The organism is Streptomyces sp. NC-S4 (assembly GCF_054353315.1).
The window spans coordinates 3,105,697-3,163,367 of record NZ_CM135937.1; the positions used below are offsets into that span (position 1 = coordinate 3,105,697).

The 57,671-nt window shown below is 70.9% G+C and carries 48 protein-coding genes and 2 tRNA genes (2 of these 50 only partly in view); 10 read left to right on the forward strand and 40 right to left on the reverse strand.

Annotated features, from left to right (window positions below):
- The 6 genes from ACXNSR_RS13610 to ACXNSR_RS13635 all read right to left on the reverse strand — a co-directional run.
- Positions 1 to 305 carry the 5' portion of an SCO2584 family spore wall biosynthesis protein gene (locus tag ACXNSR_RS13610; protein ID WP_458642306.1) on the reverse strand. It extends 247 nt beyond the left edge of the window, so the window shows 305 of its 552 coding nt (coding positions 1–305); the start codon lies at positions 303 to 305; its stop codon lies beyond the left edge, outside the window.
- Between the two features lie 77 nt (positions 306 to 382).
- Positions 383 to 1,666, reverse strand: a complete 1,284-nt coding sequence (locus ACXNSR_RS13615; protein ID WP_458642307.1) for a glutamate-5-semialdehyde dehydrogenase — start codon at positions 1,664 to 1,666, stop codon at positions 383 to 385.
- Positions 1,667 to 2,146: 480 nt separating this feature from the next.
- Positions 2,147 to 2,614: a hypothetical protein gene (locus tag ACXNSR_RS13620; protein ID WP_458643298.1), complete on the reverse strand. Its 468-nt coding sequence runs from the start codon at positions 2,612 to 2,614 to the stop codon at positions 2,147 to 2,149.
- Positions 2,615 to 2,648: 34 nt separating this feature from the next.
- The gene (proB, locus tag ACXNSR_RS13625) at positions 2,649 to 3,776 is read right to left on the reverse strand and encodes a glutamate 5-kinase (RefSeq protein WP_458642308.1); all 1,128 of its coding nucleotides are present in this window, start codon (positions 3,774 to 3,776) and stop codon (positions 2,649 to 2,651) included.
- 106 nt (positions 3,777 to 3,882) lie between these two features.
- Complete coding sequence (locus ACXNSR_RS13630; RefSeq protein WP_458642309.1) at positions 3,883 to 4,314, reverse strand: GtrA family protein; 432 nt, start codon at positions 4,312 to 4,314, stop codon at positions 3,883 to 3,885.
- Positions 4,311 to 5,312, reverse strand: a complete 1,002-nt coding sequence (locus ACXNSR_RS13635) for a glycosyltransferase family 2 protein (protein ID WP_266596540.1) — start codon at positions 5,310 to 5,312, stop codon at positions 4,311 to 4,313. Before ACXNSR_RS13635 ends, ACXNSR_RS13630 begins: the two co-directional genes overlap by 4 nt.
- Positions 5,313 to 5,495: 183 nt before the next feature.
- On the opposite strand from ACXNSR_RS13635, the gene ACXNSR_RS13640 reads away from it, so the two are divergent.
- The gene (locus ACXNSR_RS13640; protein ID WP_458642310.1) at positions 5,496 to 8,375 is read left to right on the forward strand and encodes a bifunctional glycosyltransferase/CDP-glycerol:glycerophosphate glycerophosphotransferase; all 2,880 of its coding nucleotides are present in this window, start codon (positions 5,496 to 5,498) and stop codon (positions 8,373 to 8,375) included.
- Entirely contained in the window at positions 8,372 to 9,544 is a 1,173-nt protein-coding gene (locus tag ACXNSR_RS13645; protein WP_458642311.1) for a glycosyltransferase, read from the forward strand. The genes ACXNSR_RS13640 and ACXNSR_RS13645 overlap by 4 nt, the downstream gene beginning before the upstream one ends.
- Positions 9,545 to 9,639: 95 nt before the next feature.
- Here ACXNSR_RS13645 and galE read toward each other — a convergent pair whose 3' ends face one another.
- From galE to folC, 18 genes are all read right to left on the reverse strand, one after another.
- Positions 9,640 to 10,653 carry a UDP-glucose 4-epimerase GalE gene (gene galE / locus ACXNSR_RS13650; protein WP_458642312.1) on the reverse strand — a complete coding sequence of 338 codons (1,014 nt, stop codon included), beginning with the start codon at positions 10,651 to 10,653 and terminating at the stop codon, positions 9,640 to 9,642.
- Positions 10,654 to 10,776: 123 nt separating this feature from the next.
- The gene (locus ACXNSR_RS13655; RefSeq protein WP_458642313.1) at positions 10,777 to 12,393 is read right to left on the reverse strand and encodes a glycosyltransferase family 2 protein; all 1,617 of its coding nucleotides are present in this window, start codon (positions 12,391 to 12,393) and stop codon (positions 10,777 to 10,779) included.
- A gap of 70 nt (positions 12,394 to 12,463) precedes the next feature.
- Positions 12,464 to 13,909, reverse strand: coding sequence for a GTPase ObgE (gene obgE, locus ACXNSR_RS13660; RefSeq protein ID WP_458642314.1), 1,446 nt, complete (start codon positions 13,907 to 13,909; stop codon positions 12,464 to 12,466).
- Positions 13,910 to 14,089: 180 nt separating this feature from the next.
- Entirely contained in the window at positions 14,090 to 14,344 is a 255-nt protein-coding gene (gene rpmA, locus ACXNSR_RS13665; protein WP_030840805.1) for a 50S ribosomal protein L27, read from the reverse strand.
- A 13-nt stretch (positions 14,345 to 14,357) separates the two neighbouring features.
- Positions 14,358 to 14,678: a 50S ribosomal protein L21 gene (gene rplU, locus ACXNSR_RS13670; protein ID WP_030013082.1), complete on the reverse strand. Its 321-nt coding sequence runs from the start codon at positions 14,676 to 14,678 to the stop codon at positions 14,358 to 14,360.
- A gap of 283 nt (positions 14,679 to 14,961) precedes the next feature.
- Positions 14,962 to 19,023 (reverse strand): Rne/Rng family ribonuclease, encoded by a 4,062-nt coding sequence (locus ACXNSR_RS13675; protein ID WP_458642315.1) that lies wholly within the window; start codon positions 19,021 to 19,023, stop codon positions 14,962 to 14,964.
- 237 nt (positions 19,024 to 19,260) lie between these two features.
- Complete coding sequence (locus tag ACXNSR_RS13680; RefSeq protein ID WP_458642316.1) at positions 19,261 to 20,040, reverse strand: TIGR03936 family radical SAM-associated protein; 780 nt, start codon at positions 20,038 to 20,040, stop codon at positions 19,261 to 19,263.
- A gap of 110 nt (positions 20,041 to 20,150) precedes the next feature.
- The gene (locus ACXNSR_RS13685; RefSeq protein ID WP_458642317.1) at positions 20,151 to 21,236 is read right to left on the reverse strand and encodes a hypothetical protein; all 1,086 of its coding nucleotides are present in this window, start codon (positions 21,234 to 21,236) and stop codon (positions 20,151 to 20,153) included.
- 63 nt (positions 21,237 to 21,299) lie between these two features.
- Positions 21,300 to 23,225 carry a TIGR03960 family B12-binding radical SAM protein gene (locus ACXNSR_RS13690; protein WP_458642318.1) on the reverse strand — a complete coding sequence of 642 codons (1,926 nt, stop codon included), beginning with the start codon at positions 23,223 to 23,225 and terminating at the stop codon, positions 21,300 to 21,302.
- 72 nt (positions 23,226 to 23,297) lie between these two features.
- Complete coding sequence (locus tag ACXNSR_RS13695; protein WP_458642319.1) at positions 23,298 to 24,818, reverse strand: CYTH and CHAD domain-containing protein; 1,521 nt, start codon at positions 24,816 to 24,818, stop codon at positions 23,298 to 23,300.
- A 49-nt stretch (positions 24,819 to 24,867) separates the two neighbouring features.
- Positions 24,868 to 26,067, reverse strand: coding sequence for a rod shape-determining protein RodA (gene rodA, locus ACXNSR_RS13700; protein ID WP_458642320.1), 1,200 nt, complete (start codon positions 26,065 to 26,067; stop codon positions 24,868 to 24,870).
- Between the two features lie 170 nt (positions 26,068 to 26,237).
- Positions 26,238 to 28,418 (reverse strand): penicillin-binding protein 2, encoded by a 2,181-nt coding sequence (gene mrdA, locus ACXNSR_RS13705; protein ID WP_458642321.1) that lies wholly within the window; start codon positions 28,416 to 28,418, stop codon positions 26,238 to 26,240.
- 13 nt (positions 28,419 to 28,431) lie between these two features.
- Positions 28,432 to 29,139 (reverse strand): rod shape-determining protein MreD, encoded by a 708-nt coding sequence (gene mreD / locus ACXNSR_RS13710; protein ID WP_458642322.1) that lies wholly within the window; start codon positions 29,137 to 29,139, stop codon positions 28,432 to 28,434.
- Between the two features lie 13 nt (positions 29,140 to 29,152).
- Positions 29,153 to 30,100, reverse strand: a complete 948-nt coding sequence (mreC, locus tag ACXNSR_RS13715; protein WP_458642323.1) for a rod shape-determining protein MreC — start codon at positions 30,098 to 30,100, stop codon at positions 29,153 to 29,155.
- A gap of 135 nt (positions 30,101 to 30,235) precedes the next feature.
- Positions 30,236 to 31,255: a rod shape-determining protein gene (locus tag ACXNSR_RS13720; protein ID WP_030008578.1), complete on the reverse strand. Its 1,020-nt coding sequence runs from the start codon at positions 31,253 to 31,255 to the stop codon at positions 30,236 to 30,238.
- A 296-nt stretch (positions 31,256 to 31,551) separates the two neighbouring features.
- Entirely contained in the window at positions 31,552 to 31,962 is a 411-nt protein-coding gene (gene ndk, locus ACXNSR_RS13725; RefSeq protein ID WP_030008577.1) for a nucleoside-diphosphate kinase, read from the reverse strand.
- 64 nt (positions 31,963 to 32,026) lie between these two features.
- Positions 32,027 to 32,395: a DUF4233 domain-containing protein gene (locus ACXNSR_RS13730; RefSeq protein ID WP_458642324.1), complete on the reverse strand. Its 369-nt coding sequence runs from the start codon at positions 32,393 to 32,395 to the stop codon at positions 32,027 to 32,029.
- A 3-nt stretch (positions 32,396 to 32,398) separates the two neighbouring features.
- Positions 32,399 to 33,937 (reverse strand): bifunctional tetrahydrofolate synthase/dihydrofolate synthase, encoded by a 1,539-nt coding sequence (gene folC, locus ACXNSR_RS13735; protein WP_458642325.1) that lies wholly within the window; start codon positions 33,935 to 33,937, stop codon positions 32,399 to 32,401.
- Positions 33,938 to 34,053: 116 nt separating this feature from the next.
- Between folC and ACXNSR_RS13740 the strand changes: the two genes are divergently transcribed.
- Positions 34,054 to 35,103 (forward strand): rod shape-determining protein, encoded by a 1,050-nt coding sequence (locus ACXNSR_RS13740; RefSeq protein WP_458642326.1) that lies wholly within the window; start codon positions 34,054 to 34,056, stop codon positions 35,101 to 35,103.
- Between the two features lie 5 nt (positions 35,104 to 35,108).
- Here ACXNSR_RS13740 and ACXNSR_RS13745 read toward each other — a convergent pair whose 3' ends face one another.
- Positions 35,109 to 36,257, reverse strand: coding sequence for a sensor histidine kinase (locus ACXNSR_RS13745; RefSeq protein ID WP_458642327.1), 1,149 nt, complete (start codon positions 36,255 to 36,257; stop codon positions 35,109 to 35,111).
- Positions 36,258 to 36,442: 185 nt separating this feature from the next.
- Complete coding sequence (locus ACXNSR_RS13750) at positions 36,443 to 39,064, reverse strand: valine--tRNA ligase (protein WP_458642328.1); 2,622 nt, start codon at positions 39,062 to 39,064, stop codon at positions 36,443 to 36,445.
- Between the two features lie 127 nt (positions 39,065 to 39,191).
- Between ACXNSR_RS13750 and ACXNSR_RS13755 the strand changes: the two genes are divergently transcribed.
- A complete protein-coding gene (locus ACXNSR_RS13755) occupies positions 39,192 to 40,127 on the forward strand; it encodes a hypothetical protein (protein WP_458642329.1) in 936 nt (311 codons plus the stop codon).
- A gap of 55 nt (positions 40,128 to 40,182) precedes the next feature.
- Here ACXNSR_RS13755 and ACXNSR_RS13760 read toward each other — a convergent pair whose 3' ends face one another.
- The 6 genes from ACXNSR_RS13760 to ACXNSR_RS13785 all read right to left on the reverse strand — a co-directional run bounded on the left by ACXNSR_RS13760 (position 40,183) and on the right by ACXNSR_RS13785 (position 45,304).
- Positions 40,183 to 40,458, reverse strand: a complete 276-nt coding sequence (locus ACXNSR_RS13760; protein WP_266596495.1) for a hypothetical protein — start codon at positions 40,456 to 40,458, stop codon at positions 40,183 to 40,185.
- Positions 40,459 to 40,621: 163 nt separating this feature from the next.
- Positions 40,622 to 41,908: an ATP-dependent Clp protease ATP-binding subunit ClpX gene (gene clpX, locus ACXNSR_RS13765; protein WP_399911816.1), complete on the reverse strand. Its 1,287-nt coding sequence runs from the start codon at positions 41,906 to 41,908 to the stop codon at positions 40,622 to 40,624.
- Positions 41,909 to 42,061: 153 nt separating this feature from the next.
- Positions 42,062 to 42,727, reverse strand: coding sequence for an ATP-dependent Clp protease proteolytic subunit (locus ACXNSR_RS13770; RefSeq protein WP_150257432.1), 666 nt, complete (start codon positions 42,725 to 42,727; stop codon positions 42,062 to 42,064).
- A 54-nt stretch (positions 42,728 to 42,781) separates the two neighbouring features.
- Positions 42,782 to 43,399 (reverse strand): ATP-dependent Clp protease proteolytic subunit, encoded by a 618-nt coding sequence (locus tag ACXNSR_RS13775; RefSeq protein ID WP_150257433.1) that lies wholly within the window; start codon positions 43,397 to 43,399, stop codon positions 42,782 to 42,784.
- 275 nt (positions 43,400 to 43,674) lie between these two features.
- Entirely contained in the window at positions 43,675 to 45,063 is a 1,389-nt protein-coding gene (gene tig / locus ACXNSR_RS13780) for a trigger factor (RefSeq protein ID WP_382507905.1), read from the reverse strand.
- A gap of 164 nt (positions 45,064 to 45,227) precedes the next feature.
- A tRNA-Pro gene (locus tag ACXNSR_RS13785) sits at positions 45,228 to 45,304 on the reverse strand.
- A 168-nt stretch (positions 45,305 to 45,472) separates the two neighbouring features.
- Here ACXNSR_RS13785 and ACXNSR_RS13790 point away from each other — a divergent pair.
- From ACXNSR_RS13790 to ACXNSR_RS13800, 3 genes are all read left to right on the forward strand, one after another.
- Positions 45,473 to 45,543 (forward strand) — tRNA-Gly (locus ACXNSR_RS13790).
- A 784-nt stretch (positions 45,544 to 46,327) separates the two neighbouring features.
- Positions 46,328 to 46,963 carry a hypothetical protein gene (locus ACXNSR_RS13795; RefSeq protein WP_458642330.1) on the forward strand — a complete coding sequence of 212 codons (636 nt, stop codon included), beginning with the start codon at positions 46,328 to 46,330 and terminating at the stop codon, positions 46,961 to 46,963.
- A gap of 202 nt (positions 46,964 to 47,165) precedes the next feature.
- Positions 47,166 to 47,573 carry a hypothetical protein gene (locus tag ACXNSR_RS13800; protein ID WP_458642331.1) on the forward strand — a complete coding sequence of 136 codons (408 nt, stop codon included), beginning with the start codon at positions 47,166 to 47,168 and terminating at the stop codon, positions 47,571 to 47,573.
- Between the two features lie 114 nt (positions 47,574 to 47,687).
- Here the strand turns inward: ACXNSR_RS13800 and ACXNSR_RS13805 are convergent, their stop codons facing one another.
- The 3 genes from ACXNSR_RS13805 to ACXNSR_RS13815 form a co-directional block, all read right to left on the reverse strand.
- Complete coding sequence (locus ACXNSR_RS13805) at positions 47,688 to 47,882, reverse strand: membrane protein (protein WP_030008564.1); 195 nt, start codon at positions 47,880 to 47,882, stop codon at positions 47,688 to 47,690.
- A 176-nt stretch (positions 47,883 to 48,058) separates the two neighbouring features.
- Positions 48,059 to 48,514 (reverse strand): HD domain-containing protein, encoded by a 456-nt coding sequence (locus tag ACXNSR_RS13810; protein ID WP_458642332.1) that lies wholly within the window; start codon positions 48,512 to 48,514, stop codon positions 48,059 to 48,061.
- The gene (locus ACXNSR_RS13815; RefSeq protein ID WP_458642333.1) at positions 48,511 to 49,899 is read right to left on the reverse strand and encodes a pyridoxal phosphate-dependent decarboxylase family protein; all 1,389 of its coding nucleotides are present in this window, start codon (positions 49,897 to 49,899) and stop codon (positions 48,511 to 48,513) included. The genes ACXNSR_RS13810 and ACXNSR_RS13815 overlap by 4 nt, the downstream gene beginning before the upstream one ends.
- An 82-nt stretch (positions 49,900 to 49,981) precedes the next feature.
- On the opposite strand from ACXNSR_RS13815, the gene ACXNSR_RS13820 reads away from it, so the two are divergent.
- On the forward strand, positions 49,982 to 50,641 hold the full coding sequence (locus tag ACXNSR_RS13820) for a DUF4232 domain-containing protein (protein WP_458642334.1): 660 nt from the start codon (positions 49,982 to 49,984) through the stop codon (positions 50,639 to 50,641).
- Between the two features lie 42 nt (positions 50,642 to 50,683).
- Here ACXNSR_RS13820 and ACXNSR_RS13825 read toward each other — a convergent pair whose 3' ends face one another.
- Both ACXNSR_RS13825 and ACXNSR_RS13830 read right to left on the reverse strand, forming a co-directional pair.
- A complete protein-coding gene (locus tag ACXNSR_RS13825) occupies positions 50,684 to 51,523 on the reverse strand; it encodes an ABC transporter ATP-binding protein (RefSeq protein ID WP_458642335.1) in 840 nt (279 codons plus the stop codon).
- A gap of 115 nt (positions 51,524 to 51,638) precedes the next feature.
- On the reverse strand, positions 51,639 to 52,781 hold the full coding sequence (locus ACXNSR_RS13830; protein WP_458642336.1) for a SpoIIE family protein phosphatase: 1,143 nt from the start codon (positions 52,779 to 52,781) through the stop codon (positions 51,639 to 51,641).
- A gap of 117 nt (positions 52,782 to 52,898) precedes the next feature.
- Here ACXNSR_RS13830 and ACXNSR_RS13835 point away from each other — a divergent pair, with 117 nt between their 5' ends.
- Positions 52,899 to 54,134 carry a GNAT family N-acetyltransferase gene (locus ACXNSR_RS13835; protein ID WP_458642337.1) on the forward strand — a complete coding sequence of 412 codons (1,236 nt, stop codon included), beginning with the start codon at positions 52,899 to 52,901 and terminating at the stop codon, positions 54,132 to 54,134.
- 10 nt (positions 54,135 to 54,144) lie between these two features.
- On the opposite strand, the gene ACXNSR_RS13840 is transcribed toward ACXNSR_RS13835, so the two are convergent.
- Positions 54,145 to 54,954: an Fpg/Nei family DNA glycosylase gene (locus tag ACXNSR_RS13840; protein WP_458642338.1), complete on the reverse strand. Its 810-nt coding sequence runs from the start codon at positions 54,952 to 54,954 to the stop codon at positions 54,145 to 54,147.
- Positions 54,955 to 55,033: 79 nt separating this feature from the next.
- Positions 55,034 to 55,519 carry a ribose-5-phosphate isomerase gene (locus ACXNSR_RS13845; RefSeq protein ID WP_458642339.1) on the reverse strand — a complete coding sequence of 162 codons (486 nt, stop codon included), beginning with the start codon at positions 55,517 to 55,519 and terminating at the stop codon, positions 55,034 to 55,036.
- A gap of 218 nt (positions 55,520 to 55,737) precedes the next feature.
- Here ACXNSR_RS13845 and ACXNSR_RS13850 point away from each other — a divergent pair, with 218 nt between their 5' ends.
- Positions 55,738 to 57,171, forward strand: a complete 1,434-nt coding sequence (locus tag ACXNSR_RS13850) for an amino acid permease (protein ID WP_458642340.1) — start codon at positions 55,738 to 55,740, stop codon at positions 57,169 to 57,171.
- A gap of 73 nt (positions 57,172 to 57,244) precedes the next feature.
- On the opposite strand, the gene ACXNSR_RS13855 is transcribed toward ACXNSR_RS13850, so the two are convergent.
- Positions 57,245 to 57,671, reverse strand: the 3' portion of a protein-coding gene (locus ACXNSR_RS13855) for a biotin transporter BioY (RefSeq protein ID WP_327262479.1). The gene runs 158 nt beyond the window's last position; only the last 427 of its 585 coding nucleotides appear in the window; the start codon falls outside the window, past its right edge — the gene reads right to left on this strand; the stop codon is at positions 57,245 to 57,247.

Below are 57,671 nucleotides of genomic sequence, written 5' to 3' on the forward strand. Positions count from 1 at the left end.
TATCCGTAGCCGCGGTCGTGGTCCCAGCCGTGGTCGTCGTCGTACCCGTCGGGATGGCCGTACCCGTAGCTGTCGTGGTCGTCGTCGCCCGTCCAGCCACCGGCCACGGCGCGGGCGGCTTCCGCCTCCGCACGCGCTCGGTCGGCCGCCCGCTGGCGCTCGGCGGCGCTCGGTTCATGGATCTCGGCGTTCCGGACGAAGGCCTCGTCGAACACCACGGAGGCGAAGTCGTAATCCGCGCCTCCGCGGTCGTCGTCGGGCTCCCCGTCGTCCGGGAACGGCTTGCCCCCCACGTCGTCCGGCACGGGACCAGCCTAGACCTGGGGAGCCTCCTTCGGCAGGGTGTGCGCCGAATTCCGGCCACACCGCGCTCGAAGCCCCACTACCGAACGTGACCGTCGCCGGTGACGATGTACTTGGTGGAGGTCAGCTCGGGAAGGCCCATCGGACCCCTGGCGTGCAGCTTCTGGGTGGAGATACCGATCTCCGCACCGAAGCCGAACTGGCCACCGTCCGTGAACCGAGTGGATGCATTCACGGCGACCGTGGTCGAGTCGACCAGCTGGGTGAAGCGGCGCGCGGCGGCCTGCGAGGTGGTGACGATCGCCTCGGTGTGACCGGAGGTCCAGCGGCGGATGTGGGTGACGGCGTCGTCGAGGGAGTCCACGACTCCGGCGGCGATGTCGTAGGACAGGTACTCGGCGGCCCAGTCCTCGTCCGTGGCGGGCAGGGCGGTGACCTTGCTGCCCTCGGCGGCGGCGAGGACCCGGGCGTCGCCGTGCACGGTGACGCCGGCGTCGGCGAGCGCGTCGAGGGCGCGCGGCAGGAAGGCGTCGGCGATGTCGCGGTGGACCAGGAGGGTCTCGGCGGAGTTGCAGACGGAGGGCCGCTGGGCCTTGGAGTTGATGAGGATGTCCACCGCCATGTCCAGGTCGGCCTGGGCGTCGACGTAGACGTGGCAGTTGCCGGTACCGGTCTCGATGACCGGGACGGTGGATTCCTCGACCACGGTCTTGATGAGGGAGGCGCCGCCGCGCGGGATGAGCACGTCGACGAGGCCGCGGGCGCGCATCAGCTCGCGGACGGAGTCGCGGGATTCGCCGGGGACGAGCTGGATCGCGTCGGCGGGCAGGCCGGCGCTCTCGACGGCGTCCCGCAGGATGGCGACGAGCGCGGTGTTGGAGGAGTAGGCGGAGGAACTGCCGCGCAGCAGGACCGCGTTGCCGGACTTGAGGCAGAGGGCGGCGGCGTCGACGGTGACGTTGGGGCGGGCCTCGTAGATGATGCCGACGACGCCGAGCGGGACGCGGATCTGCCGGAGGTCGATGCCGTTGGGCAGGGTGTTGCCGCGGACGACCTCGCCGACGGGGTCGGGGAGGGCCGCGACGTCGCGGACGTCGGAGGCGATGGCGGCGATCCGCTCCGGGGTCAGGGTGAGGCGGTCGATGACGGTCTCGCTGGTGCCGGCGGCGCGGGCCTTGTCCGTGTCCACGGCGTTGGCGGCGACGATCTCGGCCGTACGGGCCTCCAGCGCGTCCGCGATCGCCAGCAGGGCGGTGTCCTTGGCGGACCGCGGGAGTGGGGCGATCACCGCGGCGGCGGTACGGGACCGCTGCGCGGTGGCGAGGACGGGCGAGGTGGCGGTGGCGGCATCGAGCGAGGTCATGCCGCCCAGGGTAATCCCCTGCCGGTGTGCCGCTGCTGGGGTTCCACCCCGCGAGACGGCCGCCGGCCGGGTCGGCGGGGTGAGGCCGGGGGCGGGTACGGGGCCGCTGCGCGGGGCACTCTCCCCGCCCCGCCCTTTCGCCCTTTCCCCGGGCTCTGCCCGGACCCGGTCCTCAAACGCCGGACAGGCTGAAAAGCCGAGGCTCTGCCCGGCCCCGGTCCTCAAGCGCCGGACGGGCTGAAAGGGCCGGGCTCCGCCCCAAGCACCCGACCGGGGGAAGAGCCGAGGTGCGGCCCGGACCCGGTCCTCAAACGCCGGACGGGCCGAAGGGCCGGGGCTCGGCCCCGAGCACCGGACGGGCTGAAAGCCGGGGCTGCGCTCCGAGCACCGCCCCGGCTGAAGCCGCAGCTCGGCCCGGATCCCGGCCTCGAACGCCGGACGGGGCGTCGGCCCGAGGCCGGGGCGGCCGGCTGGGTGCGTTCAGTAGGGGTGCACTCCTACCGGGTGGGCCGGGGGCGGGCCGTAGCCCTCCGCGACCCGCTGGTGGTAGGTGGCGCGGTCGATGACCTCCAGGCCGACGATCTCCCAGGGCGGGAGCTGCGCCGAGGAGCGGTGTTCGCCCCACAGGCGCAGGGCGACGGCCGCCGCGTCGTGGAGGTCCCGGGCCTCTTCCCAGTAGCGGATCTCCGCGTGGTCGTCGGCGTACCGGCTGGTCAGCAGGAAGGGATGGTCGTGGGCCAGTTGCTCCAGCCCGCGCCGGACCTCGGACAGCGGGGCCGGCTTGCCGGAGACGCTCAGGGTCACGTGCCACAGACGCGATGCGTGTTCTTGCTCCTCCCCGCCACCGCCGCCGTCACCGTCCCCTGTGCCGACGCTGGTCAGCGCTCGTCTCACCAGCCGCCTCCTGTCTCCGCCACGCGGGTCCGCCCGCCCCTCACAGTTGACCAGTCCACGGGCCGCCGCGCTCCGCTTTTGCCGAACCTCAGCCCTCCAGCAGGACCAGATCGTCCCGGTGGACGACCTCCCGCTCGTACGCGGGTCCGAGTTCCCGCGCGAGCTCGCGAGTGGAGCGGCCGAGGAGCTGCGGGAGCTCCTTGGCGTCGAAGTTGACCAGGCCCCGGGCCACGGCGCGGCCGTCCGCGGAGCGCAGTTCCACCGGGTCCCCGGCGACGAAGTCGCCTTCGACCGCCGCGATCCCGGCGGGCAGCAGCGAGCTGCCGCGCTCGGTGACCGCGCGGACGGCACCGTCGTCCAGGACCAGGTGCCCCTGCGGGGTCGACGCGTGCTGGAGCCAGAGCAGCCGGTCCGCGGAGCGGCGCCCGGTGGCGTGGAACAGCGTGCCGGTCCCCCGTCCGGCGAGGGCGTCGGCGGCCTGGCTCGCGGAGGTCAGCACCACCGGGATCCCGGCGGCGGCCGCGATCCGGGCCGCCTCGACCTTGGTGACCATGCCGCCGGTGCCCACGCCCGCCTTGCCGGCGCTGCCGATGGAGACGTGCGCGATGTCCTCGGGCCCGCGGACCTCTGCGATGCGCGTGGTGCCGGGCTGGGACGGGTCGCCGTCGTAGAGGCCGTCCACGTCCGAGAGGAGTACGAGGAGGTCGGCGCGGACGAGGTGGGCGACGAGGGCCGCCAGCCGGTCGTTGTCGCCGAAGCGGATCTCGTCGGTGGCGACGGTGTCGTTCTCGTTGACGACGGGGAGCGCGCCCATGGCGAGCAGCTGGTCGAGGGTGCGGTAGGCGTTGCGGTAGTGGGCGCGGCGGCTGGTGTCGTCGGTGGTGAGGAGCACCTGGCCGACGCGGACGCCGTACCGGGCGAAGGAGGCCGTGTAGCGGGCGACGAGCAGGCCCTGGCCCACGCTCGCGGCGGCCTGCTGCCGGGCCAGGTCCTTGGGCCGCCGGCGCAGGCCGAGCGGGGAGAGACCGGCGGCGATGGCTCCGCTGGAGACGAGGACGATCTCCTTCTCGCCTCCGCTGCGCGCCTTGGAGAGGACGTCGACGAGCGCGTCCACCCGGTCGGCGTCGAGGCCGCCGGCCGCGGTGGTCAGGGAGGAGGAGCCGACCTTGACCACGATCCTGCGGGCGTCCACGACACCTTGCCTAGCCGCTGACACGTCTGTCCCCTTGCCCCTTGCCGAAATGCCTGTCGGCGAAATGCATGTCGCCGAGATGCCTGCCGTCTCAATCTACGGGGTGGGCGCACGGGACTGCTCGGGGGTTTCAGACCCTGGACGAGGACCCCGCCTCCACGGGCGTGGCCTCCTCGGCCCGGGCGGCACCCGGGACGAGGATCTTGCGGGAGAGCAGGAAGGTGAACGGGATGGCCAGGACGGCCGCGACCAGCGGGGCGATCCGGGTGTCCATTCCGACCCAGGTCACCAGCGCGTAGAGGCCGACGGACTGGATGACGAAGTTGCTGATGTTCGTCAGCGGGAAGAGGAAGAACTTCTTCCAGGTCGGCCGGGTCCGGTAGGTGAAGTAGGTGTTCATGAAGAACGAGCCGACCATCGCCAGGACGAAGGCCAGGGAGTAGGCGGCGAAGTACGGCATCCACGGGTGAAGGAGCAGGTAGATGACGAAGAAGGTGCCGGTGTTGACTCCGCCGACGAGGGCGAACCTGAACACCTGGCCGAGCTGTTCCTTGCGGCTCATCGGGCGCTGCGCTCCACGATCGTAGGCTCTGCGACCGGGGCCGCCGGCCGGTCATCGGTCCGCGGGAGCGGCTGTGCTCCGTGCGATTCCTTCACCAGGAAGTGCGGCCTGCGCTTGGCTTCGTAGTAGATGCGGCCGATGTACTCGCCGATCAGGCCCAGCATGATCAACTGTACGCCGCCCAGGCCGGTGATGATGGCCACGAGGGTGACGTACCCCGGGGACTCGACGCCGTTGGTGATCGCCATGATCGTGATCCACAGGGCGTACAGACCGGTCAGGGCGACCAGCGACACGCCGAACCAGATCCCGATCCGCAGCGGCTTGTTGTTGAAGGAGATCAGGCCGTCCATGCCGTAGTTCAGCAGGGCGCCGAACTTCCACTTCGTCTCGCCCGCCTCGCGCTGCGCGTTGCGGTAGTCGAAGTGGACGGTGTCGAAGCCGATCCAGGAGAACAGCCCCTTGGAGAAGCGGTTGTACTCCGGCAGCGACAGCAGGGCGTCCACGGCCGGGCGCGAGAGCATGCGGAAGTCGCCGACGCCGTCGGTGAGCTCCACGTCGACCCACCGGTTGACGCCCCGGTAGTAGAGGCTGCTGAGGGCGGAGCGGAGCTTCTTGTCGCCCTCGCGCGTGCGGCGGGCGATGATCTGGTCGTGTCCCTGCCGGTAGTGCTCCAGCATGGTCGCGATCAGCTCCGGCGGGTGCTGGAGGTCCGCATCCATGATCACTACGGCGTCGCCCGTGGCCTCGCGCAGGCCCGCGAGCATGCCGGCCTCCTTGCCGAAGTTCCGGCTGAAGGAGACGTAGCGGGTCTCCTCGCCGTGTTCGGCGGCGATCTTCCGGAGCTTGTCGAGGGTGCCGTCGCGGCTCCCGTCGTCGACGTAGCAGACCTCGTACTCGACGGGGAGGGCGTCCAGGACCCTCCGGATCTCCACATCGAAGCTGTCGATGACGGCTTCTTCGTTGAAGCAGGGGACAACTACGGACAGCTTCGTCATGAACACTTCCTGCTGGATCCGAACGGGTGATTGTCGGCGGCCTGACCCGCCTCTCACCTCTTCCTTAGAAGTATGCACGGTGAGGGTCGGGCGGGAGTCGGGCTGCGGGAGTCGGGGGCGGCACACGGTAGCGTGGACGAGATAAGCGGAATCAGCTGAACGTAACGAAACGAAGGGATCGAGGTGCACGTGCCCGACGTCTCCGTGGTCGTCATCGTCTACAACGACGCAGAGCGTCTGCCGACAGCAGTCCGGTCGGTTCTGGACCAGACCCTGCACAGCGTCGAAGTCGTGATCGTCGACGACTGCAGCAAGGACCGCTCGTACGCGGTCGCCCAGGAACTGGAATCTGCACATCCGGGGAGAGTGCGCGCCTTCCAGCTGCCGGAGAACAGCGGCGGCTGCGGTGCGCCGCGCAACCACGGCATCCAGCAGGCCACCGGAACGTACGTGATGTTCCTCGACAGCGACGACGTGCTGGAGCGCAACGCCTGCCGGAACATGCTGGACGCCGCCGAGCGGACCGGATCCGACCTGGTCGCGGGCATGTGCGTACGCGTGCACCTCGACAACCGGTGGGGCAAGACCACCGAGTGGTACCCCTGGATCTACTCGCGCACCCGCACCCTGGAATCGATCACCGAGTATCCCGACCTGCTGGTCTACGACACCCTCTCCACGAACAAGTGCTACCGGCGCGCGTTCCTGCTGGAGCAGGGCCTGGAGTTCCCGGTCGGCATCCACTACGAGGACCTGCTGTTCTCCGCGCAGGCCTACGTGGCCGCCCGCCGCATCACCCTGATCCCGAACCACGTCTACTTCTGGAACGTGGTCGAGAAGGCCGCGGCCCTGTCGATCAGCAACCGGCGCCACGAGATCGCGAACTTCGTCCACCGGATGGAGATCCACCGCCGCGTCGACGCCCTGCTGGCCGAGAAGGGCCACACGGACATCAAGTCCGCGAAGGACGCCAAGTTCCTCAAGCACGACCTCGTGCTGCACCTGCGCGACCTGCCGCTGCTGAGCGACGAGTACCGCCAGGAGTTCGCCCGCCTCGCCAACGGCTACCTCGCGGGGATCGACCCGGCCGCCTACGAGAACGTCACCCACCTCCAGGCGATCTGCGCCTACCTGCTGGGCAAGGAGGACTGGGACAACCTGCTCCCGGCCGCCGACGCCATGACCAACAAGGGCCGGCTCACCTCCCCGCTCGCCGAACGCGACGGCCGCGTCTACTGGTGCGCGCAGCACATCGACGGCCCCGACGCCGCCGAGGCCCGCCGGATACTGGACGTCACCGAGCAGGCCTTCCACACCACGCCGCTCACCTCCCTCACCCTGGGCAACCGGCTCACCTCCTACGAGGACGACGGCCGCGGCACGGTCACCATGTCCGGCTCCGTCGTGAACCCGCTGGGCCGGATCCCCGCCGACGCGGAACTGAAGGCCACGCTCGAGTTCCGGGCCCGTCGGCAGATCGGCGTGCGCTCCTTCGGCTTCCCGGTGGAAACCGTCCGCCACGCCGGTGACACGATCGAGTGGACCGGCACCGCCGACGTCGCGAGCACGGTCCGCCCGCTCGGCATCATCGACGCCGTCTGGGACGTCCGCCTCAAGCTGACCGCGGGCGGCGAACGGATCACCACCCGGGTCGCGATCGGCGGGGTCGACCTGGAGTCGGCGGCCCGGCTGCGCGTCCGCCCGCGGCTGACCCGCCTGGTCTCGGACCGCTTCGGGCCCCAGATGACCAAGAAGGGCAACCTCAGCTACGTGCTGAGCGCCGAGGGCGCCGCCGCCGTCCGCACCCAGTCCCTGATCAACAACGCCATACAGGGCAAGGCGGCCGGCGTGGTCAAGCGGGGCCTGCGCAAGGCCCTGCGGACCCGCCGCAACATCGGCTCCGGCGAGCAGAAGGTGAAGATCTACCACGAGGTCTTCTCGAAGCTGCCGATCAAGAAGGGCACGGTCGTCTTCGAGAGCCACATGGGCAAGCAGTACAGCGACAGCCCCAAGGCGATCTACGAGGAGCTGGTCCGCCAGGGCGCGCCGTTCGAGGCGATCTGGTCGTACGCGGGCGCCAAGCCCACCGGCTTCCCCAAGGAGGCCACCCTGGTCAGGCGCTGGGGCTGGCAGTACCTGCGCGCCCTCGCCCAGGCCGAGTACTGGGTCGACAACCAGGGCTTCCCGCTGGCGCTGGCCAAGCGCCCCGGGACCACGTACATCCAGACCTGGCACGGCTCGGCGCTCAAGCGGATGGGCTTCCACGAACCGCGGACCAAGGCCCAGGGCCGGGCCGGCCAGGCCCGTTTCCAGGCGGCCGTCGACCGCTTCGACCACTTCCTGATCCGCTCCGAGCACGACACCCGCACCCTCGCCAAGGGCTTCCGCCTGCGCGACGAGGTGCTGCTGCGCACGGGCTACCCGCGCAACGACGCCCTCGTCGAGGCGCACCGGACCGAGACGGACAGCGGCGAGCGCGTCCGCGGCCCCCTCGCCGCCGAACTCGGCATCGACCCGGACAAGAAGGTGCTGCTGTACGCGCCGACCTTCCGGGCGGGCGCGGACGGCGCGGTGGAGGGGTTCACCTTCCCCTTCGACGTGGAGGAGTTCGCGGACCGCCTCGGCGACCGCTTCACGCTGCTGGTGCGGACCCACTACCTCAACAGCGTCTCGCTGCCGCCGTCCGTCGCGGGCCGCGTCATCGACGTGTCGCGGCACCACGACATCACCCCGCTGCTGGCCCTCGCCGACGGTCTGATCACCGACTACTCGTCCGTGATGTTCGACTACGCGGTCCTGGACCGGCCGATGCTGTTCTTCGCGTACGACTACGAGAAGTACGCCACCGACATCCGCGGCACGTACTTCGACCTGAAGGAGAAGGCCCCGGGCCCGGTGGTGGCCACGGCGGACGAACTCCTGCAGGCGCTCGCAGCCTTCGAGGAGGCCGACGTCAAGTACGCCCAGGCACGGCAGCGTTTCCTCGCCGAGTTCGGTGAGTACGACCGCGGGGACGCAGCCCGCCAGATCGTAGAGAAGTTCTTCACCAGGAGCGGCAAGTGAGCCAGCAGACCGCCACCCCGGGCGGCCGTGACATCTTCATCGTCTCCAACAACGTCGACGAGATCGGCGGTGTGACGACCTGGTCGCACCAGATGGCCCGGCAGTTCACCGACCGCGGCCACCGGGTGCACATCGTGGGCATCGCCCCGGTCGCCGACGACATCCGGCAGAAGCTCCCGGCGGGCCTGCCGTACGAGATGACCACGCTCTACGACACCCACCCGCCGTCGGCCCGCCGGCTGCGCGGGATCAAGGGCCGGCTGAACGCACCCGAGCGGCGCCGCCAGGCGGCCCGGCGGGCGCAGATGCGGGTCAAGGCCGAGCGGCTGAGCGAGCTGCTGCGGGCGGCCCGCCCGGGCGGTGTCGTCATCGTCACCCAGGTCTGGGCGATGGAGTGGGTGGCGCTCGCCGACACCAAGGGGCTCACCGTCGTCGGGATGAGTCACGAGTCGTTCGAGGCCAGCCAGAAGTCCACCCGCGGGGAGCGGGTCCGCCGCTTCTACCCGCAGGTCGACCGGCTGCTGGTGCTGACCGCCGAGGACGCGGACCTGTGGATCCGGGCGGGCATGGAGAACGTGGGGAGCATGCCGAACCCGCTGCCCTTCATGCCCGACTCCCCCGCGCCCCGCACGGAGAAGGTCGTGGCGTGCGTCGGCCGCCTCGCCTTCGAGAAGGGCGTCGACCTGCTGCTCGACACCTGGGCGGACGTCGCGCCGCACCACCCCGACTGGACCCTGCGGATCTACGGGGCGGGCGCGGAGGAGGCGACGCTGAAGGCGTACTGCACCTCGCTGGGCCTGGACGACTCCGTGGAGTGGATGGGAAGCACCGACGACGTGCTCGGCGCCCTGCGCGGCGCCTCGGTCTTCGCCCAGGCCTCACGGGCCGAGGGCTTCCCGATCACGCTGCTGGAAGCGATGGCGGCGGGCGTACCGGCGGCCGCCTTCGACTGCGCGCCGGGCGTACGGGAGATCGTCGACCACGGCGAGGACGGACTGCTGGCCCGGCTGGGCAACACGATGGAGCTGGCCGGGCACCTGCGCGAACTGATGGCCGACCGTGAGCTGCGCGACCGGCTCGGCGACAACGCCTTCCGTTCGGTGCAGCGCTACTCCAGCACCGAGATCACCGACCGGTGGGAAGAGCTGTTCTCCTTCCTGGAGCGCTGACCGCACCCGCCACGGCACACGCGGAGCGGCCCGCCCCGGACACCTCCGGGGCGGGCCGCTCCACATCCGGCACACGCCGGTTCGGCTTCCGCCGGTCAGGGCTTGTGGACGTCCCGGTGGGCGTCCTTGCGGGCCACCTTGTTGGCCTCCCAGCCCGCCCATGCGGAGGTGACCATCTCACGGACGTCGTGCCGGGCCTTCCAGCCCAGCTCGGTGGTGATCCTGTCGGCCGACGCCACGACCTTCGCCGGGTCGCCGGGGCGGCGCGGGCTGATCACGGGGGCGATGTCGTGCCCGGTGTTCTTGTTCAGGAGCTCGACCATCTCGGCGACGGAGACGCCCTCGCCGCGCCCGATGTTGACGGTGAGGTCCTTGTAGTCGCCGGCCGCGGCCCACTCGGCGAGCTTGCGGGCGGCCGCCACGTGGGCCTCCGCGAGGTCCTCGACGTGGATGTAGTCGCGGATGCAGGTGCCGTCCGGGGTCGGGTAGTCGTCACCGAAGATCTTGGCACCCTGGCCGGCGTCGTACCGCTCGAAGACCATCGGGACCAGGTTGAAGACGCCGGTGTCGGCGAGCTCGGGGGCCGCGGCGCCCGCCACGTTGAAGTAGCGCAGGCAGGCGGTGGAGATGCCGTGCGCCCGGCCCGCGGCGCGCACCAGCCACTCGCCGGCCAGCTTGGTCTCGCCGTAGGGGCTCAGCGGCCTGCACGGGGTGTCCTCGGTGACCAGGTCCACGTCGGGCATGCCGTAGACGGAGGCGGAGGAGGAGAAGAGGAAGTTGCGGATGCCCGCGTCGGCCACGGCCTGGAGCAGGACGGAAAGGCCCTGCACGTTCTCGTGGTAGTAGTACATCGGCTTCTCGACGGACTCGCCGACCTGCTTCTTGCCCGCCAGGTGCACCACGCCGGTGATCTTGTGCTTGCGGATGACCTCCTCCACGGCCAGCCGGTCGAGGACGGAGCCGACCACCAGAGGAACACCTTCCGGCACCCGGTTCTCGTCGCCCGTGGAGAGGTCGTCGAAGACGACGACCTCCTCCCCCGCGAGCCGCATCGCGCGGACGACGTGCGCGCCGATGTACCCGGCGCCACCGGTGATCAGAAACGTCATGTGTGTCTCCTTGGTCCTGTCCGACTTCGGAATGCTTCGGAAATACTTCGGAATGCTTCGAGATGCTTCGGGATGAAGCGCGAGGCGGTGCGCAGGTCCGCGGCAGGTGCCGCCTACGGGGCCTCAGCCCGCCCCACGGCCCGCCCGGGCCCGGTGGAGGCGGTTGCGTACGAGGTACAGCGCGCCCTCGGCACCGGGCGCGAGGCGCAGCGCGAGGGCGCCGGCCCCCGTCCGGTAGGGCTGCGCCAGCAGCACACCGTACCGGCTGCTGGGCAGCGCCCGACGGCGAAGCAGCCGGCCCCGGGGGCGCAGGGAGGTGAACACCGAGCTCCCGTCGGCACACCGCACGCCCACCCCGACGTTCCACGCCTGCATCCTGCGCAGCCCCTGCCGACGGCCCGTGACGGCCAGGTCGGCGAGGCGGAACGGCAGTACGGCGACCCAGCCGCCGCTGCGGTCGGGGTAGAGCTCGACCGGCTGCGCGAAGACCGCCTCACCGCCCGCCCGGGGCGTGAAGCGCAGCTGCGCGGTGACGGGCCCGGCCTCGGCGACGCGCCCGTACAGGTCGTGCAGGCGGATCCGCACGGCGGCCCGCCCGGCCGGTTCGGCGTCGACGGTGACGGGCAGCTCGCCGACCGGCAGCACGGACAGGTCCGCGAGCTCGACCGGGAGCTCCTCGCTCCAGACCGGAACTCCGGCGGGACCGGTCGCGTACGGGGGCAGCAGCCGCGGCGGTTCGGCCGCCAGCCGAGTGAGCCGCTCCACATCGGCGGGCGGGGTCGCGGTGGCGCGCAGCACCGAAACGATCCAGCGGGCGTGGGCCGCGGCGGACTCGATGTCGGCCTCGGGGAAGGTGTCGACGTACTCGCGGGTCAGGGTCCACCAGGCGGCCTGGTACTCGGGGTCCTGGCCGAGCTCGCGCAGGTACATGCGCAGGTCGTACTCCAGGAACTTCACCCGGCAGGCGCTGCCCAGCACCGGGGAGGCCTCGGCGAGGATCCCGGCGGCCGTGCGGTGGGCCTCGATGCGGGAGCGCCAGTTCCCGACGTCCTTGCGGTCCAGGGAGATCGACACCTGGGCGGCGCTCCGGCGCACGTGCCAGACGTAGACGAGATCGCCGGTCACGGCGATGCGGGGGGCCGCGGCGAGCACGCGGGCGGTGAAGACGAAGTCCTCGTAGATGAACCGGCCGTCGGGGAAGCGCAGGCCGTGCTCCTGGAGGAAGGCGCGCTCGTACAGCTTGTTGACGCACAGGGTGTCGCGGACGAGCTCGGGCCGGTCCACCGGCCGCTCGATCACCTCGCCCGGTACGTGCAGTCCGGGCATCCACGGGACGTCGTGGTGCTGGGGCAGCTCGCGCCGTACCGCCGCGCCGACGGTGACCGGGGCCCGGTGCTCCTCGGCGGTGCGCACCAGGGCGTCGGCGGCTCCCGGCGGCAGGACGTCGTCGCTGTCGAGGAAGAGCACGTACCGGCCGGAAGCAGCCGCGATCCCGTCGTTGCGCGGGGTGCCGCACCCCCCGCTGTTCTCCGTCCGGTGCACGACCTTGAGGCGGGGATGGGCGGCGGCCAGCTCGTCCAGCACCCGCGCGGTGCCGTCGGACGAGGCGTCGTTCACCGCGATCACCTCGGCGACCACCGGGCCCTGGGCGAGGGCCGAGGAAACGGCCTCGCCCACGAGCCCGGCGTCGTTGTACGCGATGACCACCACGGACACGGTGGGTAGGTTGCTGCTGTTCACCCGGAAGATCCTAGGCGACCCACGTAAAGGCGCCTTCAAACCTTCCGGGCACAAGTCCCTCGGGAGGGGCTCAGAACGGCCGGAATTCGTCGTACTCCTGCTGTGCCGAGTCCCCGCGCTTGGCTTCCTTCTCCTTGCGGCGCTGCGTCGCCGGACGCGGAGCGTCCATCCGGTGGTCCTCGCCGCGGCGGCCCAGCATCTCGGCGCCGGCCATCATGGTCGGCTCCCAGTCGAAGACGACCGCGTTCTCGTCGGAGCCGATGGCCACGCCGTCACCGGCACGGGCGCCGGCCTTCTTGAGCGCGTCCTCGACGCCGAGGCGGTTGAGGCGGTCGGCCAGGTAGCCGACGGCCTCGTCGTTGTTGAAGTCGGTCTGGCGGACCCAGCGCTCCGGCTTCTCGCCGCGCACGTTGTAGACGTCCTCGGCCTCGTCGTAGGTGACGGTGAAGCCGGCGTCGTCCACGGCCTTCGGGCGGATGACGATACGGGTCGCCTCCTCCTTCGGCTTGCGGGCGCGGGCCTTGGCGATGACCTCGGCGAGGAAGTAGGAGAGCTCCTTCAGACCCGTACGGGCGACCGCGGAGACCTCGAAGACCTTGTAGCCGCGGGCCTCCAGGTCCGGGCGGACCATGTCGGCGAGCTCCTGGCCGTCCGGGATGTCGACCTTGTTGAGGACGACGAGACGCGGACGCTTCTCCAGGCCGCCGCCGTAGAGCTTGAGCTCCTCCTCGATGACGTCGAGGTCGGCGATCGGGTCGCGGTCGGACTCCAGCGTGGCGGTGTCCAGGACGTGCACCAGTACCGAGCAGCGCTCGACGTGGCGCAGGAACTCGAGGCCCAGGCCACGGCCCTGGCTGGCACCGGGGATCAGACCCGGGACGTCGGCGATCGTGTAGACCGTGGAGCCGGCCGTGACGACGCCCAGGTTCGGGACGAGGGTGGTGAAGGGGTAGTCCGCGATCTTCGGCTTGGCGGAGGACAGCACCGAGATCAGCGAGGACTTGCCGGCGCTCGGGAAGCCGACCAGCGCCACGTCGGCGACGGTCTTGAGCTCCAGGACGATGTCGCCGGTGGTGCCGGGCACGCCGAGGAGCGCGAAGCCGGGGGCCTTGCGGCGTGCGGAGGAGAGCGCGGCGTTGCCGAGACCGCCGCGACCGCCCTCGGCGGCCACGTAGGTGGTGCCCTGGCCGACGAGGTCGGCGAGGACGTTGCCCTCCTTGTCGAGGACCACGGTGCCGTCCGGCACGGGCAGGACCAGGTCCTGGCCGTCCTTGCCGGAGCGGTTGCCGCCCTCGCCGGGCTTGCCGTTGGTGGCCTTGCGGTGGGGGCTGTGGTGGTAGTCCAGCAGGGTGGTGATCGCCTGCTCCACCACCAGGATGACGTCGCCGCCACGGCCGCCGTTGCCGCCGTCGGGGCCGCCCAGCGGCTTGAACTTCTCCCGGTGAACGGAGGCGCAGCCGTGGCCCCCGTTACCCGCGGCGACGTGCAGCTCGACGCGGTCCACGAAGGTGGTCATGGGTGTTCCTCCAGATACATACGGGAATGTCCCAGGCAGGTCGTATGACTACCCCTGCCCATTAAAACGTGGTCTGTATGACAACGCGCCGAGGGCGGACCTCTCTTCCCGGCTTGCGCCGGGAAGAGCTGAGATCCGCCCTCGGGAAGTTACGAACGCGCTAGATCAGCAGGAGCTGGATCAGGCGGCCGGAACGATGTTGACGACCTTGCGGCCACGGTGCGTGCCGAACTGGACCGAACCGGCCTGCAGCGCGAACAGCGTGTCGTCGCCACCACGACCGACACCCGAACCCGGGTGGAAGTGGGTGCCGCGCTGGCGGACGAGGATCTCACCAGCGGAAACGACCTGACCGCCGAAGCGCTTCACGCCGAGCCGCTGGGCATTGGAGTCGCGCCCGTTCCGGGTGGACGATGCGCCCTTCTTGTGTGCCATGTCTCAGTCCCTCTTACTTCGCAGCCGCGGGGATACCGGTGACCTTGATCGCCGTGTACTGCTGGCGGTGACCCTGGCGACGGCGGTAGCCGGTCTTGTTCTTGTAGCGCAGGATGTCGATCTTGGCGCCCTTGTGGTGGTCCACAACCTCGGCCGTGACCTTGATGCCGGCCAGGACCCACGGGTCGCTGGTCACGGCTTCGCCGTCGACAACGAGCAGGGTCGAGAGCTCGACCGTGTCGCCAACCTTGGCAGTGGAAATCTTGTCAACCTCAACGATGTCGCCGACAGCAACCTTGTGCTGGCGACCACCGCTGCGCACGATGGCGTACACGCGGATCTCTCTCTCACTCGGGACGGATGCTCCTGAAGCCAGCCGCTCAGGCAAGCCCCGCCGAGAAGACGGAACCGCACCGATCCGGATTGGACGAGCGGCCTCTCCCGCCCGACGCTTGCGCGTACGGAACGTGAGGAAGGTGCTCAGGAGCGCGGCGCTCTGCAAGACACGCCGACGGTCTAGGTTACGGGGCCGGTTCCGGAGGGTCAAACCGGGCCCGTACGGCCGTGGGCCCCGCCATTCGGCGGCGCCCACGGCCGCTGTGTCACTCAGCGGTGGATCAGGCTTCGGTCGGAGCCGACACGGACGGCGGGGTCTGCTGCTCCGCCGCCGCGGTCTTCTTCGTCGCCCGCTTCGCCGCGGTCTTCTTGGTCGTGGCCGCCTTCTTGGCCACGGTCTTCTTGGCGGCCGCCGCCTTCTTGGCCGGGGCCTTCTTCGCCGCGGTCGCCTTCTTGGCCGGAGCCTTCTTGGCGGCCTTCTTCGCCGGTGCGGCCTCCTCGGCCACCGGTACAGCGGCCTCCTCGGCGGGCTCCTCGGCGGGCGACGCGGCCTCGACGACCACCACGGCGGCCTCTGCCGCGCCTGCCGGGGAACCGGCGGGTGCGGTGGCCTTGCGGGTGGCACGGCGACGCGGACGGGCCGGAGCGGCCTCCGCGACGGGGGCCTCCTCGACCTCGGCGACGGCGACGACCTCGGGCTCGGGCTCGACGACGGGCTCGGGCTCCGGCACGACGACCGGCTCCGGCTCCGGGGCCACCTCGGCCACGGGGGCCGGGGCGCCCGCCGGGGCGGTGGCCTTACGGGTCGCGCGGCGACGCGTACGGCCCTTCGGCGCGGCCTCCTCGACGACCTCGGCGACCGGGGCGGCCTCGGCCACCTCGGCGACCGGGGCAGGCTCGGCGACGAACTCGGGAGCCGGCTCCAGCACCGTCTCGGCCGGCTCGGTCACCGGCTCGTCCACGACCGCGGGGGCCGGGGCCTGGACCGGAGCGGCCCCACCGCGCGGGGCGCCCGCCGGAGCGGTCGCCTTACGGGTGGCACGGCGCCGGTTGCGGCGACCGCTGATGCCCGCGGCGGCCTCGGCCTCGGCCGGGCTGCTGTAGAGCTCCTCGCCCGCGACGAACTCCGGCTCGGGCAGGGCGCGCGGCGCGGCGACCTCGGCGGCCACCTCCGCCTCGGACTCGAAGGCCTCGGTGTCGACGGACTCGACCGTCTCGACCGTCTCGACCTCGTGGTCGTGCTGGTCGAACTCGGCGCGGCCACCACGGCGCTTGGAGCGCTTGCCGTTGCCACCGCCGCCGATCGCGGTCGGCTGCTCCATGTGCACGATGACACCGCGGCCGTTGCAGTGGACGCAGGTCTCGGAGAAGGACTCCAGCAGACCCTGGCCCACCCGCTTGCGGGTCATCTGGACCAGGCCCAGCGAGGTCACCTCGGCCACCTGGTGCTTCGTACGGTCGCGGCCCAGGCACTCCAGCATGCGCCGCAGGACCAGGTCGCGGTTGGACTCCAGGACCATGTCGATGAAGTCGATGACGACGATGCCGCCCAGGTCGCGCAGCCGCAGCTGGCGCACGATCTCCTCGGCCGCCTCCAGGTTGTTCCTGGTGACGGTCTCCTCGAGGTTGCCGCCCTGACCGGTGAACTTGCCGGTGTTGACGTCGATGACGATCATCGCCTCGGTCTTGTCGATCACAAGCGAGCCGCCCGAGGGCAGCCACACCTTGCGGTCGAGCGCCTTGGCGAGCTGCTCGTCGATCCGGTACGTCGCGAAGACGTCGACCTCGGAGGTCCAGCGGGACAGCCGGTCGGCCAGGTCCGGAGCCACGTGGTTCACGTAGCCGTGGATGGTCTCCCACGCGCCGTCACCGCTGACGATGACCTTCGAGAAGTCCTCGTTGAAGATGTCGCGCACGACGCGGACGGTCATGTCCGGCTCGCCGTACAGCAGGCTCGGCGAAGACGTCGAGATCTGCTTCGACTTCTTCTGGATGTCCTCCCACTGGGCCTGCAGACGCTCGACGTCGCGGCGCAGCTCGTCCTCGCTCGCGCCCTCGGCGGCGGTGCGCACGATGACGCCCGCGTCCTCGGGGACGATCTTCTTGAGGATGGTCTTCAGACGCGCGCGCTCGGTGTCGGGCAGCTTGCGGCTGATACCGGTCATTGAGCCCTCGGGCACGTAGACCAGGTAGCGGCCGGGCAGCGAGACCTGGCTGGTCAGGCGGGCACCCTTGTGGCCGATCGGGTCCTTGGTGACCTGCACCAGGACCGACTGGCCGGACTTGAGCGCGGACTCGATGCGGCGCGGCCCGTTGGCCATGCCGAGCGCCTCGAAGTTGACCTCGCCGGCGTACAGGACCGCGTTGCGGCCCTTGCCGATGTCGATGAAGGCGGCCTCCATCGACGGCAGCACGTTCTGGACCTTGCCCAGGTAGACGTTGCCGACGTACGAGGTGGCCTCTTCCTTGTTGACGTAGTGCTCGACGAGCACGTTGTCCTCGAGGACGCCGATCTGGGTGCGCTCGCCGGCCTGGCGGACGACCATGACGCGCTCGACGGCCTCACGGCGGGCCAGGAACTCGGCCTCGGTGATGATCGGCACGCGGCGGCGGCCCTGCTCGCGACCCTCGCGGCGGCGCTGCTTCTTCGCCTCCAGGCGCGTCGAGCCCTTGATGGACTGGACCTCGTCGGAGGACTCGGCCTTCTCCCGCGCGGGGCGCGGCTCGCGGACCTTGACGACGGTACGGACGCCGTCCTCGTCGCCCGCTTCGGCGGTCTCGGCCGGGCCCTCGCCACTGCGACGACGGCGACGACGGCGACGACGGCTGGAGCTGGAACCGAGGGCCTCGTCGGCCTCCTCGTCCTCTTCCTCCTCGGCGTCCCGCTCGGCGGTGTCCTGCTCGGCGGCCTCGGCCTCGGCCTCGTCCTCGGCGGACTCGTCGAGGTCGGCGGCCTCACCGCGACGGCGGCGACGGCCACCGCGACGACGGCGGCGCGACGGGCGCTCGCCCGACTCGTCGCCCTCTTCGAAGTCGGCGGACTCCTCGTCCAGCTCGGCGGCCTCGGCCTCCGGCTCCGCCTCCGCGAGCACCTCCGGAAGGGAGACCGGGGCGGTCTCGGCGGCCGGAGCGGACTCGGCGGCGCCGCGGCCACGGCGACGGCGGCGGCCGGCGGGCTGCGCGGCGGGAGCCGCGGTGACCTCGGCCTCGAACTCGTTCTCCTCTTCCTCCTCGACCTCTTCGGCCGGGGCGGCGGCGCGAGCGGCCGCGGCGGCCATGGCAGCGGTCTCGGGGGTCTGGAACATCGGCTCGGCGAAGACCGGGGCCTGGAAGACGGCCACGGCGGGACGCGCGGCGCGGCGGGCGCGGGCCGGGGCGGCGGGCTCGGCGCTCTCGGCGACGGGCTGCGCGGCGGCGGCCGGAGCGGCGGAGCGGGTGGCGCGGCGGCGGCCGCCGCGCTTGGGCGAGTCCACGGCGTCGGCGACGGTCACGGCGCGGGCGGCCTTGGGGGCCTCCTCCACGACGGGCGCCGGCTCGACGGCGGGGGCCTCGGCGACGGGGGCGGCCTCGGTGGCCGGAGCGGCGACGGCGCGGGTGGCACGACGACGGGCACGCGGCGCGGGGGCGGCCGGAGCCTCCTCCTCCACCACGGGTGCGGGAGCCTCGGCCACGGGCGCCGGCTCGGCGGCCGGGGCCTCGACCACGGCCGGAGCCTCGGCGGCCGGAGCGGCCACGGCACGGGTGGCACGACGACGGGCACGCGGCGCCGGAGCGGCCGGAGCCTCCTCGACCACGGGCGCCGGCTCGGCGACGGGAGCCTCGGCGGCCGGGGCCTCGACCACGGCCGGGGCCTCGGTCGCCGGAGCGGCGACGGCGCGGGTGGCACGACGACGGGCACGCGGCGCGGGGGCGGCCGGAGCCTCCTCCTCCACCACGGGCGCGGGAGCCTCGGCCACGGCGGCCGGAGCCTCCGGGGCGGCGACTGCGCGGGTCGCGCGGCGGCGGGTCCGCGGCGCGGGAGCGGCGGGCTCCTCGGCGACGGGAGCGGCGGCCACGGGCTCGGCGGCCGGGGTCTCGACGACGGCCTCGGCGGCCGGGGTCGCCGGAGCGGCCACGGCGCGGGTGGCGCGGCGGCGGGGACGAGCGGGGGCGGCCGGAGCGGCCTCTTCGGCGGGGGCGGCCGGGGCGGCCTCGGTCACCGGGGCCGTCTCGGCGACGGCGCCACCGGGCGGGCCCGCGGGCCGGGAAGCGGCACGGCGGCGACGGCGCGGCGGCAGGTTGTCGCTGGGGCTGCCGCTGTCGGCGTTACCAGCAGGGGTGGTGTCGTTTTCGTTGTTGAGCATTGCGGGCGGTTCTCCCGTCACGCTCCCGGGCGCCGCGGCTGACTTCCGGTCCGGCACGGCTCCGCGCAATGAGCGCGGAACCGGCCTCCGGGGCGCGTTCGCCACACGGGAGCTGCTTAGTCCATGGCCGCCGGTTCCGTACGTCTTGTCCGTACGGCCTGGCGGAAGTCTTCAGGTGTGTGCGCGGCCCGACCCAGGTGGCTCCCGAGTACCAGGGCTGCGCGACGACGGCGTTCCTTACGCGGCGGGACCTTCCGGCGCCTTCGCGTCGGCTGCTACGGCGGCCGTGGGTGGAGCGGCCGTGTCAGCCTCGCGGTCGGGCGCGAGCGGGTCGGTCACCGTGCCGGACTCCTCGTCGAAGAGCCCCTGCGCCAGCCTGGTCACCGCTGAGGGGACCGGCGGCGCCAGGTCGGCCACAGCTCGGAGACCGGACAGGACGTCGTCGGGTCGCACGGCAGGTGTCAGATGCCGAACAACCAGCCGCAGTATCGCACAGGCATTGTCCAGCGGCCTATCAGCCGGGGCGGGAAGCGCTTCGAGGCTGACGACCGCGCCACGCGTGTCGAAGGTCCGCATTCCGTTCTTGGTCCGGCGCTGCACCTCCACGTTCTCGGCGGCGAGGAAGACCGACACGGCCCGCTCGGCCTCGGCGAGCTCCACGCCGTCCAGGCGCAGCTCCCACACGGAGGCGGTCAGCCGGTCCGCGAGGCCGGAGGTGCGGGCCTCGACGGCGTCGATGATGTCGAGTCCGGTGGGCATCGACTCGTCGAGCAGCTCACGGAGCTTCTCGGGGTCGCGGGGCGCGGCGAGGGCGATCTCCAGGTACTCGGCCTCGCTCCCGGTGCCGGTCGGTGCGGCGTTCGCGTACGAGACGCGCGGGTGCGGGGTGAAGCCGGCCGAGTACGCCATCGGCACCTCGGCGCGGCGCAGGGCCCGCTCGAAGGCGCGCTGGAAGTCACGGTGGCTGGTGAACCGGAGGCGGCCGCGCTTGGTGTAGCGCAGTCGGATGCGCTGCACCACCGGTGCGGGAGGCGGGCCTTCGGGCTGTCGCTTGCCCAGTGGTTCTTCTCCTTGTGCGGGGCTCCGCGGCTCGCGCGTCGCCCTGAGGTCTGTCGACCCGCTCCGGCTCACCCCTGCCGTCGGGGCAGGGAGATCTCGTCAGCGGGTGCCGCGTCGGCGGCTGTCGTACTACCCAGAGTACGCGCCCGTGACCTCGCCGGTTCCACGGGAGGAGTACCGAAGAGGGCGCGGCGCACGGAGGCGCGGGCCTCGCGGACCGCGGCGCGGCCGGTCCGCCAGACCTCGCGGACGGCGTGCCCGGCGGGCGTCAGGACGTGCCGGTACAGCCAGGCCGCGGGCCACCCGATCAGCACCCGGCCGACCCACTTGAGCCCGCGCCACAGCGCGGCGGTGATCAGCCCGGCCACGTGCCAGGCCCATACGAGGACCCGTCCGGCCGGAGCGAGCACGTAGCGGTACACGACCGCGGCCAGCCACCCGAGCCCGAGCCCGACGGGCCGCAGCAGGTACCGGTACCCGGCGACCACCAGCCACACGAAGCCCAGCCCGACGGGCCGCAGCACATACCGGTACACCGCGACCACCAGCCACACGAGCCCCAGCCCGACGGGCCGCAGCACGTACCGGTGGACCAGCGCGGCCAGCCGTACGAGCCCGTGGCCGAGGGGCGCTAGCACGTAGCGCCACAGCCCGACCCAGGGCCACACGAACAGCGTCATGCCCAGCGCCCACCCGATCCGGCCGATGCCCTTGGCGAGGGGCGCGAGCAGGTAGCGCATGCCGCCCCGGCCCAGCCAGGCGAGCGCCGCGCCGAGCGGACGCAGCACGTAGGCGCCCAGGATCCGCCCGGCCGGCGCGAGCAGGTGGTCGTACGCACCGTGGCACAGCCACGCCAGCCCCCGGCCGACCGGGGTGAGCACGTACCGCCACAGCCCGACCCACGGCCACACGAAGACCAGCTTGAACAGCGTGGTCAGCAGCCACCCCAGCGCACGCAGCAGCGGTGCGAGGACGTGGACGTACAGCGGCCCGAGGACGTGCCGGTGCACGACCCGGCCCGCGGCGACCAGCAGTTCCCAGACCACCCGTACGGGCAGTACGACAAGTACGGCGACGATCTTGACGGGGATCCTGATGAGGCCCACCAGGCACCCGTCGCCGCCGTCGGCCGGGAGTCGCTTGTCCGTTTCCATGCAGTGGGGGACACGACGAAGGCCCCCACCCGTTGCGGGCGGGGGCCTCTCGTGACCCAAGGGTTACTTCACGACCGACAGCGGCAGCAGCTTCTTGCCGGTGGGGCCGATCTGGATCTCGGTCTGCATCTGAGGACACACGCCGCAGTCGAAGCACGGGGTCCAGCGGCAGTCGTCGACCTCGGTCTCGTCGAGGGCGTCCTGCCAGTCCTCCCAGAGCCAGTCCTTGTCGAGACCGGAGTCCAGGTGGTCCCAGGGCAGGACCTCCTCGTAGGTCCGCTCGCGGGTCGTGTACCAGGCCACGTCCACGCCGTAGGCGGGCAGCGTCTTCTCGGCCGCCTCCATCCAGCGGTCGTAGCTGAAGTGCTCGCGCCAGCCGTCGAAGCGGCCGCCCGACTCGTACACGGCGCGGATGACGTCGCCGATGCGGCGGTCGCCGCGGGAGAGGAGGCCCTCGACGATGCCCGGCTTGCCGTCGTGGTAGCGGAAGCCGATGGAGCGGCCGTACTTCTTGTCGCCGCGGATCTTGTCGCGGAGCTTGCCCAGGCGGGCGTCCGTCTCCTCGGCGGACAGCTGCGGCGCCCACTGGAACGGGGTGTGCGGCTTGGGCACGAACCCGCCGATGGACACCGTGCAGCGGATGTCGTTCTGGCCGGAGACCTCGCGCCCCTTGGCGATGACGTTGACCGCCATGTCGCCGATCTGGAGCACGTCCTCGTCGGTCTCGGTGGGCAGGCCGCACATGAAGTACAGCTTCACCTGGCGCCAGCCGTTGCCGTAGGCGGTGGCGACCGTCCGGATCAGGTCCTCTTCCGAGACCATCTTGTTGATGACCTTGCGCATGCGCTCGGAGCCGCCCTCGGGGGCGAAGGTCAGGCCGGAGCGGCGACCGTTGCGGGTCAGCTCGTTGGCCAGGTCCACGTTGAACGCGTCCACGCGGGTCGACGGCAGGGACAGGCCCACCTTGTCGTCCGAGTAGCGGTCGGCGAGGCCCTTGGCGATGTCGGCGATCTCCGTGTGGTCCGCGGAGGACAGGGAGAGGAGACCGACCTCCTCGAAGCCGGTGGCCTTCAGTCCCTTCTCCACCATTTCGCCGATGCCGGTGATGCTTCGCTCCCGCACGGGGCGCGTGATCATGCCGGCCTGGCAGAAACGGCAGCCGCGGGTGCAGCCGCGGAAGATCTCCACGGACATGCGCTCGTGGACGGTCTCGGCGAGCGGGACCAGGGGCTGCTTGGGGTAGGGCCACTCGTCGAGGTCCATGACCGTGTGCTTGGACACGCGCCACGGCACGCCGGAGCGGTTGGGCACGACACGGCCGATGCGGCCGTCCGGCAGGTACTCGACGTCGTAGAAGCCGGGGACGTAGACGTTGCCGGTCTTGGCGAGACGCAGGAGGACCTCTTCGCGCCCGCCCGGCCGCCCCTCGGCCTTCCAGGTGCGGATGATCTCGGTCATGTCGAGGACGGCCTGCTCGCCGTCGCCGATGACCGCGCAGTCGATGAACTCCGCGATCGGCTCGGGGTTGAAGGCCGCGTGGCCGCCCGCGAGGACGATCGGGTGGTCGACGGTGCGGTTGCGGGCCTCCAGCGGGATGCCGGCCAGGTCCAGGGCCGTGAGCATGTTGGTGTAGCCCAGCTCCGTGGAGAAGGACAGGCCGAACACGTCGAAGGCGGAGACCGGGCGGTGGCTGTCCACGGTGAACTGCGGCACCTTGTGCTCGCGCATCAGTTCTTCGAGGTCGGGCCACACGCTGTAGGTGCGCTCGGCGAGGACGCCCTCGCGCTCGTTGAGCACCTCGTACAGGATCATGACGCCCTGGTTGGGCAGCCCGACTTCGTACGCGTCCGGGTACATGAGAGCCCAGCGGACGTCGCAGCTCTCCCACTCCTTGACCGTGGAGTTGAGTTCACCGCCGACGTACTGGATGGGCTTCTGCACATGCGGAAGCAGGGCCTCAAGCTGAGGGAAGACCGACTCGGTCATCACGCGACTTTCGTGAAGCGGGCAGGGGGCAGCTCTCAAGCGTACCTCGCGGCTCGGCCGCCCCCATCCACATGATCATTCCAATGGGATCCGCAGCGCGGGGTCCGAGGCCTCGGCCCAGATGTCCGGAAGCTCCCGCTCGCGCCGCTCGGCCAGGGCCTCCTCGCGCGCGTAGAGCACGCCCCAGGTGAAGGCGGACTCGCCGGCGGCCGTCGCCTGGACCGCGAGGCCGCGCAGGGCGTCGCGGGCCACGACGCTGTCCTGGTGGTCGCCGAGCAGGCTCTGCACCGACTTGCCGGCCTTGGCCAGGCGCTTCGCCTGCTTGCCGAGGACGGGTTCGGCCGATTCGGCCGCGTAGCGCAGGCGCTTGGCGGCCTTGCGGGCGTCGTGCAGGGCCAGGTCCCGCTCGTGGCCCTGGTCGAGCGAGAGCGCGCCGACGACCCGGTCCGCGAGGCGCGCGTAGTCGCGGAGCACCGCCTTCGGCAGGACCGCCTCCGGGGGCCGGGCGGCGGCCTTCTTCAGCGGAGGCTCGTCCAGGAGGGCGTCGAGGGAGTCCAGCAGGGCCACGTAGCGGGCATTGTCGAGTACGGCGAGCGCCCTGCGGCGCGATGCGGAGCGCCGCGCCGTGTTCCACGTGCGCAGCCTGCTGCGGACCGGCCCGATCAGCAGGGTGCGGGGCAGCTCGCCGAGGTGGGTCTGGATCCGCTCCAGCAGGACCTCCTGGTCGCGGTCGACGCCGAGCTCGGCGGCGAGCCAGCGCAGCTCCTCGCCGATGGGGTCGGTGGCGGTCCGGTCGATCACCTTGCGGTAGGTCTTGAAGGCGCTGCGGATCCGGCGGCTCGCGACCCGCATCTGGTGGACGGAGTCCGGCAGCCCGCGCCGCACGGCCGGGTCCTGGGCGACGAGCGCGTCGCGCTGTTCGCGCAGGTACGCGAGCACGTGCGCGCCCGCGGTGCCCTCGGGCCCGCCGCTCCCGGGCCGGGCCGGGGGCTCGGCGGCGGTCTCGGCGAGGGCGCGGGCGAGCTTCGAGGGGGCGTCGGAGACCCGGAGTCCGGCCTTGCGGAAGGTCTTCTCGACGGCGTCGAGCAGTTCGGGGTCGACGCCGTCGGCGAGTTCCACCTCGACCTCGGTCCAGGTGGCGGTGGTCTCGCCGCGTTCGGCGACGACCGCGTCGGTGCTCAGTTCCGCGAGCAGGGCGCCGCCCGCGTCGAGCAGGTGGCTGATCTTGCGCGAGGAGAGGAGTCTGACCTGCGGCTGGAGCCCGGCGCCGCGGACACGGGAGCGGACGAGGGCGGCGAGTGCGGGCGGGACCGTGTCACTGAGTGCGGCCCCGATCTCGTCGCGCACTCCCGGCGAGACGGGCAGTTTGAGGTGCCAGCCCTCGTCCGCGCCGCCCGTTCTGCGCCTCAGGGTGAGACCGTCGGCGGCGAGCCGCTGGTCGGGGGTGTCGTAGTAGACGGCGTCGAGGTCGACGGTGCCCTGGTCGGAGACGGCCGCGATGGCGGCCGTGCCCGTCAGGTCCGGGACCCCGCGCCGGGCAGTTTTGGCCTTGGAGAACTCGAATTTCCGCTCGATTTCACGCTTGGTGTCCGCCATAGACCGAACTTAGTCCTGAACGGATCACGTCGGCACGGTGAACGGAACATCAGGCTGACAATGGCCGTTGCACCTTGATCGACTGCAGGAGGCCGATCGCCACCCACACCGCGAACATCGATGATCCTCCGTACGAGACGAAGGGCAGTGGGAGCCCGGCCACCGGCATGATCCCGAGGGTCATCCCGATGTTCTCGAAGGACTGGAAGGCGAACCAGGCGATGATCCCGGCGCACACGATCGTCCCGTACAGCTCGGTGGTCTCCCGGGCGATCATGCAGGCCCGCCAGAGGATGATCGCGAGCAGCAGCAGGATCAGTCCGGCCCCGACGAAGCCGAGCTCCTCCCCCGCCACGGTGAAGACGAAGTCGGTCTGCTGCTCGGGCACGAACTGGCCGGTGGTCTGCGAGCCCTTGAACAGCCCGGAGCCGGTCAGGCCGCCGGAGCCGATCGCGATGCGGGCCTGGTTGGTGTTGTAGCCGACGCCGGCCGGGTCGAGCTCGGGGTTGGCGAAGGCGGCGAAGCGGTTGATCTGGTACTCGTCGAGTACGCCGAGCTGCCATATCAGGACGGCACCGCCCGCGCCGGCGCCGAGCAGGCCGATCACCCAGCGGTTGGAGGCGCCGGAGGCCAGCAGCACGCCGAGCACGATCACGATCATGACCATCACGGAGCCGAGGTCGGGCATCAGCATGACGATGCCCATCGGGGCCGCGGCCAGGCAGAGCGCCTTGACCACGGTGCGGTGGTCGGGGTGGGCGAGGTCGCCCGCGTCCACCCGGGTGGCCAGCAGCATCGCCATCACCAGGATGATCGTGATCTTCACGAACTCGGACGGCTGGAGGGAGAATCCGCCGCCGATGACGATCCACGCGTGGGCGCCGTTGATGGTGGCGCCGAGCGGGGTCAGCACGGCGAGGATCAGCACGAGGGAGAGCCCGTAGAGGACCGGTACGGCGCCGCGCAGGGTGCGGTGGCCGAGCCAGACCGTGCCGATCATAAGGACGAGGCCGATGCCGGTGTTCAGGGCGTGCCGGGCCAGGAAGTAGTACGGGTCGCCCTGGTTCAGCGTGGTCCTGTTGCGGGTCGCCGACCACACCAGCAGGGCGCCGATGCAGGAGAGGGCGGTCGCGGAGAGGAGTATCGGCCAGTCGAGCCGGCGCACCACCGAGTCGCGGGCGGTGAGCTTGGCCATCGTCCCGCGCTCGGGCGCGTACCGGGAGACGGAGAACTTGTTGGCGGTCGGCATGTCTTCCCTTAGGGGGTGTCTCGTCGATCGGGGCGGATCAGGGAGCGGTGGGCGGTGCCGTGGATCGCAAGGCGGACGAGGGGGGCGACGCGGAGCGTCGCCGACCGAGGACAACGCGGCGAGGCGCGGTGCCGACCGCCGCGAGCCCGCCCTGATCGGCGAGACACCCCCTAATCCTGGCGAGCCGCGGGCGGAGCGGGCGGCCCTGCGAGCACGGCCGGTTCCAGATCCTCCGGGGAGGCCGGCACGTACGGCCGGATCTCCGGGGAGATGATGGAGCCGTCGGGCTCGATCCGGGGCAGTTTCGCCTCGGGGCCCAGCAGCAGGGCCTTCTTGAGGTCCTGCTTCCCGTCCATGGTCAGACCGTAGATGGCGTTGTAGAGGTTGCGGACGGCGGGGCCGGAGGCGCCCGAGCCGGTGCCGCCCTGGGAGATCGTCATGACGATCGTGAAGTCCTTGGTGTAGGTCGCCAGCCATGACGTGGTCTGCTTGCCGTAGACCTGTGCGGTGCCGGTCTTGGCGTGCATCGGGATCTTGTCCATCGGCCAGCCGCCGAACCGCCAGGCGGCGGTTCCGCCGGGCTCGACGACCGAGCGCAGGCCCTTGTCGAGGTCGCTGATGGTCTTGGCGTCGATCGGCAGCCTGCCGTGCGACTGGGGCTTGATCATCTCGATGTGCTTGCCGTCGGGGCTGATCACTGCCTTGCCGACGGTGGGGTTGTAGAGGGTGCCCCCGTTGCTGATGGCGGAGTACGCGGTGGCCATCTGGATGGGGGTGACGAGGACGTCGCCCTGGCCGATGGCGAAGTTGATGCTGTCGTAGGCCTTCAGCTGGTTGCCTTCGAGGCAGCTCTCGTAGGCGATCTGCTCGACGTAGGTGCCGCCCCGCTTGCCCTGCTTGCACCAGGCGTTCTTGTTGGCCTTCCAGAAGTTCTGCTTCCACTTCCGGTCGGGGATCCGGCCGGTGACCTCGTTCGGCAGGTCGATGCCGGTCTCGGAGCCGAGTCCGAACTCCCGGGCGGTCCGGTAGAACCAGTCGTGGGCGTCCTTCTTGGGGCTGAGGCCTCCGTCGCGCTGCCACTCCTTGTGGCCCAGGGCGTAGAAGACGGTGTTGCAGGAGAACTTGAGGGCGTCCCCGAGGGTGATCGGGCCGTGCCCCTTGGACTCGAAGTTCGCGAAGCTCCGGCCGCCGAGGCTGTAGGAGCTGCTGCAGTTGTACTTGTCGTCGAACTTGTAGCCGGCCCGGACGGCCGCGCTCGCGGAGACCACCTTGAAGATGGAGCCCGCGGGGGCCATGCCCTGGATGCCCCGGTTGAGCAGCGGGTAGTTGGAGCTCTTGCTGGTGAGCTTCGCGTAGTCCTTGCCGGAGATGCCGCCGACCCAGGTGTTGGGGTCGTAGTCGGGCTGGGAGGCCATCGCGACGATGCGGCCGGTCTTGGCCTCCATGACGACGACGGCTCCCGAGTCGGCCTCGTACTTGCGGCCGGTGATGTTGTCGGTCTCGTTGCGGACGACCTTCATGGCGTCCTGGAGCTCGTACTCGGCGACGGCCTGGACCCGGGCGTCGATGCTGGTGACGAGGGTGGATCCGGCCACGCCCGGGTCGGACTTGGTCTGGCCCATGACCCGGCCGAGGTTGTCCACCTCGTACGAGGTGACCTCCGCCTTGCCTCGCAGCTGCCTGTCGTAGGTGCGTTCGATGCCGGAGCGTCCGACCTGGTCGGACCGCAGGTGCGGCGAGTCGGAGTCCTTGGCCTTCTGGATCTCGTCGTCGGTGACCGGGGAGAGGTAGCCGAGCACCTGCGCGGTACGGGCCCCGCCGGGGGCCGGGTAGCGGCGGACCGCGGTGGGCTCGGCGGTGATGCCGGGGAAGTCCTCGGGGCGTTCGCGCAGTTGCAGCGCCTGCTGGGTGGTGGCTTCGAGGGTGACCGGGATGGGCTGGTACGGGGAGCCGTTCCAGCAGGGTGCGGGGGTCTGGGAGTCGCAGAGCCGGACCTTTTCCATGACCTCCTTGGGGGTCATGTCCAGGACGTCGGCGAGGCGGGTCATGACGCCCTTGCCCTTGTCCTTCATCTTCATCAGCGCGGTGCGGCTGGCGGAGACGACGAGGCGGGTCTCGTTGTCGGCGAGCGGGACCCCGCGGGCGTCGAGGATCGAGCCGCGCACGGCGGGCTGGACGACCCGCTGGACGTGGTTGCTCTTCGCCTCGTGGTAGTACTCGTCGCCGTTGCGGATCTGGAGGTACCAGAGCCGGCCGCCGAGGGTGAGGAACATCGAGAGGACGAGCACCTGGATCATGACGAGCCTGATCTGCACCCGGGAGGTACGGCCGGTCTCCGGAACGTTGGTCACGACTGCTCCTCCCTCACAGCTTTTTGACGCTCTTCACACCCTTGACCGCCTTGACCCCCTTTATACGGACAGCCTTGTTGGCCCGCGAGCGGGCGGTCTTCAGGCGCAGGCCGCCGCGCTGGCTGCCGATGCGCAGGCCCGTACCGCCGGCCAGCCAGCCGGCGGAGACGTCGGCGGCCTTGTTGGCGGGGCCGCCGCCGGCCTCGACGGCCATCGGGTCGTTCTCGGCCTTCCGCGCCAGCGCCATGATCCACGGCACGGTGAACGGCGCGAGCAGCAGGTCGTAGAGGGTGGCGGTGAACACCAGCCCGGTCAGACCCACGTGGCGGGCGGCGGTGTCGCCGACGAGGGCGCCCACTCCCGCGTAGAGCAGGGTGGAGCCGATCGCGGCGGCGACGACGGTGAGCATCGGGCCCCAGGCGGAACGGAACCGGCCGCCGTCGGGGCGGGTCAGTCCGGCGACGTAGCCGATGACGCACAGCACGAGCGCGTACCGCCCGGCGGCGTGGTCGGCGGGCGGGGCCAGGTCGGCGAGGAGGCCGGCGGCGAACCCGATGAGCGCGCCGCTGACGTGCCCGTACACGAGTGCGAGCGAGACGACGGTGAGGAGCAGGAGGTCGGGCACGGCGCCGGGCAGTTGGAGCCGGCCCAGGACGGTGACCTGGATGACGAGGGCGACCACGATGAGGGTGGCCGAGAGCAGGATCCGGTTGAAGCGCATGCGTGGTCTGCTCCTAGTCGTCGGCCGGCTTGGCGGGCGCGCCGGCGGATCCGGACGGGGTGACCGTGACGGTGACCGTCGGGGTGGGCTTGGGTGCCTCGGGCTTGGGCGGCAGGACCGCGTCGCGGGGGTCCTCGCGCGGCGGCATCACGACGACGCCGACGATGTCCAGGCGCGAGAAGCCGACGAACGGACGCACCCAGACGGTGCGGGTCAGGTCGCCGCGCGAGGGGTCGACCTTGACCACCTCGCCGATCGGCACGCCGGGCACGAAGGGCTTGTTGCCGCGCGAACCGAAGGTGACGAGCCGGTCGCCGGGGTTGACCTTGGCCTTGCCGTTGAGCATCTGGACGGACAGGGCGCGGTCGCCCTGGCCGGTGGCGAAGCCCAGTTCGCCGGTCTTCTCCAGCCGGGTGCCGACGGTGAAGTCGGGGTCGTTGGCGAGGACGACGGTGGCGGTGTCGGGGCCGACGGTGCTGACCCGGCCGACGAGGCCGTCGCCGTTGAGGACGGTCATGTCGCGTTCGATGCCGTCCTTGCTGCCGGCGTCGATGGTGACGGTCCACGAGAAGCCCTGGGCCGCTCCTATGGCGATGACCTCGGCGCCCTTGATGCCGTACTGGCCGGCGCCGGCCCGCTTGAGCATCTCGTCGAGCTCGTGGATGCGGCTGCGGGTCTGGTCCTCGCTGCCCAGCTTGGCCTTCAGCGCGGCGTTCTCGCGCTCCAGCGTGGCGACGCGGTTGTGGCGCTCGCCGGAGTCCCGTACCGCCCCTATGGCGTTGGCGACCGGATCGACCGCGGTCGCCACACCTTCCTCGACCGGGCCGAAGACCGCTGCGGCGGCCTGCCGGGCACCGTCGACCGGCGACTCCTCGCCTGCCCTGATGTCCACCGTGATCAGTGCGAACGCGATGGCGATCAGAAGCACCAGGAGCAGCCGGCTTTCTCGTGTGTCCCTCACGTGCGGCGGCCGTGCCTTCCTCGTCGGATTTCTCTTTTGCCTGTATATCAACGATCCGCCGCACGGGCCCGGTAGCACCCGTACGGCGGATCCTTGTGTGTTCCGCATGGCCCCTCCGGCAAGGAGGGGCATCTGTCAGCGACGGGGCTGGGCGTCCAGGACCTGCTGGAGGGCCTCGAACTCCTCGACGCACTTGCCGGAGCCGAGCGCGACGGAGTCGAGGGGGTCCTCGGCGATGTGGATCGGCATGCCGGTCTCCCGGCGCAGCCGCTCGTCGAGACCGCGCAGCAGGGCGCCGCCGCCGGTCAGGACGATCCCGCGGTCCATGATGTCGCCGGAGAGCTCCGGCGGGCACTTGTCGAGCGTGGTCTTGACCGCGTCGACGATGGAGTTGACGGGCTCCTCGATGGCCTTGCGGACCTCGGCGGCCGAGATGACGACCGTCTTGGGCAGGCCGGAGACGAGGTCGCGACCACGGATCTCGGTGTGCTCGTCCTTGTCGAGGTCGTAGGCCGACCCGATGGTGATCTTGATCTGCTCGGCCGTGCGCTCACCGAGGAGGAGCGAGTACTCCTTCTTGATGTGCTGGATGATCGCGTTGTCGAGCTCGTCGCCGGCCACCCGGATGGACTGTGCCGTGACGATTCCGCCGAGGGAGATGACGGCGACCTCGGTGGTGCCGCCGCCGATGTCCACGACCATGTTGCCGGTGGCCTCGTGGACGGGCAGGCCCGAGCCGATGGCGGCGGCCATGGGCTCTTCGATGATGTGCACCTGGCGGGCGCCGGCCTGCGTGGACGCCTCGATGACCGCGCGTCGCTCCACTCCCGTGATGCCGGAGGGAACGCAGACCACCACGCGCGGGCGGGCCAGGTAGCGGCGCTTGTGGATCTTGAGGATGAAGTACCGGAGCATGCGCTCGGTGATTTCGAAGTCGGCGATGACGCCGTCCTTGAGGGGCCTTACGGCGACGATGTTGCCGGGCGTGCGCCCGATCATCTTCTTCGCCTCCGAGCCGACCGCCAGGATGCCACCGGTGTTCGTGTTGATGGCGACCACGGACGGCTCGTTCAGGACGATCCCCCGGCCCCTCACGTACACCAGCGTGTTGGCGGTCCCGAGGTCGATCGCCATGTCACGGCCGATGAACGACATTTTGTTCCCCTTGTTCCCCATGAGGAGCGTCTGGCCTTCCAGTTGATAGCGGCTGCTGTCAGGTCGGCGAGGTGGGTGTGTGGGTGGAGGCCCCATCGTAGTGCCGCAAGTACGAAGACCGCGCGACGGGACTCCGGCAATCCCGCCGGAATGGATACCCGCCCCCTCAGTGGTGACGACGTGTCCTGCCCAGGCGTTCCCGCTGCGGCCCGGAAATACCGTGGGGCGACCGAAATTACTTCGGTCGCCCCAGGTCGTGAGCGCTATTCGGCTGATGTTCCGTCAGGAAAGAGTGCTCAGAGCGCCGGGAAGAACAGCTTCAGCTCACGCTCGGCGGACTCCTCCGAGTCCGAGGCGTGGATCAGGTTCTCACGCGTGATCGTGCCGAAATCACCCCGGATGGAGCCCGGAGCCGCCGCGATCGGGTCAGTGGGTCCGGCCAATTGGCGGACACCCTCGATCACCCGCTCGCCTTCGACCACCAGGGCGACGATCGGGCCGCTCGCCATGAAGCCCATGAGGGGCTCGTAGAACGGCTTGCCCTTGTGCTCGCCGTAGTGCGCCTCCAGGGTCTCCTGGTCCAGCGTACGCAGCTCCAGTGCGGGGATGGTCCAGCCGGCCTTCCGCTCGATGCGGCCGATGATCTCGCCGACCAGACCGCGACGGACGGCGTCGGGCTTGAGCAGGACGAGGGTGCGCTGGGTCATGTTGCGGCTCCTTGCGACAAACGGGTGCGGTAGGGCGAATCTACAGGGCCGATCAGGGGACCCGTCAGGCAGCGTCAGGCGTCCCGGGGGCGCCCTGCGCCTCCTGGGCGGCCGCCCAGCGCGCCTTGATCGTGTCGATCTTGCGGCCGTAGTGCACGGAGCACCACCACAGCCCGGCGAACACCGCGCCGAGGAAGAACATCGTCGGCACGACGAACCCGCTCGCGATCAGGCCGATCTGCAGGGCCCAGCCCAGTTGCACCGCCCCGGGACGCGAGAGCATCCCGCACAGCAGCACCGACAGCAGCATCGAGACCCCGCACACGGTCCAGACCGTGGCCTGGGTCAGGTCCGGGTCCTTCATCGCGACCAGTCCCGCGAAGCCGATCACGAAGAACTCGCCGATCAGCGTGCTCGCACACAGCGTGCGCATCCCTCAGCCCCTCTTCAGCAGCAGGCGGGCCTCGCCCACCGTGATCACGGAACCGGTCACCAGGACCCCGGCCCCTCCGTACTCGGCCTCTTCCTCCGCCAGGGTGATCGCCGCCTCCAGGGCGTCGTCCAGCCGCGGCTCCACCTGCACCCGGTCCGCGCCGAAGACCTCGACCGCGACGGCCGCGAGCTCGTCCGCGCCCATCGACCGGTGGCTGGAGTTCTCCGTCACCACCACCTCCGCGAGGATCGGCTCGAAGGCCTCCAGCACCCCGCGGACGTCCTTGTCCGCACTCGCGGCGACCACACCGATGAGCCGGCTGAAGCCGAAGGACTCGGTGACCGCCTCCGCGGTGACCGCCGCGCCCGCCGGGTTGTGCGCCGCGTCCAGGACCACCGTCGGGCTGCGCCGCACGACCTCCATGCGGCCCGGCGAGGACACCGAGGCGAAGGCCTTGCGCACGGTGTCCACGTCCAGGACCCGGGCGTGCTCCTGGCCGATCCCGAAGAAGGCCTCGACGGCGGCCAGCGCCACCGCCGCGTTGTGCGCCATGTGCGCGCCGTACAGCGGCAGGAAGATGCCGTCGTACTCGCCGCCCACACCGCGCAGCGTCAGCTGCTGGCCGCCGACCGCGACCTCGCGGGAGACGACCCCGAACTCCATGCCCTCACGGGCCACCGTGGCGTCCACCTCGACGGCCTTCTTCAGCAGCACCTGCGCCGCGTCCACCGGCTGCTGGGCCAGGATCACGGTCGCGTCCTGCTTGACGATGCCGCCCTTCTCCACGGCGATCTCACCGGGCGTGGAGCCGAGCCGGTCGGTGTGGTCCAGGCTGATCGGCGTGACCACCGCGACGGACGCGTCGATGACGTTGGTCGCGTCCCAGCTGCCGCCCATGCCGACCTCGACCACGGCCACGTCCACCGGGGTGTCCGCGAAGGCCGCGTAGGCCATCCCCGTGAGCACCTCGAAGAAGGACAGCCGGTACTCCTCGGCGGCGTCGACCATCTCCACGTACGGCTTGATGTCGTGGTACGTCTCGACGAACCGCTCGGCGGTGATCGGTGCCCCGTCGAGGCTGATCCGCTCGGTGATCGACTGCACGTGCGGGCTGGTGTAGCGCCCGGTGCGCAGCTCGAAGGCGTTCAGCAGGGCCTCGATCATGCGGGCCGTGCTCGTCTTGCCGTTGGTGCCGGTGACGTGGATGGACGGGTACGCGCGCTGCGGCTCGCCCAGTACGTCCATCAGCGCCGCGATCCGCGACACCGAGGGCTCCAGCTTGGTCTCGCCCCAGCGGGTGGCGAGCTCCTGCTCCACCTCCAGCAGCGCCTTGGCGACCTCCGGGTCGGTGGGCCGGGCGGGTACCGGGTCGCCCTGGGGCGGTCCGGCCTGGGCGCGCAGGGTGCGGCTGCCGGCCTCGATCACCGCCAGGTCGGGGTCGCGGTCGGACTCTTCCGCCACGATCTGGTCGAACTCGTCGAAGGGTGCGGCGAGGTCGTCGTTGTCGTCGCGGTCGTGGCTCTCGGGCTGCTGGTCACTCACAGGGCCAGTCTACGGACGGGGACCCGGGGGACTTTCGGCCCGGCCGTTTCGGGACCTCCGGCGCCCGGAGCGACCTGATCGTTATGCAAGCCTTGCGGCAGCAGATAGGGGAACGAATGCCGCAGGCCAGCAGCAACAAGACAGCATCCAGCCGCGACATAGGGATCGACCTGGGCACCGCCAACACCCTCGTCTACGCACGGGGGCACGGGATCGTCCTCGATGAGCCGTCCGTGGTCGCCGTGAAGGCGGGCACCACCACCGCCCTGGCCGTCGGCACGGACGCGAAGGAGACCATCGGCCGCACCCCCGGCTCCATCACCGCGATCCGCCCGCTCAGGGGCGGTGTGATCTGCGACTACGAGGCCGCGGAGGAGATGATCCGGCACTTCGTCCGCAAGGCCGTCCCGGGCCGGCGGCCCCGCACCCGGATGGTGATCTGCGTGCCCTCCGGCGTCACCCCGGTCGAGCGGCGGGCCATCGTCCAGGCGTCCACCCGGGCCGGAGCCAAGGTCGTGCACCTGATCGAGGAGCCGATGGCCGCGGCGATCGGCGCCGGGCTGCCCGTGGCCGAACCCCGCGGCTCCATGGTCGTGGACATCGGCGGCGGCACCTCCGAGGTCGCCGTCATCTCCCTGGGCGGCATCGTCACGTCCAGGTCGCTGCGGGTCGGCGGGGACCGGCTCGACGCGGCGGTCATGGACCACGTACGCAAGGAACACGCGCTGCTCATCGGGGAGCGCACCGCCGAGGACGTCAAGCTCGGCATCGGATCGGCCTGGCCGGTCCCGGACCGGCCGGAGCTGGAGACGCGCACCTTCACCGTGCGCGGCCGCGAGAAGGTCGGCGGCATGCCCAAGACCCTCCGGCTGACCGTCCAGGACGTCCGGGCCGCGCTCGACGAGCCGATCGAGGCGATCATCGCCGCCGTGCGCACCACCCTGGAGGAGTGCCCGCCGGAGCTGTCCGGCGACGTGATGGAGCACGGCATCGTGCTGACCGGCGGCGGCGCGCTGCTGCCCGGCCTGGACCTGCGGATGGCTTCCGCGACGGGCATCCCGGTCTTCGTCGCGGACGACCCGCTGGACTGCGTGGCCCTGGGCACCGGCCGCTGCGTGGAGGACCTGGACGCCCTGGGCGGCCTGCTCGCCCCGGCGAGGGCCTGAGCTCCTCAGCCGCGCGGAAGGGTGGCGACGACCTCGTAGGAGTCCCGCGTGCGCGTCGCCGTCAGGGTCCCGCCCAGGCTGCGTACGCGCTCGGACATGCTCGCCGTGCCCGAACCCGCCGAGACGGGGGCCCGGCCCGGGGTCCGGGCCGGCAGCGCGTTGCTGACCGCTATCCGCAGCCTCGGGCCGTCCGTCGTGATCGACACCTCGATGGTCTCCCCGTGGGCGTGCTTGGCGGCGTTGGTCAGGCACTCCTGCACCACCCGGTAGACCGCCGCCTGCCGCAGCGGGGAGAGCCCGTGCACGTCCTCGTCCATGGCGAGCCGGACGGGCGAACCGGCCCGCCCGCTCTCCTCGGCGAGCGCCGGCAGCCCGTCCACGCCCGGGGTCGAGGCCCGCTCCCCGCGCTGCACGATGATCTCGTTGAGCACGAGATGGGCCCGCCGGGCGGTGTCGGCCAGCTCCTCGAAGTCCGGCCCGTACGCCGTCTCCCGCGCCCGCATCGACAGCACCTCGGAGCGGACCGTGAGCAGGGTCAGCTCGCGCCCGACGAAGTCGTGGACGTCGCGGGCCACGGAGGTGCGCTCCTGCTGGACGGCATGGAGCACGGCCGACTCGGCCCGCCGGGCGGTCAGCTCCCCCACCAGGTCGTGCCGGTAGGCGGCGATGCCCACCGCGGAGGCGAGCACCCCGATGGGCACGACGACGCTGAGGAAGCCGCTGAGCGTCTCCCCCCGGGGCGCGGGCCAGTCCGGCACGCAGAACAGCACCAGCGCGAACGCGATGTACCCGAGGGTGGCGAGGATCCCGGCCCGGCGTCCCCGGTAGCGGCCGACCGAGTAGAGGGCGAACTGGATCAGGGTGAGCTCGTGCAGCCACCCGATGAACAGCAGCGCGGCCAGGTACGAGACCCAGGGCTGCCGTCGGCGCACCAGCAGGGTGGTGCAGCCCAGGGCCAGGACCACGGCGGCGGTCGGCCCGCTCAGCGAGTTGTCGGCGGCGGCCAGACCCGGGAGGTCGAGGGCCATCAGGCCGAGGCAGCCGAGCGCGGTGAGCACGTCCACGGCCCGCGGCGACCGGGCCCAGCTCTCGGTGTGCCGGCGGCCACGAGCCACCAGCCGGTCGAAGGCCGGGACCACGGGCTTGACGCGCATGCCCTCCATCATCCGTGGTCAGCGCTCCGGTTCGGATCGCCCGGAAACGAAAAAGTAGTGATTTAGGGCACTTCGGACAGTCGTCCGCGGTGAGACCCGCCCTCCCACGGGGAAGGGATACGGCGAAGGCCCCCGCGTCGACCGACGGTGCGGGGGCCTTCTCCGGTGCACGTGCGTACTGACCGCTAGGCGGCCGGCAGGCCGTCCAGCTGCGCCTGGAGGCGGGCGATGTCCGCCTCGGCCTTGGCGAGCCGGCCCTTGATCTTGTCCACGACGTTGTCCGGGGCCTTGGCGATGAACGCCTCGTTCCCGAGCTTCGCCTCGGCCTGCTGCTTCTCCTTCTCCGCGGCGCCCAGGTCCTTCGTCAGGCGCTTGCGCTCGGCCGCCACGTCGATGGTGCCCGACAGGTCGAGCGCGACGGTGCCGCCGGCGACCGGGAGGGTCGCGGTGGCGCTGAAGGAGTCACCCTCCGGCTGGAGGCGCAGCAGCTGTCGGATGGCCGCCTCGTGCGCGCCCAGCCCGGTGGCGCCCAGCTCCAGACGGGCCGGAACCTTCTGGCCGTCCTGCAGACCCTGCTCCTTGCGGAAGCGGCGGACCTCGGTGATCACCCACTGGACGGAAGCGATCTCCGCCTCGGCGGCCGCGTCGCGGAAGCCGCTGTCCTTGGGCCAGTCGGCAATGACGAGGGACTCGCCGCCGGTCAGCGTGGTCCACAGCGTCTCGGTGACGAAGGGGACGACCGGGTGCAGCAGGCGCAGCATGACGTCGACGACCTCGCCGAGGACGCGGCCGGAGACCTTGGCCTGCTCGCCGCCCGCGAAGAAGGTCGTCTTCGACAGCTCGACGTACCAGTCGAAGACCTCGTCCCACGCGAAGTGGTAGAGCGCCTCGCTGAGCTTCGAGAACTGGTAGTCCTCGTAGTACGCGTCGACCTGCGCGACCGTCTCGTTCAGCCGGGACAGGATCCACCGGTCGGTGGCCGACAACTGCTCGACGGGCGGCAGCTCGCCCTCGATCGTGGCGCCGTTCATCATCGCGAACCGCGTGGCGTTCCAGATCTTGTTGGCGAACTTGCTGGAGGCCTGGACCCAGTCCTCGCCGATCGGGACGTCGACACCCGGGTTGGCACCGCGGGCCAGGGTGAAGCGGACGGCGTCGGAACCGTACTTGTCCATCCAGTCCAGCGGGTTGACCACGTTGCCGAAGGACTTCGACATCTTCTTGCCGCGCTCGTCACGGACCATGCCGTGCAGGGCGATGGTGCGGAACGGCGGGGTCCCGTCCATGGCGTAGAGGCCGAACATCATCATCCGGGCGACCCAGAAGAAGAGGATGTCGTAGCCGGTGACCAGGACGGCGTTCGGGTAGAACTTCTCCAGGCTTTCGGTCCGCTGCGGCCAGCCGAGCGTGGAGAACGGCCACAGGCCCGAGGAGAACCAGGTGTCCAGGACGTCGGTGTCCTGGGTCCAGCCCTCGCCGGCGGGCGGCTGCTCGTCCGGTCCGACGCAGACGACCTCGCCGTTCGGGCCGTACCAGACCGGGATGCGGTGACCCCACCACAGCTGGCGCGAGATGCACCAGTCGTGGAGGTTGTCGACCCAGTCGAAGTACCGCTTCTCCATCTCCTGCGGGTGGATCTTGACCTCGCCGTTGCGGACCGCGTCACCGGCGGCCTCGGCGAGCGGGCCGACCTTGACCCACCACTGCATCGACAGACGCGGCTCGATGGTGGTCTTGCAGCGCGAGCAGTGGCCGACGGAGTGCGTGTACGGGCGCTTCTCGGCGACGATCCGGCCCTCGGCGCGCAGCGCGCCGACGATGGCGGAGCGGGCCTCAAGCCGGTCCAGGCCCTGGAAGGGGCCGTGGGTGGTGATGATCGCGTGCTCGTCCATGACGGCGAGGTTCGGCAGGTTGTGGCGCTGGCCGATCTCGAAGTCGTTCGGGTCGTGCGCCGGGGTCACCTTGACGGCGCCGGTGCCGAACTCGGGGTCGACGTGCTCGTCCGCGACGACCGGGATGCGGCGGCCGGTGAGCGGCAACTCGATCTCGGTGCCGACGAGGTGCTTGTAGCGCTCGTCGTCGGGGTGGACGGCGACGGCCGTGTCACCCAGCATCGTCTCGGCGCGGGTGGTCGCGACGACGATGGACGCCTCGCCCTCGCCGTAGCGGATCGAGACGAGCTCGCCCTCGTCGTCCTGGTACTCGACCTCGATGTCGGAGATCGCGGTCAGGCAGCGGGGGCACCAGTTGATGATGCGCTCGGCGCGGTAGATCAGCTCGTCGTCGTAGAGCTTCTTGAAGATGGTCTGGACGGCCTCGGAGAGGCCCTCGTCCATGGTGAAGCGCTCACGGGACCAGTCGACGCCGTCGCCGAGGCGGCGCATCTGGCCGGAGATCTGGCCGCCGGACTCGTCCTTCCACTGCCAGACGCGCTCGACGAAGGCCTCCCGGCCGAGGTCGTGGCGGGACTTGCCCTCCTTGGCGAGCTCGCGCTCGACGACGTTCTGGGTGGCGATGCCTGCGTGGTCCATGCCCGGCTGCCACAGCGTCTCGTAGCCCTGCATGCGCTTGCGGCGGGTGAGGGCGTCGATCAGCGTGTGCTCGAAGGCGTGGCCCAGGTGCAGGCTGCCGGTGACGTTGGGCGGCGGGATGACGATCGCGTACGGGGGCTTCTCGCTCTTGGCGTCGGCCTCGAAGTAACCGCGCTCTACCCAGCGCTCGTAGAGCTTCCCTTCTACCTCGGCCGGCGTGTACGTGGTCGGCAGTTCGGAGTCGGGGCTGCTGGGTGTCTGCGTGTTCTCGGTCACGGGGCACAGTTTAGAGCGGTAACAGTCCAGTCATGAAACCGGTAATCCCGTGGCCGGGCGCCCTGACCGCCCTTGGCTTCCGTCAGGATGTGTGAAACGGATAAGCAACCTCATTGGGGGACGCGGGATGAGCTACAACCAGCCAGGGCCCTACGGGCAGCAGCCCCAGCAGCCGGGACCGTACGGGCAGCAGCCCCCGCCGCCGCCCGGCCCGTACGGCCAGCCCGCCCCGCAGCCCAACCCCTACGGCCAGCCCGCGGCCCCGCAGCCGGGCTACGGCTACCCGCAGCAGCCGGGCGTCCCCCCGCAGGGCTACCCCCAGCAGCCCCCGGCACCGGCCTACGGCTACCCGCAGCAGCAGGCCCCGTACGGCGGCCAGCCCCCGAAGAAGTCCAAGGCCGGCGTGATCATCGGCGCGGTCGTCGCGGTCGCGGTGATCGCGGGCGGCGGCTGGTACTTCCTGGGCGGCGGCGCGGGCGGCAGCATCTCCGCGGACACCAAGGGCTACAAGCTGGTCGCCCCGGAGTCGGTGGACGACTTCAAGAAGGACCCGGCATACAAAGAGCCGCCCTTCAGCGACCAGGACAAGAAGGAGGCCGAGGCCGGCGGCGTCAAGAACCCGTCCCGGGTCGGCATGACCTACACAGCCGGCGACCCGAAGAACCCGCTGACGGGCAAGGGCCTCAACTTCAAGGGCCTCTACGGCGAGATCGCCGACCCGGAGAAGGCGGTGGACGGCTACTTCGCCCTGGCCAAGGTGAACGCGGCGAAGGACGGCAAGTCCGACGTCCAACTGATCGGCAGCCCCAAGGCGATGACGCCGACCGGCTTCAAGGGCGCCGTGATGAAGTGCCAGGAAGCGAAGCTCACCGTCAAGGACACGTCGACCAAGGGTCCCAAGGAGTTCACCCTCCCGATGTGCATCTGGGGCGACTACAGCACCCTGACCATGGTCACCGCCACGGATGTGGCCTCCGTGTTCGCGAACAAGCCCGGCTACACGCTGGAACAGACCGCGGAGCTGGCCGCGAAGCTCTACAACACCGCCCGCGTCAAGAGCTGATCAATCCGGGTAGGCGTGGGGCATCATGCATGCCCCACGCCATCCTTCCCGGACTTCAGGCGAGTTGGTAACAGGCAGTAGAGGCGTCGTTCTGCTTCACGCCGAGGTTCACCAAAGCCATGAAGCAGGCATGCCGATTCATGCCCGACAAATCCCAGGCGGCGGCATGATCACATGCATCCTGCACCCGCGGGCCCACCGTGTAGCCCACGTTGCGCAGGTAGACCTGGCAGTCCGCAGACGAGGCCGACGCGGGCGAGGCGGCCACCAGAGGCAGGGCGGCTGCCGCGAATGTCGACACCAGGACACCGACCGCGCGCTTCTTCTTCATTCCTCATCCCTCCGTGGAAAGTTCGACATACGGAGTTGATCAAGGAAATCGACCCAATGCATCACAGATCGAATGCAGGGGCCGATTATCGACCAAGATGGTCCGGAATGCGAGGAGGGGCGTCAGGCCATCGGCCTGACGCCCCTCCTCAATCCCTCGGCTGCTAGGCCGACTTCTCGTGCGGGCCCTGGTCCTTCGGGACGATCCGGGGGACCAGCGTCGGGTTGACGTTGGAGCGGACCACCTCCGAGGTGATGACCACGCGGGCCACGTCCTTGCGGGACGGGACCTCGTACATCACCGACATCAGGACCTCTTCCATGATGGCGCGCAGGCCGCGCGCGCCCGTCTGGCGCAGGATCGCCTGGTCCGCGATGGCCTCCAGCGCCTCGCGCTCGAAGTCCAGCTCCACACCGTCGAGTTCGAACAACCGCTGGTACTGCTTCACCAGCGCGTTACGCGGCTCGATCAGGATCTGGAGCAGGGCCTCACGGTCCAGGTTGTGCACGGAGGTCAGCACGGGGAGGCGGCCGATGAACTCGGGGATCATCCCGAACTTCACCAGGTCCTCCGGCATGACCTCCTGGAACTGGTCGCTGGCCTCGATCTCGCGCTTCGAGCGGATCGTCGCCCCGAAGCCGATGCCCTTGGCACCCGCACGCGACTCGATGATCTTCTCCAGGCCGGCGAAGGCGCCGCCCACGATGAAGAGCACGTTCGTCGTGTCGATCTGGATGAACTCCTGGTGCGGGTGCTTGCGGCCGCCCTGCGGCGGTACGGAGGCGGTCGTGCCCTCCAGGATCTTCAGGAGGGCCTGCTGAACGCCCTCGCCGCTCACGTCGCGCGTGATCGACGGGTTCTCGCTCTTGCGGGCCACCTTGTCGATCTCGTCGATGTAGATGATCCCGGTCTCGGCCTTCTTGACGTCGTAGTCGGCGGCCTGGATCAGCTTCAGCAGGATGTTCTCGACGTCCTCGCCGACGTACCCGGCCTCCGTCAGCGCCGTCGCGTCGGCGATGGCGAAGGGGACGTTCAGCATGCGGGCGAGGGTCTGCGCGAGCAGCGTCTTGCCCGAGCCCGTGGGGCCGAGCAGCAGGATGTTGGACTTGGCGAGCTCGATCGCGTCGTCCCGGCCCTGCGCGCCGCCGTTCTCGCCGGCCTGCACGCGCTTGTAGTGGTTGTAGACCGCTACCGAGAGCGCCTTCTTCGCCGGCTCCTGGCCGACGACGTAGCCCTCCAGGAACTCGTAGATCTCACGAGGCTTGGGGAGTTCCTCCCACCGGACCTCGGAGGTCTCCGCGAGTTCCTCTTCGATGATCTCGTTGCAGAGGTCGATGCACTCGTCGCAGATGTAAACACCGGGTCCTGCGATGAGCTTCTTCACCTGCTTCTGGCTCTTTCCGCAGAACGAGCACTTGAGCAGATCGCCGCCGTCACCGATGCGTGCCACGAGGTGCTTCCCCTTCGCCTGGGAGACGCCTGGTTCAGCGCTCCTGGTGCCTCATATCCGACGGTACCTTGCCGGGGGCCCCGTGCGGGGCCCCCTTGACGTGGTTCACATCGCCGAATCCGGCGATGTGCCCGCGTCAACTGGCGGCAAGGATCAGTGGGAGTTCTTGCGGGTCGAGACGATCTGGTCGATCAGGCCGTACGCGAGGGCGTCCTCGGCCGTCAGGATCTTGTCGCGCTCGATGTCGTCGCGGATCTTCTCGATCGGCGTCGTCGAGTGCTTGGCCAGCATGGTCTCCAGCTGGTCACGCATGCGCAGGATCTCGTTGGCCGCGATCTCCAGGTCGGAGAGCTGCTCGCGGCCGGTGCCACCGGAGGGCTGGTGGATCAGCACGCGGGCGTTCGGCAGGGCCATGCGCTTGCCGGGGGTACCGGCGGCCAGCAGGACCGCGGCGGCGGAGGCCGCCTGGCCCATGCAGACCGTCTGGATGTCCGGCTTCACGAACTGCATGGTGTCGTAGATCGCCGTCAGCGCGGTGAAGGAGCCACCGGGGCTGTTGATGTAGATGGAGATGTCGCGGTCCGGGTCCATCGACTCCAGGCACAGCAGCTGCGCCATGACGTCGTTGGCGGACGCGTCGTCGATCTGCACGCCGAGGAAGATCACGCGCTCCTCGAAGAGCTTCGCGTACGGGTCGTACTCGCGCACGCCCTGCGAGGTGCGCTCGACGAAGCGCGGGATGACGTAGCGGTTGTCCACCTGCGGGCCGGTGTAGAGGCCGCTCGCGGAGAAGTTGTTCTGCATCTGGGTGTTCACCATCCTGGTGGCGTTCTGCGGGCTGTCGGCTGACGGGTACTGACGGTGGAGCCTGGATCAGGCCCCGGTGCCGCCGCCGCCCGGCGCGTTGGACGCGGCCGAGATGATGTCGTCGATGAGGCCGTACTCCTTGGCCTCCTCGGCGGTGAACCAGCGGTCGCGGTCACCGTCGCGGATGATCGCCTCGACGGACTGGCCCGAGTGGAACGCGGTGATCTCGGCCATCCGCTGCTTGGTGCGCAGCAGGTACTGGGCCTGGATCTTGATGTCCGACGCGGTGCCACCGATGCCGGCGGAACCCTGGTGCATCAGGATGTCGGTGTTCGGCAGGGCGAAGCGCTTGCCCTTGGCGCCACCGGTGAGCAGGAACTGCCCCATCGAGGCGGCCATGCCCATGCCGATGGTGACGACGTCGTTCGGGATGAACTGCATGGTGTCGTAGACGGCCATGCCGGCCGTCACGGAGCCACCGGGGCTGTTGATGTAGAGGAAGATGTCCTTCTCCGGCTCGGCGGCCAGGAGCAGGAGCTGCGCGGTGATCTTGTTGGCGATGTCGTCGTCGACCTGCTGGCCGAGGAAGATGATGCGCTCGCCGAGGAGCCGGTTGTAGACATGGTCGCCGAGGCCGCCACCGATGGACGGCTCACCCGCGGCGTAAGGCTTCAGATTCGTCACGTATCCACCTGCTCGTCTCCGACGGCCATGTGCCGTCTCAGCGTCTCGTTCTGGGGTCCGGTCCGGCCGGAGCGGACGGGTCCGCCTGCGCCCGGGTACTCACGTGCCCTCGTATTCATGGACCCTAACGCGCAGGTAGGACAACGCCATCCCGCTTCCCGAACTGTTCGCTCGGAGCGCAAGCTCCAGGGGCCTTACGGGGCCCATACGGAAGGGCCCGGACACGACGTGTCCGGGCCCTTCGGGGCACTGCTCAGCGGGCTTCGCCCGGGGTGTTACTTGGCCTCTTCGGCCTTGACCTCGTCGTCACCGTCGACGGCGGCCTCGACGGTCTCGGCGGCCTGCTCCTCGTCCTCGTCGGACAGGTCCACGACCTCACCGTTGGTGTCGACGACCTTGGCGGCCTCGACGACGACCGCGAGGGCCTTGCCGCGGGCGACCTCGCCGACCAGCATCGGAACCTGGCCACCCTCGACCACGGCCTGGGCGAACTGGTCGGGGGACATGCCGGAGGAAGCGGCGCGGCGCATGAGGTGCTCGGTGAGCTCCTCCTGGTTGACGCCCAGCTTCTCCTTGTTGACGAGCGCGTCGAGGACGAACTGGGTCTTGATGCCCTTGATCGCCTGCTCGGAGGTCTCGGCGTCGAACTCCTCGACCGTCTTGCCCTGGAACTCCAGGTACTTCTCGATGGTCAGACCCATCTGGCCGAGCTGGTGGTGCTCCAGGTTGTGCTTGCGGGTCTGGACCTCGTCCGCGAGGAGCTTCTCGGGGATCGGGACCTCGACGAGCTCCAGCAGCTTCTCCAGGACGCGCTCCTGGGCCTGCGTGGCCTGGTCGTACTGCTTCATGTTCTCGAGGCGCTTGCGGCTGTCCGCCTTGAGGTCCTCGATGGTGTCGAACTCGCTCGCGAGCTGCGCGAACTCGTCGTCCAGCGCCGGGAGCTCCTTGGCGGAGACCTTGGTGACCTTGACGGTGACCTCGGCGTCCTTGCCCTCGGCGGAGCCGCCCTTCAGCTGCGAGGTGAAGGTGGCCTCGCCGCCGGCCTCCAGGCCGGTGACGGCCTCGTCGATGCCCTCGAGGAGCTCGCCCGAGCCGATGGTGTAGGAGACGTCGGAGGCGACGCCGTCGGGCAGCACCTCGCCGTCGACCTTGGCCTCGAGGTCGATGGTGACGACGTCACCCTCGGCGGCGGCGCGCTCGACGTCCGTGGTGGACGCGAAGCGGCCGCGCAGCTGCTCGACGGACTTCTCGACGTCCTCGTCGGAGACCTCGATGGCGTCGACCTCGACCTCGATGCCGGAGAAGTCCGGGATCTCGATCTCGGGACGGACGTCGACCTCGGCGGTGAAGGCGAGGACCTCGCCGTCCTTCAGCTCGGTGATGTCCACGTCCGGCTGGCCCAGCGGGTTCAGGTCGGCCTCGTTGACGGCCTCGGTGTAGAACTTCGGGAGCGCGTCGTTGACGGCCTCCTCCAGCACCGCACCGCGGCCGAAGCGCTGGTCGATGACGCGGGCCGGGATCTTGCCCTTGCGGAAGCCCTTCACCGTGACCTGCTGGTTGATCTTCTTGTACGCCGCGTCGAGGCTGTCCTTGAGCTCCTCGAAGGGCACCTCAACAGTGAGCCGAACCCGAGTCGGGTTCAGGGTCTCCACGGCGCTCTTCACGGTTCGGTCTCCTTGTGGCTGACTGCTGGGGATTCTGCCGTCGCGCTGTGATTCAGCGGTTCGGCGGACTTCGGCCCGGTACATCAGACACACGGGCACGCAGCTTGCATAGTAACCGCAAGCGGCAATCAGCCCACAACGCGATCTTGCGGAGACACTGCTGCTGGTCGGGGTGGCCGGATTCGAACCGACGACCTTCCGCTCCCAAAGCGGACGCGCTACCAAGCTGCGCCACACCCCGTCGGTGCGACACGTAGGGTACATGCCCGGAGACACTCTGATGCGCCGGGTTTTCGGAGGCATTTCGGGCGGACCTCCGCCACGACGCCGAATGTGGTGTGCACCCACCGGGAGCGACCCGCTAGGATGCTGTCCGTGCCGAGGTCCCCGGACCTGCGGCGCGCGCGTTGCGGGTGTAGCTCAATGGTAGAGCACTAGTCTTCCAAACTAGCTACGCGGGTTCGATTCCCGTCACCCGCTCAGAAGTACGAAGGGCCAGGTCGGAGGACGTTTCCTCGACCTGGCCCTTCGTCGTTCCCGGGGGCAGGGGACTCGTTCCCGCCTGTCCCCCGTGTGCGGTAGATCATGGAAGCGCGGGTGGGAGCGGCTCCGGCGTACGCCTCCGGGGGATCGCGGAGCCCGGCGGACCGCAGCGGTCGGCCGGTGCCGGCGGCGGACTCGCCGGGGCGCGGGCGCCGAACGAGCGGTGACGTGGCCGCGCGGGCTCCGCATTCGCGCTTTTACGGGCCGGGCCGGAATACGGGGGTCCCTCGATGGCGATTCCGGCGAAGCCGCGGACCGAGGGGGCGGTCCGGAATTCCGGCGCATCGCAAACGATTCGGTCTCGGGCGGAAAAACAGGCGAGAGGGCGCGCGCTCCCCTATATGTACGATCCCGCCGACGGCCCCGATCCGGGGGTGTGGCAGCCCACCGGACATCCGCGCCCGGCATCACCGGAACCGGACGCCACCAGCACCGGACGGTCGAGGAGACGCGGTGCGGCACGGGCCGAACGGGTGGCGGGCGGCTGCGCCGGGCGAGCCCGCAGAGCGGATGCCGGCGGTTGAAAACCGTCCGGGTGCGACCGGCGAAATGGCCGATCGGCGATCTTGTCCGGGGGCTTTGACGATTAACTCCCGCCCTCGGTCCGGCCCTTCCGGACGCTGACCCGACCCCCCCTCACCGGATGACGGACAACCGGCTTTGCTCGCCTATGGTTTCGAAGTCGATCATCAGAAGGTGTGAGCAGCGAGGGGGCGCGAACGTGCGCGGTTGGAAGGGCGCAGTGGGGGCCGTGGGGCTGGCGCTGCTGCTGGTGGGGTGCGCCGGTGACGCCTCGGAGCCGGAGTCGGAGCCGCTCGGCAAGGACACCGGGATCCGGTACGACAAGTCCCGGGTGCCGACGGTCCGGGACATGACGTGTGACCGCAAGCGCGGCTCGGTCCGGTACGGGCTCAGCGCCCGCGAGGACGAGTCCCTGCCCGCGCACCAGGGCGAGAAGGACTCCGAGGACTACGTCTGCCACGGCCCGGACCGGATCAGTCTTGCCGTCGGAGGGCGGACGGTGGCGGCGCCGCACATCGCGGCCGAGTACGACCTCTACGCGGCCGTCCCGGACCCGCTCAAGACCGTCAAGACGGTGTACACCAAGTCCTTGGCGGAGGACGACGAACGCACCCTGGTCGGCGAGCCGGAGACGGTCACCACCAGGACGGCCGCGATCACCTGCCAGAAGAACGTCCTGGAGACCTTTCCCATGACCACGTGCCTGTGGGCCAACCACGGCGCGGTCGGTGCGGTCGACTTCTACCCTCCCGCGGGCCGGCACCCCGAGATCGCGGAAGCCGTCGCCCGGACCAAGGAACTCATCGAGACCGGCCTGGTCGAATCCCCACGCTGACCTCGGGCCCGCTCTCACCGGAAGGCCTGCTGGGCTGCGGGTCTGCGCCTTCGTTGCCGACATCGGGCAGCCGGGGTGGGCGGGGGTGTGCCGACATCGGCCGGTGTCGGCGAGTCGGCCTTTCAGAAAGGCTGTTCGGCAGGGAACGGGGGTGGGGGAATTGGACAGCGCAGCGCGCCCCGTGGGGCCTCGCGGGACTCTGGTGGCGTCGCTGGCGATCGCGCTACTGCTGGCCGCGCTGTCGGCGCTGGTTCTGCTTCCGGCCGCCCAGCATCTGCGTTCGCTCCGCGACGGCGAGCCGGCTCGGGCGACGTTGCGATCGGGCGGCTCGTGCGTGCTGGGCAGGTGCCGGATCGAGTTCGAGGCCGGCGGGCGGACCGTGGTGACGAATCTGCCGACGGGCAGCAGCGGTGGCAAGAACCCGGCCGGCACCCAGCTGACGGTCCGGTACCGGGCGGAGGATCCGCGGATCGTCGCCACCGAGGGAGACCTCGGGGGCGGCTCACCGGCCATGCTGGCCGTACTGTCGGGCGCGGTCGCGCTGTTCTTCCTGCTGCTACCGCTCTTCGCGGCGCGGTATTGGCGGTGGGCCACTGAGAGCCCTGGCTGACCTGGTCCGACCGGCGCGGACGGACGACACCGGCCTCGGGGTGCGGGCTCGCCGAGGCCCGGCTCGGGTGACGCGAGCAGGCCCGGGACGGCGCCAGGTGACGCCCCGCCGGGGTCAGAGCTTGATGTTCGCGATCATCGTCGCGAGGGAGTTGAGGAAACGGTTCACGTCGTCCGCGATCGAGCTGGACGCGAGGAAGAAGCCGAAGAGCGCCGCGACGATGGCGGGGCCCGTCTTGATGTGGTTGCCGCGGATCAGCACCACCAGGATGACCGCCAACAGAACCACCACTGACAGCGAAATGGCCACTACTGATCACACCTTCGGTCGTCCCCTGGTCGGCCCGGGGCGCACGGCCAGGCACACCCCCACATGGACCATCCTCCCACCAACGGGCCCCGGCTATACGCCCCGTGACGAACAGCCGTGGTTCCGTTTCCGCCAACCGCAGGTTCGACGGGAATATTTCGGGCGCGAAGCGCGGGTCACGGGGTGGGGAGGCCCAGGAGAGAACGGATATTCGCATACTTTGCGGACAGCCTCTCGCGCGTGGGGCCGTCCAGCACGGAGAGGCGTACGGGGTCCGCGTTGTGCGCGAGGTCGGCCTCTTTGACCAGCAGGGCGCCGGGGGTGGCCAGGATGCGGGCCGCGTACTGCTCGACCGGTTCGCCCGGGCGCTTGGTGACCGCGAGGACCATGTCCTTCACCGTCTGCGGGAGCGCCGCCGCGTCCAGCCAGGTGAGGCTGAGGGCCTCGTCCTCGATGGCGTCGTGGAGCCAGGCCGCCGCCTGCTGATCGGCGCTTCCCCCGCGCAGCCGTACGCCCTCGGCCACGGCCGCGAGGTGTTCGGCGTAGGGCCGGCCGGCCTTGTCCGTCTGGCCCTCGTGCGCGGTGCGCGCCAGGGACTCGACCTCGATCAGGGTCAGGGGGCTGTTCGTCATGCGATCTCCCTTGCTGCTGCGCCGAGTGCCTCCGCTGCCCGGCGTACGTCCGCTTGCGTGGTACGCCAGTTGGAGAACGCGGCACGCAGGCCGGCGGTTCCCCCGTAGACGGTGGGAGTGACGAAGACGTCGGCCGCCACCGCCTCCCGCAGGGCGGTGAGGCGCTCCGGGGTGGGGGCCTCGGCGAGGGTGAAGCAGACGACGTTCAGGCGGACCGGGGCGAGGAGCGTGAGGGCGGGGTCCGCCTCCAGGGCCGCGCCCAGTGCGCGGGCGCAGGTGATGTCGCGTTCGACGATCTCCCGGTGGCCCTGGCGGCCGTACGCGCGGAGGGTGAACCAGGCCGCGAGGGCGCGCAGCCGGTGGGAGTTCTCGGGGGTGAGGTGGACGAGGTCGGGGTGGTCGCCGAGGGGGCCGAGGTAGGCGGCGGAGTTCTGGAAGACGCGGGCCTGCAGGTCGCGCCGGCGGGTGAACTGGACGGCGCTGTCATAGGGGACGTTGAGCCACTTGTGCAGGTCCACACAGACGGAGTCGGAGGCGTCGAGGCCGTCGACGAGGTGCGCGTGCTGCGGGGAGAGGGCGGCGAAGGCCCCGAAGGCGGCGTCGGTGTGCAGCCAGAAGTCGTGGCGCTCGCGCAGGGCTTCGATCGCCCGGAGGTCGTCGAAGTCGACGGTATTGACGGTGCCCGCGTTGGCGACGACCACGGCCGGTCCGGGGGTGTCGGCCAGCGCCCGTTCCAGGGCGGCGGGGTCGACGGCCTCGCGGCCGGGCAGGGTGGGCACCCGGATCAGGGACTTGCGGCCGAGACCGAGGACCGAGAGGGCCTTGGCGATCGAGGAGTGCGGGGCGCCGGAGAGGACGCGGACCGGGCCGAGGGCCGCCGCGCCGTCCTCGGACGGGGACACGCCGAGGCGTTCGCCGAGCCATTCGCGGGCGATGGCGAGGCCGGTGGTGTTGGACATGGTGGCGCCGGAGACGAAGGTGCCGGAGTGGGCGGCGCTCAGGCCGAAGAGGTCGCGGAGCCAGCCGACGGTCTCGCGTTCGAGGTCCTGGCCGCCGCCGTCGAGGGTGGAGTTGGAGTTCTGGTCGTGGACGGCGGTGAGCCAGTCCCCGGCGAGGGCGGCGGGGGTGGCGCCGCCGGTGACGAAGCCGAGGTAGCGCGGTCCCGCCGAGGCCGACAGCCGCGGCTCCCAGCGGTCGCGGAATGCGGCGAGCGCGGCGTCCGTGCCGCCGGCCCGCTCCGGGAGGGGTTCGGGCTCGTACGGCTTTCCGGCGGGCGGTACGACGGGACGCGCGTCCAGGGTGGCGAGGACGTCGGCGGCGGCGCCGCGGGTGGCGTCGAGGAGTTCGGGGAGCCGGGCGAGATCGGCGGCGAGCGTGCGGTCCATGGGGGCACGTTAGACGCGGCCGGGGCCGAGGGGGCGGGCCAATCCACGGGGAGTGGCCCGCGTGCCGTCGTAGGCTCGACGGATGATCACGAGGTGGTGGGTGCGGGGCGTCGTCGGGGGCGCGGTGGCGGCGGGGGTGCTGGCCGGGGCTGCGGGGTGTGAGACGCCGCCGGCGCCGAAGGCCGCTCCCGGGCCGACCGGGCCGACCGGGCCGACCGGGGCGCCGAGGGAGAGCCCGGCCCCGAGCCGGACCCCGACCCCGATTGCAACCGCGCCCGCAAGTGCGGCCGCGCCCGAACCGGCTCCGGAGCCGTGCCCCGAGGGCGGAGTCCGGCTCGTCGAGGGGTCCGGGGACGCCGTGATGGGGCTGCGGCTGGAGAGCTACCGGCTGATCAACTGCGGTACGGACGAATACGTGCTGGAGGGCTATCCGCAGGTGCGGCTGCTCGACGAGCAGGACCAGCTGCTGGCGGTGACGATCGGGCTCGGCTCGGCGCCCATCACCTCCGAGGTGCCGGCCGTGGACGCCCCGCCGGAGCGCGTGACGCTGGCGCCGGGGCAGACCGCGTCGATGGCACTGCTGTGGCGCGACCGGATCAACGACGTGACCGTGCCGCCGGTGGAGGGCTGGGTGCTGGAGGTGACGCCGAAGCCGGGCGCGCCGCGGCTGGGCCTGCGCCTGACCCGGCCCGTTGACCTCGGGAACACCGTGCACCTGGGGGTCGGTCCCTGGAAGCGGTGACGCTGCGACCCGGCGACCGTGGCGGATCGGCGGATCGGCGGATCAGGCGGCAGCAGCTGCGGGAACGCGCCGGGTGGTGAGCGCGGTCATCCGGGTCGCGACGGCCGCCGCGGAGCTGCGCGGCAGCCGGTCCGCGATCAGCCCGTCGGCGAGGAAGAGCACCTGGTCGGCGTGGGCGGCGGCGGCCGGGTCGTGGGTGACCATGACGACGGTGGCGTGCAGGGTGTCGACGGCGTCCCGGAGCAGCCCGAGGACCTCCGCCGCGGTGGTGGTGTCGAGCGCGCCGGTCGGTTCGTCGGCGAAGACCACGTCGGGCCGGGTGACGAGGGCCCGGGCGATGGCCACGCGCTGCTGCTGGCCGCCGGACAGCTCGGCCGGGCGGCGGCCGCCCTTGCCCTCCAGGCCGACGCGGGCGAGCAGCTCGGCGGCGCGGGCCCGGCCCTCGTGCGCGGAGCGGCCGCCGGCGAGCCGCATCGGGAGCAGCACGTTCTGCTCGACGGTGAGGGACGGCAGCAGGTTGAAGGCCTGGAAGACGAAGCCGAGGCGGCTGCGGCGGAGTTCGGTGAGCTCGTTCTCGTTCATCGCGGTGATCTCGGTCCCGCCGAGCCGGACGGATCCCTCGGTGGGCAGGTCGAGGCCGGCGGCACACTGCAGGAAGGTCGATTTGCCGGAGCCGGAGGGTCCCATGACGGCGGTGAAGCTCCCGCGCGGCAGGGTGAGGTCGATCCCGCGCAGCGCGTGCACGGCGCGGTCCCCGCGTCCGTAGGACCGCCGTACGCCGCGCAGCTCGACGGCGGCCGTGGTGCCGTACGGCTCGTGCCTGGCCTGCCCGTGCAGGTCGTGCCCGTCGTGCTGCCGCCTGTTCCGTCGTCGGAGCCCCATGGTGTGCCGCCTCTCGTCGCCGTCCTGATCGTGGCTCCGACGCTACGGATCATGGTGGGGCGGCAGCCATGACGCCGCCCGGCGGACCGGTGGTGGGGCAAACCCCACCCCGCGGTCAGGCGGAGCGGCGGATGAGCAGCAGCGCGCGGTCGTCGTTGACGTCCTTGGCGACCTTCTCGATGAGGTGCCAGGCCGCGCCGTCCCAGCCGGCGGCGACGTAGCGGTCGGCCTCGCCGGTGAGGCGGTCGATGCCCTCGCTGATCTCCCGGTCGGAGGTCTCGACGAGGCCGTCGGTGAAGAGCATCAGGACGTCGCCGGGGCGCAGGTTGCCGCGGGCGGGGATGAACTCGGCGCCGTCGTAGACACCGAGGAGCGGGCCTTCGCCCGACTTCTCCTGCCAGCGGCCGGTGCCCGCCGAGAGCTGGAGGGCGGGAAGGTGGCCGGCCGAGAGGAGTTCGTAGTCGCCGGTCTCCAGGTCCAGGACGAGGTGGATGGAGGTGGCGAAGCCCTCGTCCCAGTCCTGGCGGAGCAGGTAGCCGTTGGCGGCGGGCAGGAAGCCGTGGGCGGGCAGCGCGCCGAGCAGTCCGCCGAAGGCGCCGGAGAGCAGCAGGGCCCGGGAGCCGGCCTCCATGCCCTTGCCCGAGACGTCGGTCAGGACGATCTCCAGGGTCCGCCCGCCGTTGGTGCGGGCCGCGACCACGAAGTCGCCGGAGAAGGACTGGCCGCCGGCCGGGCGCAGGGCCATCTCGCGGTGCCAGCCGCGCGGCAGGGCGGGCAGTTTGCTCTGGACGCGGATGCGTTCGCGCAGGTCGAAGAGCATGGTGCCGCCGCGCCGCCAGGGCACGCCGACGCGGCTGCGGAACTGGGCGATGACCAGGCCGAAGAACCCGCAGGCCGCGACCACCAGCACGGTGCCGGGGGTGACGCGGGCCGGGCCCTGGGTGTAGGGGCCGAGTACGAGGGCCTCGACGATCAGTGCGGCCGCGGAGGCGGCGTACAGGGCGAGGAGGCTGGCGGGGCGCAGCAGCAGTCCGCCGGCCACGATCGGCAGGACGAGTGCCGACGGCGAGAACCAGACGGGCAGCATCAGTGTGCCGCAGGCGATCGCGGGAATGGTGAGCAGGAGGCCGGCGAAGGCGAGCCAGTCGGAGGCGTCGCCGCGGAAGTAGTCGACGGCTGATTTTCGCAGGGCTGTGCGGCCCCGGTGCGACAGCATGCGCATCCGGGCCATGAGGGATTCCACGCGTGCTCCGGCCATTGCTTCGGGACCCTATCCATCCTGGCTGTGAATGCGCAGGGGTACCCCCGGACCGGGGGTCCTCACCGGCCCGAAAACCGATCGACTGGGCCGGAATGCCCTGATAGGGATGGCCGCATGGATCTTGAGATGCGCGTAATACAGGCGGATGAGTGGGATGTCTGGTATGGCCAGCTGGAGCTGGCGTTCGGCGGCGTACCCGAATCCCCCGAAGACCGGGAGCTGTACAAGTCGCTGACGGACACCGGCCGCTCGCTCGGCGTCTGGGACGGTGACGCCTGCGTCGGCTCGGCCGGCGCCTTCTCCCTGCGGCTGTCCGTGCCGGGTGGCGCGATCGTCCCGGCGGCCGGTGTCACGGCGGTGGGCGTCTCCCCCACCCACCGCCGCCGCGGAATACTCACCTCTTTGATGCGGCGCCAGCTCGACGACGTCCGGGCGGGCGGCGAACCGCTCGCCGTGCTGACGGCCTCGGATCCGGCGATCTACGGGCGCTTCGGCTACGGCCCGGCCACCTACGCCCTGGCGCTGGAGATCGACACGACCCGCGTACGGCTGTCCGTGCCGCCGGGGACGGATGCGGTACGCCTGCGGCTCGTGGACCCGCAGCAGGCGCTGGCCGACTGCGAGCGGGTGTACGCGGCGCTGGCCCCCACCCGGCCGGGCATGCTGGCCCGGCAGCCGGGCTGGGAGGCGCTGCCGGTGCTGGACGCGCCCTCGGCGCGCGGCGGCGCGTCGGCACTGAAGTGCGTGGTCGCCGAGCGGGAGGACGGCGAGGTGGTCGGGTACGCCCGCTACCGGGTCAAGCCGGACTGGGACCAGACGGGTTCGGACGGCAAGGTCGAGGTGAGCGATCTCGACGCGCTGGACCCGGCGGCGTGCGCGGCCCTGTGGCGCTACCTGTTCTCGATCGACCTGACCTGGACGGTACGGGCGCCGAAGCGGCCGGTGGACGATCCGCTGCTGCACATGGTGAGCGACATCCGGCGGTCGCGGCCGCGTACGCGGGACGCGCTGCACGTACGGCTCGTGGACCTGGCGGCGGCGCTGGAGGCGCGGACGTACGGGGCGCCGCTGGACGTCGTCGTGGCGGTGGCGGACGCTTTCTGCCCCTGGAACGAGGGGCGGTGGCGGCTGGTCGTGGACGCCAAGGGCGCGGCCCGGTGCACCCGGACCGAGGAGCCCGCGGACCTGGAGCTGTCGGTGCGGGAGCTGGGGTCGGCTTACCTGGGCGGGACCACCCTCACCTCACTGGCCGCGGCCGGCCTGGTGCGGGAGCTGCGGGCGGGCGCGCTGACGGAGACCTCGCGGGCCTTCGCCGGGGACGTGGCGCCCTGGCTGCCGCACGCCTTCTGACCCGTCCGCGTCAGCGGGACTGGCAGCCGGGGCACCAGAAGAGGTTGCGGGCGGCGAGGTCGGCGGTGCGGATCTCGCCGCCGCAGATGTGGCAGGGCATGTTCGCCCGTCGGTAGACGTACACCTCGCCGCCGTGGTCGTCGACGCGCGGCGGCCGGCCCATGGCCTCGGGCAGGTGCTCGTCGCGGACGGTGTCGATGCGGTTGTTGCGCACGCCCTCGCGCATCAGGGCGGCGAGGTCGGCCCACATGGCGTCCCACTCGGCGCGGGTGAGGTCCTTGCCCGGGCGGTACGGGTCGATGCCGTGCCGGAAGAGGACCTCGGCGCGGTAGACGTTGCCGATGCCCGCGACGACCTTCTGGTCCATGAGCAGGGCGGCGACGGTGGTGCGGGAGCGGGAGATCCGGGCCCAGGCGCGGTCGGGGTCGTCGCCGTTGCGCAAGGGGTCCGGGCCGAGCCGGTCGCTTATCGCCCGCTTCTCCTCGTCGGTGATCCACGCGCAGGTGGTGGGGCCGCGCAGGTCGGAGAAGTGGTCGTCGTTGGCCAGGCGCAGCCGGACGGTGTCGGTGGGCGGCGGGGCGGGCGCGGGGCCGATCGCGTACTTGCCGAAGAGCCCGAGGTGGATGTGGATCCACCCGTTCTCCTCGAAGCCGAGGAAGAGGTGCTTGCCGTGGGCGTCGACGCCGTCGAGGATCCGGCCGTCGAGGAGGGCCGCGCTCTCGGCGAACCGTCCCTGGGGGCTGCTGACGGCGACCTCCCACCCGGCGAAGCGGGTCAGGTGGTCGTCGGCGAGGCGGTGGATCGTATGCCCTTCGGGCACGGCGGTGCTCCTCGGAGAAGGCTTCGGGGAATGAAAGAGCCGTGCCACCCGTCCTCGGGCGGCACGGCCTGCGGCGGGATCAGCCCTGCGGGTGGTGGGCCGGGATCGGGGGGAGCTCGCCGGTGGTCTCGTAGGCGGAGAGCATGTCGATGCGGCGGGTGTGGCGCTCCTCGCCGGAGTACGGGGTCGCCAGGAAGGCCTCGATGAAGCTGACGGCCTCGTCCTGCGTGTGCATCCGGCCGCCGACGGAGATGACGTTGGCGTTGTTGTGCTCACGGCCGAGCTGGGCGGTCTGGACGCTCCAGGCCAGGATGGCGCGGACGCCCTTGACCTTGTTGGCGGCGATCTGCTCCCCGTTGCCGGAGCCACCGATCACGATGCCGAGGCTGCCGGCGTCGGCGGCGGTCTTCTCCGCGGCGCGGAGGCAGAACGGCGGGTAGTCGTCCACCGCGTCGTAGATGTGGGGCCCACAGTCGACGGGCTCGTGGCCGTTGTTCTTGAGCCAGTCCACCAGGTGGTTCTTGAGCTCAAAGCCGGCATGGTCGGATCCGAGGTACACGCGCATGGGACGAGTGTGGCACGAGGAGGCCCGACAGCCCGCAGCGGGTGTCGCGTAAGTCACTTCTAAAGCTCAAGTAAACCCAAAGAACGCAGATGGGACAGGGCGGCGGCACGTCCTGGACGTTCACACCAAGGCAACGATCCGGATTGGGGTCTTCCGTCTCGCGTTCATCTCAGGTTTGAATGCCGGGGCTCGCAACCCGAGAACCTAAGGATCCGTCCATGAGCTCCACGACGACCCTTCAGAAGGAAGGCGGCCCCACCGGGAACCCCGGTGACGGCCAGCCCTCCGACGGTCTGAAGGCCGGTCTCAAGAACCGCCACCTGTCCATGATCGCCATTGGCGGCGTCATCGGCGCCGGCCTCTTCGTCGGTTCCGGTGGCGGCATCGCCAAGGCCGGTCCCGCCATCCTGATCTCCTACGCGCTCGTCGGCGCGATGGTCGTCTTCGTGATGCGCATGCTCGGCGAGATGGCCGCCGCCAGCCCGAACTCGGGCTCCTTCTCCGCCTACGCCGACCGCGCGCTCGGCCGCTGGGCCGGCTTCTCCATCGGCTGGCTCTACTGGTTCTTCTGGGTCGTCGTGCTCGCCGTGGAGGCCACCGCCGGTGCCTCCATCCTGGAGAGCTGGATCCCGGCCGTCCCGCAGTGGGCCTGGGCCCTGATCGTGATGGCGGTGCTGACCGCCACCAACCTCGGCTCGGTCGCCTCCTACGGTGAGTTCGAGTTCTGGTTCGCGGGCATCAAGGTCGTCGCCATCGGCGCGTTCGTGATCGTCGGCATGCTGGCCGTCTTCGGCCTGCTGCCGGGCTCGGACAACCCGGGCGCGGGCTTCGCGCACCTCACCGACGCCGGCGGGTTCTTCCCCAACGGCTACGGCGCCGTCCTCACCGGTGTGCTGATGGTCGTCTTCTCCTTCATGGGCTCCGAGATCGTCACCCTGGCGGCCGGCGAGTCGGAGAACCCCCGCAAGGCGGTCACCCAGGCCACCAACTCCGTCATCTGGCGGATCGGCGTCTTCTACCTCGGCTCGATCTTCATCGTGCTGACCCTGCTCCCGTGGAACGACAAGTCGATCACCGAGAAGGGCTCGTACGTCGCCGCCCTGGACTCGATCGGCATCGCGCACGCCGGCACGATCATGGAGGTCATCGTCCTGACCGCCGTGCTGTCCTGCCTGAACTCGGGCCTCTACACCGCCTCCCGCATGGCCTTCTCGCTCGGTGAGCGCGGCGACGCCCCCAAGGCGTTCGCCAAGGTCAACAAGAACGGTGTGCCGGTCGCCGCGATCCTGGGCTCCACGGTCTTCGGTTTCGTCGCCGTCTACTTCAACTACGCGTTCAAGGACACGGTCTTCAACTTCCTCCTCAACTCCTCGGGTGCCATCGCGCTCTTCGTGTGGCTGGTGATCTGCTTCACCCAGCTGAAGATGCGCGGGATCCTGGTCCGCGAGGCCCCGGAGAAGCTGACCGTGAAGATGTGGCTCTTCCCGTGGCTGACCTGGGCCACCGCCGCCCTGATCATGTTCGTGATCGGCTACATGTTCGTGGACGACGCCAACCGCGAGGTCGTCACCCTGTCCACCCTGGTCGCCGGCATCGTCGTGCTCGTCGGCGTGGTGCTGGACTTCCGCCGCAAGAAGGCCCTGCAGGGCTGATCGCACGTGCACGTACGCCGGAGCCCGGCCCGCCTCGTGGAGGCGGGCCGGGCTCCGGTGCGTAGGGGGCCGGTCAGCCGCGGCGGCCGGCCAGCTTCCACGCGGCCGGCAGGGCGCCCATGGCCAGCGCGGCCTTGAGGGCGTCGCCGATCAGGAAGGGGACCATGCCCTTCGCGACGGCCACGCCGAGGGACATCCCGGTGGCGGCCATCAGGTACGGCACGCCCACCGCGTAGATCACGGCCGAACCCAGCACCATCAGACCGGCCGTGCGCAGCACAGAGCGGTCGCCGCCGCGCCGCGCGAGGGCGCCGACGACGGTGGCGGCGAGCAGCATGCCGAGCACGTAGCCGAAGGAAGCGCCGCCCGCGCCGGAGGTGCCGCCCGCGAACCACGGCACGCCGGCCATGCCGACGAGGGCGTACAGCGCCAGCGAGAGGAAGCCGCGGCGGGCCCCGAAGGCGGTGCCGACGAGCAGTGCGGCGAAGGTCTGGCCGGTG

Coding starts and splice junctions, on each gene's coding strand:
- ACXNSR_RS13615 (WP_458642307.1), bottom strand. CDS start 1,666: ATGACCTCGCTCGATGCCGCCACCGCCACCTCGCCCGTCCTCGCCACC.
- ACXNSR_RS13630 (WP_458642309.1), bottom strand. CDS start 4,314: ATGAGCCGCAAGGAACAGCTCGGCCAGGTGTTCAGGTTCGCCCTCGTC.
- ACXNSR_RS13635 (WP_266596540.1), bottom strand. CDS start 5,312: ATGACGAAGCTGTCCGTAGTTGTCCCCTGCTTCAACGAAGAAGCCGTC.
- galE (WP_458642312.1), bottom strand. CDS start 10,653: ATGACGTTTCTGATCACCGGTGGCGCCGGGTACATCGGCGCGCACGTC.
- obgE (WP_458642314.1), bottom strand. CDS start 13,909: ATGACCACCTTCGTGGACCGCGTCGAGCTGCACGTCGCCGCGGGTAAC.
- rpmA (WP_030840805.1), bottom strand. CDS start 14,344: ATGGCACACAAGAAGGGCGCATCGTCCACCCGGAACGGGCGCGACTCC.
- ACXNSR_RS13675 (WP_458642315.1), bottom strand. CDS start 19,023: ATGCTCAACAACGAAAACGACACCACCCCTGCTGGTAACGCCGACAGC.
- ACXNSR_RS13685 (WP_458642317.1), bottom strand. CDS start 21,236: ATGGAAACGGACAAGCGACTCCCGGCCGACGGCGGCGACGGGTGCCTG.
- ACXNSR_RS13695 (WP_458642319.1), bottom strand. CDS start 24,818: ATGGCGGACACCAAGCGTGAAATCGAGCGGAAATTCGAGTTCTCCAAG.
- rodA (WP_458642320.1), bottom strand. CDS start 26,067: ATGCCGACCGCCAACAAGTTCTCCGTCTCCCGGTACGCGCCCGAGCGC.
- mreD (WP_458642322.1), bottom strand. CDS start 29,139: ATGCGCTTCAACCGGATCCTGCTCTCGGCCACCCTCATCGTGGTCGCC.
- ACXNSR_RS13720 (WP_030008578.1), bottom strand. CDS start 31,255: ATGTCGTTCATCGGCCGTGACATGGCGATCGACCTCGGGACCGCCAAC.
- ndk (WP_030008577.1), bottom strand. CDS start 31,962: ATGACCCAGCGCACCCTCGTCCTGCTCAAGCCCGACGCCGTCCGTCGC.
- ACXNSR_RS13730 (WP_458642324.1), bottom strand. CDS start 32,395: ATGCGCACGCTGTGTGCGAGCACGCTGATCGGCGAGTTCTTCGTGATC.
- ACXNSR_RS13740 (WP_458642326.1), top strand. CDS start 34,054: ATGCCGCAGGCCAGCAGCAACAAGACAGCATCCAGCCGCGACATAGGG.
- ACXNSR_RS13745 (WP_458642327.1), bottom strand. CDS start 36,257: ATGCGCGTCAAGCCCGTGGTCCCGGCCTTCGACCGGCTGGTGGCTCGT.
- ACXNSR_RS13755 (WP_458642329.1), top strand. CDS start 39,192: ATGAGCTACAACCAGCCAGGGCCCTACGGGCAGCAGCCCCAGCAGCCG.
- ACXNSR_RS13760 (WP_266596495.1), bottom strand. CDS start 40,458: ATGAAGAAGAAGCGCGCGGTCGGTGTCCTGGTGTCGACATTCGCGGCA.
- ACXNSR_RS13770 (WP_150257432.1), bottom strand. CDS start 42,727: ATGGTGAACACCCAGATGCAGAACAACTTCTCCGCGAGCGGCCTCTAC.
- ACXNSR_RS13810 (WP_458642332.1), bottom strand. CDS start 48,514: ATGACGAACAGCCCCCTGACCCTGATCGAGGTCGAGTCCCTGGCGCGC.
- ACXNSR_RS13815 (WP_458642333.1), bottom strand. CDS start 49,899: ATGGACCGCACGCTCGCCGCCGATCTCGCCCGGCTCCCCGAACTCCTC.
- ACXNSR_RS13820 (WP_458642334.1), top strand. CDS start 49,982: ATGATCACGAGGTGGTGGGTGCGGGGCGTCGTCGGGGGCGCGGTGGCG.
- ACXNSR_RS13825 (WP_458642335.1), bottom strand. CDS start 51,523: ATGGGGCTCCGACGACGGAACAGGCGGCAGCACGACGGGCACGACCTG.
- ACXNSR_RS13830 (WP_458642336.1), bottom strand. CDS start 52,781: ATGGCCGGAGCACGCGTGGAATCCCTCATGGCCCGGATGCGCATGCTG.
- ACXNSR_RS13835 (WP_458642337.1), top strand. CDS start 52,899: ATGGATCTTGAGATGCGCGTAATACAGGCGGATGAGTGGGATGTCTGG.
- ACXNSR_RS13845 (WP_458642339.1), bottom strand. CDS start 55,519: ATGCGCGTGTACCTCGGATCCGACCATGCCGGCTTTGAGCTCAAGAAC.
- ACXNSR_RS13850 (WP_458642340.1), top strand. CDS start 55,738: ATGAGCTCCACGACGACCCTTCAGAAGGAAGGCGGCCCCACCGGGAAC.